This is a genomic window from Kitasatospora sp. NPDC058218, from assembly GCF_042882445.1.
Taxonomy (GTDB): Bacteria; Actinomycetota; Actinomycetes; order Streptomycetales; family Streptomycetaceae; genus Kitasatospora.
The window spans coordinates 1-57,671 of sequence record NZ_JBHVWC010000011.1; the positions used below are offsets into that span (position 1 = coordinate 1).

The window sequence follows — 57,671 nt, forward strand, 5'->3', positions numbered from 1 at the left end:
CACCCCCGCCCCCCCCGCCCCCGCCCCCCCCCCCCCCCCCCCCCCGCCGGCCCGGGGCCGACTCACCCCCCCCCCCCCCGCTGGCGCCGCCACCCACCCGCGGGTGCCCCCCCGCCCGACGGCATCGTGCTGTCCGGCCCCGCCTCGCGGTCCGACCCCGGCGAACGCCGAAGCCTCCGAGCCCCGGGGGGCTCGGAGGCGGCGCCGCGTCCGGTCGCCGGACGTTCAGAGGAAGTAGAGCCGGTTCAGGGAGACCGAGTCGGCGGTTCGGAACAGAGCGGTTCGCCGTCGAGGGAGACCAGGCCGGCGTGCGCGTGCACGTCGACCCGCCCGATCCGGGCGTGGCGGAGCATGTCCGAAGTGGAAGTGCGAGGTGACCGAGACCGGCACCGCCGCCGTGTTGCGCACCGGCAGCCGCAGGACCGGTTCGGCCGGACGGTAGCCCGCGCCGTCACCGGCGAGCGCCGCCCCGGGAGCCTCGTGACCCATCGAGCCACCGGCCCGGAACGGGTCGTCGATGACGCAGAGCCGCGTCCCGTCCTCGAAGACGGCCTCCACTTGAAGGGTGGTCACCACGTCGGCCACGCCGGGCAGGACGTCCTCGGCGCTGAGCACGGAGCGTCCGGCCTCGATGGCCTCGGCGAGGCGCCGGCCGTCGCGGGGGGCCTCGCAGACGGTGTCCGCGATCAGCGCGTGCGCCTCGGGGATGTTCAGTTTCACGCCGCGGGCCCGGCGGGCGCGGGCCAGCTCGGCCGCTGTGAAGATCAGCAGCCGGTCCCGCTCGGTGGGGGTCAGTCGCATCATGCCTCGTCTGGAGTGGGAACAGGGCGTGCGGAACCGGCCCCGGGCAGGTCGGGGGCGCCGCTGCGCGGCCGGATCCACGGGTGGTGCCCAAAAGGGCCGATCAGCCCTCCGCCGGCCGGCCGGGCTGGTCGTGGGTGGAGCAGTGGATCCCACCGCCGCCGGAGGCGATGTTGTCGATCTTCACCGGGACGATGTCGCGACCGGGGAAGTGGTCGCGCAGGATCTGCTGGGCCCGGTCGTCGGCCTTGGCGTCGCCGAAGCGCGGCAGGAACAGCGACTTGTTGGCGACGTAGAAGTTGATGTACGAGGACACGAACGCCTCGCCGCGGCCGGTGATCCGGTCCGGGTCGGGCTGCGGCAGGTCAATCACCCGCAGCGGCTCGCCGTGGGCGTCGGTGGCGCCCTTGAGCACCTCGCGCGCCTGGGCGGCGGAGCGCGACCAGACGTCGGCGGGCGCACCGGGGAACGGCTGGTCCAGCAGGACGACCCCCGGGGCCGCGAACCGCACCAGGCAGTCCACGTGCGCGTCGGTGATGTCCCGGTCGCGCACGCCCGCGAACCAGATCACCTTGGTCACGCCCAGGGCCTTCTTGAGCTCGGCCTCGATCTCGTCCCGGCTCTTGCCCGGATTGCGACGCTCGTTGACCACCGAGCTCTCGGTGACCATCAGCGTCCCCCGACCGTCGGTCTCGAAGGAGCCCCCCTCCGCGACCACGGGCGTGCGGACCCGCTCGATCCCGTACTTGCCCAGGGCCGCCGCGGCCAGCGCGGTGTCGTTGCCGTGCTCCTTCTGCTTGTTGCCCCAGCCGCTGAAGTTGAAGTCCACGCCCTTGAGCGTGCCGCCGTCCTCGACGAACACCGGCACGGTGTCCCGGGCCCACAGGTCGTCGACGGGCAGCGGTACGACCTCGACGTCCTTGCCGCAGGCGTTCTGCGCCGCGTCCACCTGCGCGGGGCGGGCGAACATCACCACCGGCTCGTAGCCGCCGACGGCGCGGGCCAGTCGCGCGATGTCCGCACGGACGTCGGGGAGTTGCTCGGCCCAGATGCCGGTGGAGGCCGGCCAGGCCATGAACGTGCGGGTGTGGCTCTCCCACTCCGCGCCGAACCTGCGACCGAGCGTCGCCCCCGGAGTGCCCGGAGCCCCCGGAGCGCCCGTCGCGCCGGGCTCCGGCGGCCCGGAGGCGTCGGGCGTGGACGCGGCGTCCTCGCCGTCCTCGGACGAGGTGCAGGCGGCGGCCCCGAGGGCCAGCAGACCGGCACCGGCCGCGGCACGCAGCACCGTGCGGCGGGACGGGGAGAAGCGGGAGGGGGTGACGTCTGGCACGGAGCGCTCCGGCGGGAGAGGGGTGAGAGTGGTACGGGGCACGGCCCCGGCTTCGTCCTGGACGGCGGCCCGGCGCTCGCACCGGGCCGCGCGGACGCCTACGGCAGCGGCTGCTGCATCGTGGAGCAGTGGATGCCGCCGCCCCCGGCCATCAGGCGGTCGACGTCGAGCTGGACCACCTCCCGGCCGGGGAAGGCCGCCGCGAGCGTGCGCCGGGCGGCCTCGTCCTTCACCCGGTCGCCGAACTGGGTCGCGATCACGGCGCCGTTGACCACGTGGAAGTTGAGGTAGGAGTCGACGAACTTCGGGTCCTTCGACCGCACGGTGTCGGGTCCGTCCACCCGGATCACCTGGAGCCGGCGGCCCCTGGCGTCGGTGGCGCGGGAGAGGATGTCGAACTGCTGGCGGGCGTCACGGGCCCAGACGTCGTCGCGGTCCTCGGGCGGCAGTTGCACCAGCACGACGCCGGGTCGGACGAACCGGGAGGTGACGTCGATGTGGTCGTCGGTGATGTCCTTGCCCTTGATGCCGGGCACCCAGATCATCTTGTCCGCACCGTAGACGTGGAGCACCTCGCGCTCGATCTCCTCGCGGCTCATGCCCCGGTTGCGGTTCTTGTTGACCAGGCTGCTCTCGGTGGCCATCACGGTGCCGTCGCCGTCCGTCTCGACCGACCCGCCCTCGCCGACGAAGTCCGCCCGGCTGAACCGGAGCCGGGACCAGTCCGCGACGCAGCTCGCGACCTCGGCGTCGTACCGGTGGGTCTGCTTGTTGCCCCAGCCGTTGAAATTGAGACCGACGGCGTCGAGGCCTCCCCGGCCGTCGCGGCGGAACACCGGGGCGATGTCGCGCATCCAGAGGTCGTCGGTGTAGATCGAACCGATCACGTCCACGGCGGGCCCGCAGAAGGACCGGGCCTCCCGGACGCTGTAGTCGTCCGGGGCGCACACGACCACCGGCTCGTAGCCGGCGATCGTCCGGGCGATCAGCGCGATGTCCTGCTGGACACCCGCCAGCTGGCGACCCCAGACGGACTTCCGGGAGGGCCAGGACATCCACGTCCGGGCGTGCGGCACGTCGTCGCGCTCCACCCACCAGCGCGGAAGCGCGCCGCCGGCCGGGCTCGCGGACTGCGCGAAGGCGGGCGCCGCACCCGCGGCCACCCCGGTCGCCGCCAGCGCCGCGGCGCCCAGGACCGACCTGCGTGAGGACTCGGCCCCGAAGAGCCGGCCGAACACGGAACGGTTGTCGAGGTAGGGGTCGCTCATGCGGGTCTCCGAATCAAGTATGGCGCGCCGGCCGTACCGGGCCCGGGGCGGACGAGGCCCCCGGGGGGACGGCGTCCGCGTCACAGGTGGCCCGTCGGTACGGTGCGGTGGCCTCGTGCTGCGCCGCCCGCGATGGGTCCGTCACCCGCGGCCCTGCCGGGCAGGGCGGAGGGAACGGCCCGGTGTCACGGAGGCGTCGTGCGGTGCCGTGCCCTCACTCTCGCACTGACTGAAAATTCAGTCAAGAAGCTGGGGGTGGAGCCGCGGCCGCCGGACGCGGGGAGCAGCGGCCGGGCATCGAGCGCCCCGGAAAACGGCGGCGGGCCCCGGGAACCCCCGGAGCCCGCCGCCCGCTCACCCTGGCGCGCCTACCCGCCCAGGCGCTTCAGCTCACTGTCGATCGCGCCGGCCATCAGCTCGCGCGCGTGGGTCAGCGGCACGCTGCCACTGAGCCACCGGACGCTCAGCCCCTCCAGCAGCGCGGTCAGCCGCTCGGCGGACGCGGCCAGCGCCGCCGCCCCGCTCATCGGCCGGAGCTTGCCCAGCAGGTCGGCGATCTCCTGGACCCAGACCAGCGTGGCCCGGGCCAGGTCCTCCCGGAGATCGGGGTCGAACACGGCGCTGGCCCGCAGCTCCCCCCAGGCCGTGCTGTTCTCCCGCACCTGGGGGGTGTCCTGGAACTCCAGGAGCAGCGTCTGCTCCAGCTCGCCCCGGGCGTCCAGGGGCGGCGCCTGCGCGGACCGCTCGGTCGTGTAGCGCTCGGCGCGGTCGTTGATGAACTCCAGGGTCGCCCGGAGGATCCCGGTGCGGTCCTTGAAGTGGTAGTAGATCAGCGCGGTGGAAACGCCCGCCTCCGCTGCCAGCTCCTCCACGCGCAGCCCGCGGACGCCGCGCCGGGCGATGACCCGCGCGGCTGCTTCCATGATCAGGGTTCGACGGTCAGCCACAAGCGATCACCCTACCCGCAGAGCCCCGCCCCGGGTGTACGCACCCGGTCCTGACTGAAATTACAGTCCGGGGTATGATCCGGTCCGTTCCGGAACATCCGTGCGGGGTGGCGGCGGCGACGAGGCGGAGCCTCGGAGCCGGCAGGCGCCGCCGCGCCCGGATCCGCCGCCCGTCCGGGCCGTCCGCCACGGGTGGGCCGGGCCCGCGCCGCCACCCTCACTCGATCCGCTGGGAGCCAGCATGTCCGCAGAGCCCTTCGGCGCCCCGTCGCCCACGGCGTTCCAGGCGCTGTCCCCGGACGACCCCCGCGAGGTCGGCGGCTACCGCCTCTGCGCGCGGCTGGGCGCGGGCGGCATGGGCCGCGTCTACCTCGCGTACACCCCAGGGGGGCGGCCGGTCGCGCTCAAGGTCGTCCGGCCCGAGCTCGCCGAGGACCCGGAGTTCCGGCACCGCTTCACCCAGGAGGTGGCCAGCGCCCGGCGCATCCACGGCCTCTACACCGCCCAGGTGGTCGATGCGGGCACCGACGCCGCCGCCCCCTGGCTGGCCACCACCTTCGTCCCCGGCCCCTCCCTCCACCAGGTCGTCCACCAGCACGGTCCGCTGCCCGAGCGAACCGTCCTGCTGCTCCTGGCCGGCATCGCCGAGGCCCTGCAGGTGATCCACGCCGCGGGCGTCGTCCACCGCGACCTCAAGCCCGGCAACGTCCTGATCGCCGCCGACGGCCCCCGCGTCATCGACTTCGGCATCGCCCGGGCCGCCGACGCCAGCCCGCTCACCGGCACCGGCCTGCGCATCGGCTCGCCGGGCTTCATGGCCCCCGAGCAGGTCCTCGGGCAGCCCGCCACCCCGGCCACCGACGTCTTCGCCCTGGGCGCCCTGATCGCCTACGTCGGGTCCGGCACCCCGCCCTTCGGCGACGGCCCCGAGCCGGCCTCGCTCTACCGGGCGGTGCACGAGGAGCCCGACCTCTCCCGGCTGCCGTCCGGACTGCACGAAGCGGTCCGGCTCTGCCTGGCCAAGGACCCCGAACACCGGCCGGGCACCGGTCAGTTGATCGAGCTCGCCCGCCGCCACCCCGCCACCGGCGGTGAGCTCCGCCTCGCCGACGACTGGCTGCCCCGGCAGGTCAGCACCGAGCTGCGCCGCCACACCGAGCTGCCGACCACTCCTCCCCCGCCCGCCACCACCGCCCTCGACCCGGCCGACGCCCCGACCGCCCTGGTCCTCCCCGCCCCGCCGGCCACCCGGCTGCAGCCGGCCCCCACCGGACGCGCCGCCGCGACCACCGCCCGCCGCGGCGCCCGCACCGCGCTGCTGACCACCGCCGCCCTCCTCGTCGGCGCCGCCGCGGCGTTCCTCCTGCTCGATCCCGAGTACTTCGACGACCTGGACGACCAGAACGTCGCCGCCACCGGCAGCGTCCCGCCGTCCTCGCCGACCTCCCCGGCCGCCCCGCCTGCTCCCGTCGCCCCCACCACTGCCCCGCAGCCGACCACGATCCCCGGCTTCACCGCCGTCTACACCGACCTCACCCTCACCTCCCCCGACCACTCCTACGAGTTCGACCTCAAGGCCGGGAAGGTCGCCGCCCAGGACACCTCCACCTGGTACCTGGGCCGCCACGCCGGCGAGTTCTACCTCCCGGAGGACAGCGACGCCTACGTCGCCCCGACCGACCGGCTCACCCTCCCCGACTGCGTCAGGGGCATCGAGACCCAGCCGGCCGCCGCCCTGCCGTTCACCGCGCTGCGCCCCGATCGCAGCTTCTGCGTCCGCGCCCGGGGCGGCCGGGACGTCGCCGTCGTCCGCGCTCTCGCCACCGGCCCGGACGACGGCCCGGTCAAGGTCTCCATCACCTACTACCGGCGCTCCGCCTGAGCACGAGCGGACCGGCGGGCAACCATCGACACTCCGGGAGGTGCCAGTGTCGGAGCCCTTCGGACAGGACATTGCCTCGTCGGTTCCTCACAGAACCCGTGCTGTTGGTACGGTTCTTTTCCGCCGTCTCCGGTACGCAGGGGCAGCGCTGCGCGCGGACGGGGCAGTCGGTGCCGGTGGGTGACGCGTTGGTGGAGCGGGGGAATGGACCATGGCGATCGAGCGTGTGAAGCCGAAGCTGGTCTTTGTGCACGGCATCGGCGGCCGGCGCGACGCGCAGGCGGAACTCACCGACTGGAAGCGTGCGTTGGCCGAGGGCGCGCGGGAGTCCGGGTACGCCTCGGAGATCTCCGCGTTGACCGCGGACTGGTCAGCCGACTGCTCGTTCGCCTACTACGGGGACCTGTTCGCCTCGGACCGACAGCCCCAGGGGTCGGCCGGAGCGGAGGGGTTGGACGGGGATCAGGCGGAGATCGTTCTCGGCCTGCTCGAGGAGTTCCTCAGCGAGCTGGCGGTCCTGCCCGCACACCGCGACAACCGGCGCCTGGCCCGGATCCGTGCTCAGGTGCGGCCGGACGGCGAGGCACAGGGCATCGGCAATGCCGGCCGGCACCTCAGCAGCTTGCTCGCCGCTGTCGCATCCGTCCCCGGGCTGAGCTGGGGTGCCCGGAAGCTGAGCCAGCGCGAACTCCTCGGGATCCTCTCCCAGCCGGGCCGCTACCTGCGACGGGCCGAGTCGGACGAGTCCGGCAGAACGCTGGACCAGCGGATTCGTGAGCGGGTGCTCGACTGTCTCGATCCGGGAAGGCCCACGATCGTGGTGGCCCATTCACTGGGCACCGTCGTGGCGCTGGAGGCGCTCGCCGAATATCGGGGCCCGGTCGAGCTGTTCGTCACGGTCGGCTCGCCGATCGCCATGCGAGGCTTCATTTGGCCTCTGCTGCGCCCCCGTCCCCCTGCCACTCCCGAGTCGGTCGCCGCCTGGCTCGACTTCCGGGACGGTGACGACGTCATCGTGCCGAAGCGCAGGCTGGCCGACGTCGTCGCGCCCAACACCGCGGGTGTGCAGCCGGTTCCCGATCGGCTGGAGTCGGCCTTGTTCTGGTCCCACAACGCGACGACCTACCTGAGGCGCCAAGAGATCGCGAAGCCCGTGATGGAGACGCTGACAGCCTGGACCGCGCGGTCATGAGCGAGGCGTGGCAGCCCCCGGCCCGCCATGTCCTGCTGATAGCCACCCAGTCGGACGCGGCGGGGGAAAAGCTGCCGCAGCTGGAGTCGGCAGCCGACGATCTGTTCAGGGCACTCACCGACCAGGCGATCGGGGGCTGCCTGCCCAGCCCCGCGGCCGAAGCCACCCGCCTTCGGTCGGGATCGGTAGGCCGACGCGAGATCGACGAGGCCGTCCGCGCAGCCGTCCGCGCGGCCGGCCAGGCCGGGGCGACGCTCGTCCTCGCCTTCCTGGGGCACGGCCAGACGCCCTCGAACGGGGCGCGGCTCTGGTACATGGCCGCGGACAGCGAGGCCGACGAGGCCGACAGTTCCGTCGACGTGCCGGCCCTGCTCGAGATCGCGGCAGACTGCAAGGGGGTGGCCGGAGTCATCGCGGTGATCGACACCTGCCACGCCGAAGCCGCGATGCCGGACATCAGCGCGCTGATCGGGGGCTTCAACGCCGGAGGCAAGCGAATCGCCGTGCTGGCAGCGTGCGGCGCCCGACAGGAGGCGTACGGCCTGAGTTTCACCCGGGAGCTCGTCGCCACACTGACCCAGGGCATTCCGGGGGAGGGCGAGTTCCTGCGCACCGGAGTGGTGAAACTGCCAGTAGCAGGGAGGCTGAAACAGCAGAACGTCAAGGCGTTCGAGTTCGACGGGGACTCCGACGCCGACGGACCGCTGTGGCTCGCGCTGAACAGGCAGCGCCCCGCATGGCGGCCGAGCACGGCCATCGGCCGGATCGGCACCGACGACCTCGCCGACGCCCTCCGGAGTTGGCCTGACGCCCCGGCCGCACCGGCCGTCTGGACACGTCAGGGCCTGGTCGAGCTGGCCGCACAGGCCGCCGGCTCCGGCTCGGGGTGGGCTGTTGACGTCGCTGCGGGCGTGGTCGCTGCCATGGACACTGGCCGCCTCATTCTCGAGTCGGCCGGTCCTGCCTTGAACACGCCGCTACTCCGCCGCCTGGCCGCCGACTTCAACCGCCAATGGGCCGACCGCCTTCCCCGGCCGGTCCGACCGCCCGCACCGCTCGCTGGCCGACCACTGCTCCAACACCTCCTCGAACACGCCGCCCTACGAACCTCGATGGCGGATAGTCAGCAGTCCGCACACCTCGCGCTGGCCTGGTATGTGGTCGCAGCGGCGGAGGCGTGCGGATTCGACCCGTCGGATTCCAGGGTGAGGCACTGGGCCGAGCAGACCGGCGCCGAGATCGCGCTGAACGACGCCCGCGCGATGCACGACGAAAACCGTTCGCACGGGCGGGCGCTCCGGCTGGTGGTCAGCCTGCACGCCGCCCGGGTCGACTGGCCTGACTCTCTCTCCGCCTGCCTGCGTAACGGGCCCGACTGCGTCCACCACCAGCACTTCCCCTGCGTGCCGGACCGGCACGGTGTGGAGAAGGCACTGCCCGAGGTGGTCGCCTGGGCCGAGGACCGGCTCCCCGGGGAGGCCCAGTTGACACACGTCGACATAGTCGTTCCCGCGCCCGTCCTGCTCGACTGGCATCCCGAACAGACCATGGTCGGCATGTTCGTCCTGGGCGCCAGTCGCACCGTGACCCTCCGCTGGGCCGGACGGCTCGTAGTGCCGGGCTACATCCGCGGCATGAACGAACACGCCCGTACCCTGCTGGAGAAGATGGACACGGCCTCCCTCGACCAGGGCGCACCGGTCGACTGGGTGGACCTGGCCGGCACCGGTACGCCGCAACTGCTGCGCGCCTTGCAGAGGGGCGCGTACCAGCGGGCGATCGGGATCGGCCACCACCCACCCCACCTTCAGGATCTCGTCACGACGTTGCTGCCGTACACCCCGATCCTGTTCTGGCCGAGCGCGGACGCCGACCTCTCCCGCACCGAGTGGCCCTGCCTGGCCCATCTCTGGGAGACCCTGCCCGACGGCTTCAGCGACGCCTACCGCCGTCGCTGGCACGGCCCCGGCGACCGGGACCCGGCGACCGATGGACACCTCGACGACCTGGCCGACGTCCGCTCGGCGTGGCACGACCGCGATTGGCTCGACTTCTGCAGCCACTACACGCAGCACCCCTCCCCCGCCCCGAGGAGCACCTGATGTCCTGGAACAACTACTACCGAGGCGACGGCGAGCCACGGGACGTCGAACTCGCGCCTCCGCCGCCGTGGCGCGGCTTTACCCGGAACGACGCCCACAAGGCGTTCCTTCCGCCGGAGGGACTCACCGACGCCGTCAACGCCGCCCTCTACCTGCACCGACCGTTGCTGATCACCGGCAACACCGGCACGGGAAAGTCGACTGTCATCGAGCAGGTCGCGGCCGAACTGAAGCTGGGCCCGGCCCTGCGGTGGCACATCACCTCGCGCAGCACCCTGCCGGAGGCCCTGTGCCGGTACGACGCGCTCGGGCACATCCACGCGCTCCGGCTCCAACAGGGGCGCTCGGAGGAACCCGCGGACATCGCGCCCTTTCTCCAACTCGGCCCGCTGGGCACCGCGCTGCTTCCCGGGCACCGGCCTCGGGCACTCCTCATCGATGAGATCGACAAGAGCGACATCGACCTGCCCGCCGACCTCCTCGATGTTCTGGAGAGCGGGCGGTTCGAAATCCATGAACTCGCACGGCACTCGACCCGGGAGGTCGCCGTCCGAAAGTGGGACGCGAAGGCCACCCACATCGTCGTGGACGGCTTGGTGCAGTGCACGACATTCCCGTTCATCGTGATGACCAGCAACGGCGAGCGGGACTTCCCCGCGCCGTTCCTGCGCCGCTGCATCCGCTTCGACATGCCGACTCCCACGGAGGAGACACTGTGCCGGGCCGTCGAGTCCCATCTGGGGCTCCGTCGCGACGAGTTGGGTGAAGCAGCCACGCTCGTCAGCGCCTTCGCCGAGCGGGTCGCCCGCGGGGACAGCCTGGCGGTGGACCAACTCCTGAACGCCGTCCGGCTGGTCACCGACGCGGACGCACCCACCGGGGCCCTGCGAAACCGGCTACTGGACCTGATGCTGCGGGACCTTTCCGGTGGGTGACGGCGCCATCGGCCTGGTCACGGCCCTCAGCCGGATCCTGCCTCCGGACACGGACGCCGCCACGGTGGCGGACGCGCTCTGGCTCGCCGCGAACTCGGGCGCGGACACGAGTGACGGCGGCGAGCCGGTGAGCTTGCCGTTGCCATCCGCCCCGGCAGGTCCGCCGGAGGGGACGCGCCCGAGCACGGCCGTTCCTGCGCCGGACACCCTGCCGAACCCCTCGCCCGAGGCCGTCCCCGGCGTGCCGCTGTACGAGAGCCTGCCTGCGGGACCCTCAGCGCCAGGCCGCCCGGTGCGGGTGGCTGCCGGCCGGGCGCTGCCACACGCCCTTGAACTCGGGCGTGCGCTGCGCCCGTTCAAGCGCCGCCACCCGCGCGGCGTGCGGCGGGCACTGGACCTGGAGGCGACCGTGCGCGAATACGCCCGGGGCGGCGAGCTCGCGCCCGTCCTCGGTCCCGCACCGGAGCCGTGGTTCGAGGTCGTCGTCCTGGTCGACACGCATCCGACCATGGAGGTGTGGCGGGAGACCATCGAGGAGTTCGCCACCCTGCTGGCGAGCATCGGCGTGTTCCGCCGGGTCCTGTCGCTGCGGCTCACCGTCGACGGCGAGCCGCCGATCACGGATGACCGCAGCCGCGCCGTCCCCCGTGGCCGGGTGACCGCGCCGGGCGGGCGGCGGCTGATCCTCGTCCTCTCCGACTGCGCGGCCCCCGGCTGGCGCCGGCCGGAATCCTGGCAGTTGTTGCGTGCCTGGGGCGCCAGCACACCGGTGGTACTGCTCAACCCGCTGCCCAGCAGGCTATGGAGCGCCACGGGCCTCGACCTGCCGACCGTCCGGGTACAGAACCGCAAGCCGTCGGCCCACAACACAGAACTCTCCTACGACGTACCGCTGATGGTGAGCGCCCTCTTCGGCACCGACCCCGGCTGGATGCCGCTGCCGACCCTCGCCCTCACCCCACACTCACTCCACCGTTGGGCCAACGGCGTGATGCGCGGCGCACCGGCGGGCTACGATGCCGCGCTCGTCCCCGCGTCGGGCGTCCTCGACTCCCCCTTCGCCGCTCATGCCGAGCCTGCCCCCGATGCCTCGCGGCGCACGGCGGCCTTCCTGCACACCGCTTCCCCCGCAGCGAGGCAACTGGCGGCCCTGTGCAGCCCGTTCACCCGTCTCAGCCTCCCGCTGCTCCAGCTCGTCCGCCAGACAGCGGTGCCGGAGGCCACCGTCGGTGACATCGCCGAGCTGCTCACGAGCGGCCTTCTTGACATCCAGGTCGTGGAGAACGCCCCGGCCATCCTCACCTTCCACGAGGCCACCCGCACCCGACTGTCCCGCCTGGTCACCCGTCACGACGCCTGGACGGTCCAGACCGCCCTGACCCGCCACATCAACTCGCACCGTCCCCAGGCAGGCCGCGGGCTTGCGGCCGTCGCGGTGGAGGACCCGGCCCTCCTCCCGCCTGACATCCAGCCGTTCGCGGTGGCTTCGGACGAGCTGCTGGCGGTGCTCGACGGAGGCCGACGGGAAGCCCGGGCAGCCACGCCCGAGCCGGCGTGGCTGCCCGAGGAGCCGGCGGAGGCCGAGTTCGCCGAGCCCGAGTTCCCCGACCCGGCCAGAAGCGCGGCACTGCTCATCGGAGTGTCCGGGTATCGGGAGCTGCGAACGCCCCCCGGTGTCGAACAGGCGCTGGAGGACATGCGGTCCATTCTGACCTCGTCGAACAGTTGGAACCTCAGCGCCGACCGCTGCCAGATCCTGCTCGACCCGAGCTCACCCGAGATGCTGCTCAACGCTCTCCGGGCCGCCTGCGACCGAGCCGATGACACCATTCTGGTGTACTTCGCCGGGCACGGTGTCACGAGTGGGGCTCGCGGCACCGACAGTCTCCTGGCGCTGGACGACAACGAGGGGCTTCTGCTCTCCCGGCTGGGCGCGGTTCTCGCCCGAAAGCCGGCCGACCGCGTGGTGCTGCTGATGGACCTGTGCGGCAGCAGCAGAGCCGGGGCGCATCTCGGTTACGGCAGCCCGGACTCGGACTTCTACGCGTTGTCCACCCACGACGTGAACGCCACGGGACCCACGCTTCTGCTCGCCGATCACCTCGTCGGCCTACTGCAGATGGGACTACCGGGTGCACCGGAGCTACTGGACTTCCCTACCGTCGCCGCCGGCGTGCACCGGGACGCGGCCAGCGGGATGCGAGCCGGCTCAGGCACGGCAAGGCGCCCGCTCGCGATGCTCCGCAACCGGAGAGCGCCAAGCTATGTCGAGCCCCACCTCCGCGACGTCTTCGCCAAGGTGTGCCACGCCGTGCGCGGCCAGTTGGTGGCCAGGTATCCCATGCGGTTCTACAACGATATCCACCGCATCCTCCTGGCGCTGCTCACGCTCACCAGCAACCACGTCGTCACGCTGACCGAGAAGCGGCAATCGGCGATGGTGGAGCGCTCGGTCGAAGACCTCCTCACCCGCAATCTGGAACCCGAACTCGTCGTCCGTCGGGCGAAATCCGACGTGCCGTCGCTTTACGTCCAGGAGGCTGGCGGTGGCTTCCGTATTCCCGTGGACGTTCGCACCGTGAGTCGTCGCGGGCTTGGCCCAGTGGACGCGATCATGATCAGCAGCGGGAGCGAGCCTCTCAGGGTCACTGTCGTGCTCGACCGATCCGACGGTATGCGGGACTCCGAGCTGTTCAACATCTCGCCCGATGTCGGCGTGACCACCGTCCACGGCGCCGGCCGGACGTCAGCGGTCGTCGTCCTGCGGATCCCGGTTCACGGCCCTGAGCCGTCGACGGCGCGGACACTCGACGAAGCGCTGCGCGAAGCCGTGGTCAGCGCCTGCGAGGATCTGCACGGCGACGTCGTAGAGCTGGGCCTCGAACCGGACGCGCCCGAGCTGTCGGGTGTGTCCGACGCCACGATCGAGCACCTGGAGCCCGACCTCCTGACGGTGGAGTGGCACCTGGTGGAGACCCTCGAATCCGGGCTCACTCTGGGCGAGGTCCGGGTGGATGCGGATATCGTCCTCAGTTCGTTCGTGACCCCCGTTGAGGCCCCCGAATGGATCGACGAACACCCCGCCGAGCTGTCCGCGAGGATCCGGGTGGAGCTCATCTTCCACGCCCAGGTCGACGGGCCCGACTTCCACGTGTCGCTGGAATACGCAGGCATGGAGGTCTGAGCCCTTCCGGACCGGAAGCCGCACAGCTTTCAGACGATCCCGGCCAGGATCGGGCCGTCCCGGCCAGGTCGAGGACGGGCGGCCGGAGGTGCCGGCGAAGCAGGCGGGTCGGCGGTCCCCTGAACACCCTGTCACCATGACGGACCGCTCCGAGAGGGCCGCCCCCGGGGCAGGACGGGTACCCGGCGTCACCCTCACAGCGCTGTCCGGCCTCGCCGCCGGACCCGGCCCGGCACCTCTGACCTGTCACGCCCCGTAACGGTCTACTGGGAGGGAGCAGGGCAGCGAACGGAGGCCCGACGATGGAGTGTCCGCACCCGTCCGGGACCCGCACGGAGGTCCGCCGGCACTACGCAGCCGCCGGGGCGGAGGTGGCCCGGCTGATACGAGCCGCTCCCGAGGACCAGTGGTCGGCGGCCACCCCCCGGCGTGATGCGCCGCGCCGCGAAGGCCCGGCAGCGCCTCCCTGGCCCCGTCGGCTCACCGGGGACGGACCGGACCAACAGCAGCGCGACGTCGTCGGTGCGGTGCTCCGACTGCCCGGCCTGGCCGATCAGCGCATCGGCCAGCCGGTCCGGCGGTTCGCGGCCGTGCCGGGCCAGCGTGTCGACGAGGCCGGCCATCGCCTGGTCGAGGTCGGTGCCGGACCTGTCGACGCGTGACGGACGCACCTGAAGGCATGAGGAGACCGTGTCGGTCAGCCGGGCCTGCGGAGGCCGGACGGCGGTCGCGGCCGTCGGCCGTCGGCCGTCGGGAATCGGCGGAGCCATGCGCAGCGGACGGCCGGTGGCGGTCAGCGGCCCGTCACGGACAGCGACCGACGACGGTCGGGGGCCTACGCGCGAATGACGGGATCCCGGGCGAGGTCGGCCAGCAGGGCGTCCAGCTTCGTCCGGTCGACCGACGGCATCACGAAGACGTGCGCGTAGCTGCGGCGGGTGGACTCGTCGCCCGGGACCATCAGCACGTCCTGGGCGGACAACGACCACTTCGCGACCAGGTCGGGGCCGGGCTTGCGGAAGCGCACGGTGACGGCGCCCGGGGTGCGGGCCGGCCAGAGCTCGACGCCCGTCTCCTGCTCCATGGCCCGCAGCCGCCCTTCCAGGTAGCCGGCCAGCTCCTGGGCGTCGCGGATCCGGTCCACCTGGTCCTGGTAGGAGTGCCGGGACAGGTGGTCCCAGAGGACCAGCGGGGAGAACCCGTTCCTGGAGCCCGCGAAGGTGGTGTCCGGCGCGCCGATGTACTCCGGCTGGGACGGCGGCGATATCTGGTACTTGACCTTCGTCATGTAGATGCCGCAGGGCCACGGCGCACCGGGCCACTTGTGGCCGCTCATGGCGATCGAGGAGACCATGTCGACGTCGCCGAACTCCGCGGTGGGCAGCGTGAGGCCGAAGTCGAAGGCGGGCAGCTCCACTTCGGGGGTCCAGCCGTACGCCGCCGGGTCCTGGGAGGCCATCCGCAGGAACGGCGCGTAGCCGGCGCCGAGGGCCCCGTCCACGTGGATCCAGAAGCCCCTGCGCAGGTCCACCAGCGGCTCGCCGGTCCGCGGGTCGGTGCCGTGGGCCACCTGGCGTCGGACCAGACCGTACCGCTCGAAGATCGGCAGCAGGCGTTCGCAGACCCCCCGGACGTCGTCGTGGGCGCCCTTGAAGGTGCTGCCGAGGTTGAGGTTGACGAAGACCGGGTGCCCGTTCGCGGCGAAGAACTCGACCAGCACCGCGAGGGCGTCGATGTCGATCTCGCCCGGACCGTCCCAGGAGTGGCCCGAGGGGCCGGGGCCGGAGGGCACCTCGGTGGGCCACGTGCGGCGTCCCGTGGCGGGGTCGACCAGCGGGCACTCGTCGGGGTACAGCTCCAGACCGACCGCGTGGAAGGTCTCGACGCCCAGCACCCGCACGGCCTTGGCGAAGGAGTAGTGGGTGTCCTCGGAGTAGAACGCCACCGGGCGGTGGGCGTTGGGGTTGTCCCGCTCGGGCGCGGCCCGGACGTACCGCAGGGCGTCGAACGGGGCCGCGGGCGGCTGGATCAGCGCCTTGCCGCTCAGGTAGTCCCGGGCGTTCCAGAGCGCGTACATGTTGCCCTCGGTCGAGCCCATGGAGAGCATGTAGCCCCAGTACGACTCGGGGTCGGCGGGGTCGTGCGGCCGCTCGGCGTTCCACAGGGCCGCGTAGTAGTCGAGCACCGCGCGCTCGACGACCTTGGTGTTCGGCTTGTAGCCGCCGCTCTGGAACGGGTCGCCGAGGTTGTTGATGTTGTTCGGCATGAACCGGGCCAGGTCCAGCGCGCAGCCCTGCATGTCCTGGGTGGCCTGGTAGCCGACCAGGTGCTCGCGCTTCCGCGACAGGTACTCGTCCACCGTGTCCAGGGCGCGCAGGCGCCGGTCGTCGTCCAGGCCGCCGGCGGGGAGCTCGAAGTCCCGGGCGTCCAGCTCCGCGCCCGGGTCGACGGCCGTCCCGGCGGCGGGTTCGGCGGTCCCGGCGGCGAAGGCGGCGGGGGTGTCGGCGGTGGCGAAGGCGGCGGTCGGGCTCATGGGAACGGCACTCCGGGGTCGGTGCGGACCGGTCCCGGGCGGGGAGCGGCAGCGGGGCGTTCGCCGCCCGCGGCCAGGATGGAACTTCCCGGAGCCCGGCGGAAGATCTCCCGCACAAGATTCGGTACCGCCTCGCGATCTCTTGCGAATCGACGGAATCAGCTGGAATCCTGCCCGGCATGCCGAACAATCCGCAGGCCCGCAGGACGCCCGTCGACGACGTGGACCGGGCGATCCTGCGCACCCTGGCCGACAACGCCCGGATGCCGAACAACGCGCTCGCCGAGACGGTGGGCATCGCCCCCTCCACCTGCCTGGCCCGGGTGCGCGCACTGCAGGAGCGCGGCATCATCCGCGGGTTCCGGGCGGATGTCGACCCCGCCGCGATCGGCCTGCCGCTGCAGGCGATGATCTCCGTCCGGCTCCGGGCCCACACCCGCGAGCAGAACGAGAGCTTCCGCGGCACCGCCCCCGATCTGCCCGGCGTCCTGGCGGTGTTCCACATGGCGGGCTCCGACGACTACCTGCTCCACGTCGGCGTCGCCGGCCCCGAGGGGCTGCGCGACTTCGTCGTGGACCACCTCACCACCCACCCGGCGGTGGCCCAGACCCGGACCAACCTGATCTTCGAGCAGATAGCCGGGCGCCATTACCCGGGCGACCCGCTCCCCGCGGCCACCTGAGCCGCGCGCGGGCCGCCGCGCTCCCGGGCCCGCGGAGCGGCTCCGGCCGAATCGGAGGAGCATCTAGTGCTGTGGGGCGACTGCGGCGTGCTGCGCCGCCGGTGCGGCGACACACGGCGCGGTCGGCCGCGCACGAGGAGGAAGGCCATGATCGTCGACTGCGCGCACTACCGCGAGGGACGCCGACAGCACGAGGGGCCGATGCCGCTGGAGGAGGCGGCCGCGCGCTGCGCGCAGGGCGGCTTCGTCTGGCTGGGCCTGTTCGAACCGGGCCCCGAGGAGCTGGCCAGGGTGCGCGAGAGCTTCGGCCTGCACGAACTCGCCGTCGAGGACGCCCAGGCCTTCCACCTGCGGCCGAAGGCCGAGCAGTACGAGGACGGCACCGAGCTGATCATCCTGCGCACCGCACGCTACGACGACGAACGCGAGGAGATCGACACCGGCGAGATCAGTGTCTTCCTCGCCGAACACTTCGTGATCACCGTGCGGCAGGGCATCGCCAGTGAGCTGGCCGGAGCCCGCAGCCGGCTCGAACGCCGCCCGGAACTGCTGCGGACCGGCAGCGCCTCGACCCTGTGGGCGATCTTCGACCAGGTGGTCGACAGCTACGCGCCCGTCGTCAACGAACTCGACCGCGACATCGAGCAGATCGAGGCGACCGTGTTCTCCGGCACGGTCGCCCCGACCGAGCGGATCTACTTCCTGCGCCGGGAGGCCACCGACTTCTACCGCGCCGTCCACCCGCTGCTCGCCGTGCTCGCCCGGCGGCTGCGGCCCAGCAGGTCGGCGACCGAGCTGTTGCCGTACTTCCGCGACGTGCACGACCACCTCCTGCTGGTCAACGAGGAGGTCGCCGCCCAGCGCGACCTGCTGGCCACCGTCCTGGAGGCGAACATCGCCGTGATCTCCGTGGAGCAGAACAGGATCAACCTGCGGCAGACCGCCACGATGGAACGGCTCACGATCGTCGCGACCGTGTTCCTCCCGCTGTCCTTCGTGGTCGGCTTCTTCGGGCAGAACTTCGCGTGGCTGGTCCGGCAGGTCGACAGCCTCACGGCGTTCGTCGCCCTCGGCCTCGGCGGCCTGCTGCTGCCGTGCCTGCTGCTGTACGTCTGGCTGCGCCGGCAGCGCGACCACCCGACCCCACCGGTGCCGGCGGTGAACAACGCCGTCCACCACTCGCCGAGATCCCCCGGGAGGTAGGGCCGCCGCGAGCAGGTGGCGCGCGGACTGTTCCCCGGCCCCGCGCCGTGGCGTAGCGTGGCCGCGTGAACGCGGAGTCGTCCTCCCGGCACGACGTCGTGATCGTCGGTGGCGGGCACAACGGTCTGGTGGCGGCGGCGTACCTCGCGCGGGCCGGACAGCGGGTGCTGGTCCTCGAACGGCTGCCGCAGGTGGGCGGGGCGGCGGTGTCGGCCCAGGCGTTCGCGGGGGTGGACGCCCGGCTGTCGCGCTACTCGTACCTGGTGAGCCTGTTGCCGCGCAAGATCGTGCGGGACCTCGGGCTCCGACTGGACCTGCGGCGGCGCCGGATCGCCTCGTACACCCCCACCGTCCGCGACGGGCGGCCCACCGGGCTGCTGGTGGACGCGTCCGACCCGGGCCGGACCCGGGAGTCGTTCCGGGCGCTGACCGGCGCCGAGCGGGAGTGGCAGGCCTGGCAGGACTTCTACGGCGCGACCGGGCGGATCGCCGAGCGGGTGTTCCCGACGCTCACCGGGCCCCTGCCCACCCGGGCCGAGCTGCGCCGCGGGGTCGCGGACGACGCCGCCTGGGAGTCGTTCTTCGAACGGCCCCTGGGCGAGACGATCGAGCGGACCTTCGCCGACGACCTGGTGCGCGGCGTGGTGCTGACGGACGCGCTGATCGGCACCTTCACCCACGCCCACGACCCCTCGCTGCGGCAGAACCGCTGCTTCCTGTACCACGTGATCGGCAACGGGACGGGCGACTGGGACGTCCCGGTCGGCGGGATGGGCGCGGTGACGGGCGCGCTGGCCGACGCGGCGCTGCGGGCCGGTGCGCAGCTCCGGACCGGCTGCGAGGTCACCGCCGTCGCCACCGACGGCACCGGTGACGCCGAGGTGTCCTACCGTCATCGGGGCGGGGAGGGGACCGCGACGGCCCGCAAGGTGCTGGTGAACGCCGCGCCGGCGGTGCTGGCCCGGCTGCTGGGCGAGGATCCCGGACCCGCGCCGGAGGGCGCCCAGCTGAAGGTCAACATGGTGCTGCGCCGGCTGCCACGCCTGCGGGACACCGCCGTGGATCCACGGGAGGCCTTCGCGGGGACCTTCCACATCGCCGAGGGCTACCGGCAGTTGGAGACGGCCTACGCCGAGGCGCGGGCGGGCCGGATGCCCACGGCGCCTCCGTCGGAGATCTACTGCCACACCCTCACCGACCCGTCGATCCTGGGGCCCGGGGCGCTCCGGCAGGGCCTTCAGACCCTGACCCTGTTCGGCCTGCACATGCCCGCACGGCTGTTCACCGACCCGGCCGCCAAGGAGCGCGCGCTGGCGTCGAGCCTGGCGCGGCTCGACGGGGTGCTGGCCGAGCCGATCGCCGACTGCCTGGCGACGGACGCCACCGGGCGCCCCTGCGTGGAGGCCAGGACGCCGCCGGACCTGGAGCGGGAGGTCGGCCTGCCGGGCGGTCACATCTTCCACCGGGACCTCTCGTTCCCCTTCGTCGACGAGGAGCCGGACGGCGCCGCCGCCCGCTGGGGCGTGGCGACGGCGCACCCGAACGTGCTGCTGTGCGGTGCGGGGGCGATCCGCGGCGGCGGCGTCAGCGGGATCCCGGGGCACAACGCGGCGCAGGCCGTGCTGGAGGCCGGGGGCCGGTAGCCGGATGCCCCGGAATGCGCCGGGGTGCGCCGATCAGCGCACCGGCAGGGCCAGTTCGGACGGGTCGGCGGGCGAGGATCCGAAGGTCACGGTGGTGCCCGACGGCGTGCGACCGCCGTACAGGGCGTCCCGGGTGCCGAGCACCAGCGCGAGCCGGTGGCCGGCGGGCAGGTCGTAAGCGGTGTCGAAGAGCGTGACGTCCAGCGGGAACGGCTGCCCCGGCGGCCGTCCGGACCAGCTCTGCGGGGCGTGCGAGACCAGCCGGCCCACGCCGAGCGCGTTCACGTCGTAGAGGTAGGCGACGACCGTGCCCTGCGGAGCGGAGGCGGTCACCGTGGTGTGCACCCGGGCGGCGCCGCGCACCGGCAGGCCCCGCGGGTACGGCGCCGACTGCCGGACCACGACGGCGGAGCGGTCGAGCAGCGGGACGACCGCGGTCGGCGGCAGGTGCAGCGTCTGGTCGGCCAGCCCGGACAGCAGGGCGACGCCGCCGCTCGCGCCGGAGGCGGTGTCGCCCAGCACGGTCGTCCGCCAGTCGTCACCGGCCGGCCCGCCGAGGGTCTCGGCACCCAGCGCCAGGTGGTCGGTGCGGGAGCTGACGGACCGCCAGTCGGGGTGGCTCTCGTGGACACCGGCGGGGCGGACCTCCAGGTCGACCGGCTGCCGCTGGTCGCCGGGGGCTCCCTTGAGGTACTGGTCGAGCCACGAACGGGCGCTGCTCCAGGCGGCGTTCGACAGACCGAGCAGGCCGGTGAACTCCTGGCTCGCATGGTCGCCCGGGCGCAGCTCCAGGCGCTTGGGCACGGTCAGCCGCTGGTAGAAGGCGGTGATCTGGCCGGGGTTGAAGAAGCTGTCGCCCCAGGCGTTGGCCAGCAGGACGGCGGTGCCGTTGGCGTTGATCCGGTCCAGGTAGCGCGCCGGGGAGCGGGTGTCGGCCCAGCGGACGACCTCGGGCAGGTCGCGGTCGGCGAAGAGGTCGTCCAGCACCCGCGCGAACTCGGGGCTGCGGCGGCCGGTCGGGGCCTGGATCCCGGCGAGCACCGCGGCCGCCTGGACGTGCCGGGTCTGCCCGCTGTACAGCGAGTCGGTCAGGTCGGCCCAGCCGCTCAGCGAGGCGACGGCCTTGATCCGCGGGTCGAAGGCCGCGCCGAGCAGGGTGAGGCCGCCGCCCAGCGAGAGCCCCACCATGCCGATCCGCCGCGGGTCGGCCGGGGTCCGCGCGAGCGCCCAGTCGATCACCGTGGAGATGTCGGCCACGTCCTCGGGCCCGGCGACGTCGACCTCGCCGCCGGAGCCCCAGAAGCCCCGCACGGTGTAGGTGACGGCGACGTACCCCGCGGCGGCGAACGCGTGGCCCTGGGCGACGTACTCCAGGTCGTTCTGCCCCCAGCTGGCCGGCTGCACCACCAGCGGGTAGCGCCCCTGCGGGTCGGCGCCCGGGGTGCCGGGGGCCGGGGTGAACACGTCGGCCTTGAGCACGACGCCGTCCTTCGCCGGGACGTCGGCCAGCCGGAACGAACCGCCGGCGAGCGCGGGCACGGCCGGGGCCGGCGCGGCGGCCGCCGCCGGAGCGGGCCGCGCGACGGCGGCCCCGCCGAGCGCGAGCGCCGCCACGAGGACGGCGCTCGCCGTCCGGCGTCCACGGCGGGGGTGGGATCGTTCCATCACGTGCTCCATCTGCGCTCGAACCATGCGGCCGCCGAGAGCCTACGAGCTGACGGAGACTCAGAGGAGATGATGATCAGCCACATTACCGGCCAGTAGGAGACAGGGCCGCAGGGCCGCCGCCTGCGGGCGACCCCACTCCGTCGACCTCCTGCACACCCCCGACACCCCGCACGTAACCCGCACGCATCGGACACCCCCGCCGATCGACCGGGGGGCCGACCCGCCGAGTGTCCGGAATCCGGAGCTCGATGCAAGATCATCCGCTCGGATCTCCTACGCTACTGATCGGTCATCAGTTCGATGGATGGCCGACCAGCAAGTGAACCATCGAAGAACATGGGGGAATCATGCGTCGTCGCATGTCCGCGCTCACCGTCTCGGCCGTCCTCGCAGGTGGCCTGCTCCTCGCCGCCGCGCCCGCTCAGGCCGCGCCCGCCCAGGCCGCCACGGCCCGGGGCTCCATCTCGGTCAACATCGGCGAGCTGCAGGTCCAGGCCGCCAAGCTGCGCCAGCAGGCCCAGCGCCTGCGCAGCCAGGGCCACTACCAGGAGGCCAACGTGACGGACGCCCGCGCGGCCGCCATCGAGGCGCAGATCCGCCGCTACCTCGACTGCGAGCGCAGCGTCAGCTGCTGACCCGCTCCGGACGGACCCCCGCGGCACGGCGCTCCGGCGCCCGCCGCGGGGGTCCGCCGGCTCAGCGAAGAGCGGACGTGTCCTGCCGTCGGGCGGTCGCCACACCACGCGGCAACCGGACGTCCTCGGCGTGGACGTCCGCCACCCGGTACTTCCCCAGGGCGCTGATCAGGAGCCGCAGCTCCAGCGCGATGCTCTCCACGAGGCGCGCCAAACCCGCCTCGCCGTCCTCGTCCACCGCGAGCAGCGCGGCGCGTCCCAGCCCGGCGGCCGAGGCGCCCAGTGCCAGCGACTTCACGATCCGGGCGCCCTCCCACATCCGCCCCGAGGCCAGCAGCGGCCGCCCCTCGGCCCGGGCCTCCAGGAGGCACTCCCCCAGCGGCAGCCCGACCTGGCGCAGGAACGCCGTCGGCGCCCATCCGGTACCGCCCTCGGCACCGTCGACCGTCACCGCGTCCGCGCCGGCCCGCCACGCCGTCTCGGCGGCGAATCCGACGTCCCGGCCCGGGTGCAGCTTCACCCAGACCCGCGCCCGCGGGAAGTTGTTGCGCATCAGCTGGATCTGCCGGGCGAGGATCTCCGCGGTGAAGGTGCCGGGGCTGCCGCTGCGCAGGAACTGCCCGGCCGACTCCCCGAAGACGGGCTCGACCAGGTACTGCGACGACGCCCGGGCCGCCCCCTCGGCGCCCAGCAGCGTCATGCCTCCCAGACCGGGCTTGGCGCCCTGACCCGTCTTCAGCTCGAAGCCCAGCCGCCCGGTCCGCAGCAGCGGCTGGACCCCGGGGTCGCTGTAGACGAGGTTCCAGACCTCGGCGTCCGCGTCGTCGGTGCTCTGTTGCACGACCACACCGCCGACCGCGTCGGAGACGGACGCCTCCTGGTAGGCGAGCAGGCGGTCGAGCAGGCCCGGGGCCGCCGCGCCCCGGTACCCGGCCGTCGCGACGATGTTCTCCCCGATGACCATCGGGATCCCCAGCCGCCCCGCCTGCCGGCTCGCCGCCAGGCCCAGGTCGCCGCTCGCGACGCGGGTCGAGCCGAACGCCGAGACGTACAGCGGCAGCGCGGACCCGAACCCGCCGACCGTGGTGCGCAGGTCGACGTCCGAGTGCAGCGGCTCGCGCCCCAGGTCGATGAGCTTCTCCAGGCGCAGCGGCATGAACACCGGCGGCACCAACCGTGCGGCGTCGACGAGGTCGAGGGTGTCGGTGCCGCTCCCCTCCTCCGGAGCGCACGGGCGACCGAACACGGTCGCCCCGTAGTCCTCACGCGCCGGGAACACCGCCGCCGCGCCCACCCGGGCCCGGTGGCGCACCTCCGCCTCCGGAAACCCCGGCGCGCTGAGCCCGGTCACGGTGCGACCACGCCCGGCAGCTTCGGGAACGCCACCGCCTGCCACACGTGGTCCAGTCCCGCCACGTAGCGCGTCAGTCGCTCGACGCCGATGCCGAAGCCGGCACTGCCCGGAACGCCCGCCCGCAGCACTTCCAGGTACCACTCGTACTTCGCCGGGTTCTCCCCGGTCTCCCGGATGCGCCCGACGATCCGCCGGTAGTCCGCCTCGCGCTCGCTGCCGCTGGAGACCTCGCCGAACCCCTCGGGCAGGATCAGGTCGAAGTTGTTCAGCACGCCGGGGCGCCGCGGGTCCTCCTTGTCGTAGAACCCGCGCGAACCCTTCGGGTAGTCGGTGACGAAGAACGGGCGGTCGGCCTTCTCCGACAGCAACTTCTCCCCCGGCCAGTCGATTTCGGCATCGGGGTTCTGCCGGTGGTCGCGGCCGATCAGCGTGTCTACCGCCTCGGTGTGGGTGATCCGCCCGAACGGGCCGTCGAGCAGCGGCGAGAAGGCGTCGGGGTCGCGGCCCAGCAGTGCCAGTTCCTCGCGCCGGTCCCGGAGCACCCGGGCCACCGCGAAGGTGACCACGCCCTCCGCCGTGCGCATCGCGTCGGCCCGGTCGCCGTCGGCGATCTCCACGTCGAGCTGGTGGAACTCGGCCAGGTGGCGGCCGGTGCCGACGGTCTCCGGCGGCTCCAGGCGGACGTTCGGGGCGACGTAGAAGATCTTGCCGAAGGCGGTGAGCGCCGCCTGCTTGTAGAGGATGCTGCTCGTCATCAGCTTGTAGCGGTGGCCGTAGTAGTCCACGTCCACCTGCTTGGCCCCGCGCGCGCCGGGGTCGGTGACCGGGCCGATGATCGGCGGCAGCATCTCGACGAAGCCCTGCTCGGCCAGGTACTCGCGGGCCGCGGCGAGCAGGGTGTTCTGCACCCGCAGGGCGGCCCGGGTGACGGGCGAGGCGAGGTGCTCGCGCGGGCTCGGCGGCATCCGGTCCGCTGACTCCGGGGCGTAGGACGCAAGGCCAGACTGCGTCGACAGGTCGGTGCTCGGCTCGATGTCCACGTGGTGGACGCTAGCCCGGCGCCGTCGGGCACTCCGGCGGCCTCGCAGGTTCCTGAGGCTCCGCGGGGGCACCTGGTGGCGGTGGTTCGCAGGTTCCTGTCGGGACGCCCCCTCCGGCGCGGGAGCGGGGGCCCCGGTCCGGGATCGGGGCCGAAAGAAAGTCGGCCGGTCGGTGCGGAACCGCGGCACGCCGGCCGCCGCCGCAGGGGTACCTCGCGGATCTGGTGGATCGTCATCTTTCGCCGTATACAAGGGCGTTGACGGAAGCTATCCTCACGGGCGGGAATCCGCTCGGGGGAGCAGTCATGGAGGAGCTGGGGATGCCCGATCGCGCCGCGCCGGACCCGACGGGATCGTCGGGGTGCTCGGCCCCGGCGGCACGGGGACGGTCCGCCTGGACCCTGGAGGTGGACCGCAGGCCGTCCGCCGCCGAGGCGATCCACGCCGACGGCCCGACCCGCCGCGCCGGCCCCCGGTGCGAGGCGGCGGCACCGCGACGGTCCGAATCCCCGCGCATTCGCCCTGGCGGCCGATAGCTGCGCCGAACCGAAAACCTCGGATACCATTCCCACAAACCTTTAAGAACCGTACACGAACCATAATGGTGGCCCAGTGCTCGTATGGGACTTGCTCATTCTTAACGGCATTGACAGGGGACCGACTCGCCATGTTCAAACCGCACCCGTATGCTCTCGCCCCGGTGTGGTGCTCATCCGAGTTTTGGAGGACTGATGTCCGTTCAGAGCCGGTACTACGGAGTCTGCGCAGTAAGGGGAGCTCATGAGGAAGCCGTCCGCAGGCAGACCAGCGAAGGATTCGGGCGATCCGCACCCCGACCGCGGATCGCGAAGACTCACTGACCTCATCGACTCCCGGCGTGATGCGCTGCTCGACGATTACGAAGGTGCCTTGACGATGCTGGAGAACGCCATCGTCGCCGACCGCGGCGTGCGCCGGGTCCGGGACTCGGCCCCCGAGGAGAGACCGGGCCCGGCGGCCTCCGACAGGCCGTGGGCCGGCCCCCAGCCGCCGGGCGGCGCCGGCATCGAGCGGGCGCTGTCGGAAGCCATGCACCTGATCGACAACGCCCTGGCCGAACACCGCAGCGTCGGTGGCGAGCAGAGCGTGCTGGAGCTGTCCGACAGCGACGAGGCCGCCGCGCTGACCGTCAAACGGCTGGTCTCCGAGGCGCGCCGCGAACTCATCTGCGTGGGCACGCCGGAGCGCATGACCCACGGCCCGTTGCGGCCGGCGGCCGAGGCACTACGGGCACCGTCCGGCGCCACCGCGCCGATGCGGGTCCTGTTCCCGGTCCGCGGCGGCGACGACCGCCACCGGGTCCGCGCACTGCTCCCCGGCGACGGCCGCAACCAGTCCCGCGTCACCGAGGCACGGCTTCAGGAGATGGTGCTCGCCGACCGCCGGACCGGCCTGCTCATCTCCCAGTTCGGGCCGGATCAATGGCAGACGCTGATCATCCGCAGCCAGGCGATTCTCACGGCGCTGCACGCGCTCTTCCTGCACAGCTGGGAATCCGCCGCACCGATGCTGCCGGTGTCGCTGCTGGACGATCCGCGGCAATGCGAGAAGACCAGACTCATTCTCGCCTCACTCAGCGAAGGGCAGACGGACGACGTGGCGGCACGTGAACTCGGCATCTCGGTGCGCACCTATCGGAAATACGTCGCGGACTTCATGCGCGACATCAACGCGACCTCGCGCTTTCAGGCCGGGGTGCGGGCGGCACAGTTAAGGCTCCTGCCGGCCTCGTGACGACCACCGACCGTCCGGCGCCGGGGCCGGGACCTGCCCCGGCGCCGGCACGGTCGCGGACCGGGCGGTCCACCGGAACCGCCGCAGCGCCAGGGCGAACAGGATCCCCCAGACGAGGAACGAGAGGTCCCACACCCACAGGTGCCACCACAGGGCCTTCCACTCGATCGGCGTCGACGGCTCGACCACGTGCGAGGCCGCGAGCGCGTTCGTCACTTCGAGTGCCCCGCCGTAGAGCGTCAGCCCGACCGCGGCGGCCCACCCGAACAGCAGCACCGCGCGGCGCGGCAGCCGCAGGCCCCAGGGACGCACCAGGGCCAGCGCCAGGCCGGCGCCGACCAGCTTCAACACCCCGGTCACCCAGACCGCCACGTAGACGGCGGTGTCGCCGGCCAGGGCGCGCCGCTCGATCGCCCCGCCGACGGTGTCGAGGAGCGCCCGGCCGCCGGCCCCCCAGTAGAAGCTGATCCCGGCGAAGAGCAGTCCCCAGACGCCCGCCGCGTAGGCGGGCCAGGAGGGCGGGGCCGTCCCGGCGGATCCGGCCGGCTGCGTGACGCGGGCCGCTTGGATGTCCATGAGCGCACCTTCGGTGTCGGGGCTGAACGGGCTGAACGTCCTGCGAACGGACTGAACCGGCTGGACGGGCTGAACGGGCTGAACGTCTTGCGAACGGACCATCGGGCGGTCCCGGCCGGGCCTGTTCTGCGTGGCGCCGTCGACACCGTGCGTAGCGCCTCTCACGCTAGTGCTTTTCCGACGGCCCGTAGGACGTCTCGCCGGATCAGCCCGCTGCCGGCCCGGACCGCCAACCAGTACGCCGCGAAGGTCCGCCCGGTCGCGGCGTCGGTGCTGAGCACGCGCGTCTCGGTGATCAGGTCGGTGCCGCCGTCCTCGGCGACGAACCGGAAGTTCATCGCCACCTTCGACCAGCCGGGCTCGGCGAACGCGGCGAACTCGTCGGCCGTCCACTCCCCCGCCCGTGGTGGCTCCGTCGGACGCATCGAGGCGTAGCGCGCGACCTGGACCAGCACCAGCTCCCGCGGCTCGGCGGCGATCAGCAGCCTCGGCGGCATGGAGTCCATGACGCGGGCGTCGCCGAGGCCCGGCGCGATGCCCCGGCGCCACGCCCCCGGGCCGCCGCGCACGCGCATCAGCGCGGTGGTGACCGACAGGTCACGCACCCGCAGGTCCCACAGGGCGTCCCAGGCCTGCTGCGGGCCGGCCGGCAGCCGCCGTCGATGGACCTCGTGCTGGTCCCACCGCGGCATGAGCAGGTCGAGGTGGCTCGGCCGGTCGGCGTGCGTCATCGGTCCTCCCTCCGCCCGCCCGGCAGGGCCGTCGCACCGCCGGCGAGGGCACGGCCGTCGGGCTCCCTGTCGTAACGGTCCCTCATGAAGGACAGCGCGGTCAGCAGTTCCGTACTGCCGAGGCGGCCGGAGCGCGAGCGCCGGGCCGCCCTCCCCAGCGGCAGCAGCCCGGTGTCGGACCAGGCCAGGCGCCCGTCCGGCTCGATCCGGCTGCGGGTCCGACCGGGGTTGTCGGGGTGGAGGCAGTACGGCACGTCGAGGAAGCCGCGCTCCACGCCGGCCCCCAGCGCCCGGCCCACGTCGCCGTGCAGGTTCAGCACCGCCTCGACCAGTGCTCGGGCCTCGTCCAGGACACCGCTGTCCGCCGGCCGGTCCGCCGGGCCTCGCGGCGGCCGCCGCGAGGCCGCCGCGACCGCACCGGCCAGCTCCAGCGCTTCGACGTTCTCCGCGACGGTCGGCACCCGGGAGGCCTCGGCGGAGGTCTTGACGATGAGCCGCGCCGCGCCGCCGCGCACCGCGAGTTCGGCCGAGTCGCACAGCAGCCGCAGCGCGCCCTCCCGGGTGACCGGGTACACGCCCATGTAGGTGTACAGGACGATGTGCCAGTCCAGGTCGCCCAGGTACTCGGCGGCCAGGGCACGCAGGGCGCCGAGCGCCTCGCGGTCCTGGCTCCGGCTCGTCTGCTGCGCGTAGCTCAGCGAGACGGTGCGGATGCCCTGCGCGCGGAAGAAGACGCATTCGAGCACGGTGATCGCGATCAGCAGGCTCGGCGGACACAGCTGGCCGAGCATGCAGCCGCCGAAGCTCTCCAGGTGCGGCTCCGTCCCGCGGGTGTCACGCAGCCGCAGGAACAGCCGGCACGCCCGCGCCCACTCCCGGATCGACTCGCGCACCGGGACCCTGCCGTACGGCAGGCAGTAGGAGATCGGCCCGCCCTCGGTGGCGTCCAGGCCCAGGGCGGTCAGCGCCTCGACGATGTCGCAGGGCTGCGCCGAGCCGTGCCGGACCTGGACGGGGAACTCCGGCCCCGCGAGCCCGTCGAGCACGCCGCGGGTCACCTCGGCCGGGTGGCTCACGATCGGGTAGCCGTTGAGCGGCGTGCCGGCGGCCAGCGCGGTCCGCGCGCTGGTGTAGTCGCGGACCCGGGTGTAGCTGTCCAGCGTGATCGTGCCCACCGAGGTGGCCCGCGCCGCACGTGTCGCGCGCAGGCCGCCCCGCATGTCCACCGGGTCGCTGAAGCCCATCCGCGGCTGCACCACCAGGTCGCCGCGGCGGTGGGCCGCCGCGACGAACGCCGCGAACGTCCCCGGCGCCTGCGTCGCGACTCGGGGGCCCGCCGCCGGTGCGCTCACCCGGTCACCGCCGGGCGCCCGCCGGCGAGCACGGCCAGGTACCGCGTGAACGAGACGATGCCCGCGCCGTCCTGGAACACCGCGCCGAAGCCGGCCGCCAGCAGCGCCCGCACCCGGACGGCGCCGACCTCGCCCGCCACGCCGAGCTTGCCGCCGATGACGGCGGGGATCCCGGACAGCTCCTCGACCCGGCGCAGCGCCGTGATCATCCGGGCGCCGTCGATGTGCCCGTGCCCGTTGACCGAGCTGACCACCAGCAGGTCCGGCCGGTGCCGCAGACAGGCCTCGACGACCTCGTGGTCCGGCGTGGTGGCGCCGAGACCCACCACCTCCCAGCCCAGCTCCTCCAGCAGCAGCCGGAGGTACACCAGGTTCCAGGTGTGCGCGTCGGAGGAGACCCCGGTCAGCACCACGGTGCCGCGGCCGGCCGCGGGCGATGCGAGGCCGGGGGCGGCCGGGCTGTCGCGCGCCGGCGCGTCCGGGCCCGGGGCCGGCTGCCGGACCGGCAGACGAAGCATCACGACGCCCCCGTCACCGGGGCCGGGAGCCGGTCCAGCCAGCCGTACCGGTCCGGGACCCGGCCGCGTTGGACGTCGGCGAGCCGGGCGTGCAACCGGGCGGCCACCGGGCCGGCCCGGCCGCCGCCGATCGTCCACGCCCCGCCCGCGGACTCCGCGCGCGCGACCGGGGTGACGACCGCGGCGGTGCCGCACGCGAACGTCTCGGTCATGGCGCCGCTCTCGGCGTCGGCCCGCCACTGCTCGACCGAGATGCGCCGCTCCTCGACCGCCAGGCCGGTGTCGCGGGCGAGCGTCAGCAGCGAGTCGCGGGTCACCCCCGGCAGCAGGGTGCCGGTCAGCGGCGGCGTCACCAGGACCGCCTCCGGGCCGGAGCCGTAGACGAAGAACAGGTTCATGCCGCCCATCTCCTCGACCCAGCGGTGCTCGGCGGCGTCCAGCCACACCACCTGCTGGCAGTCGTGCTCGGCGGCCTCGGCCTGCGCGAGGTAGCCGGGGGCGTAGTTGCCCGCGCACTTGGCCTCACCGGTGCCGCCGGGCGCGGCCCGGGTGTACCGCTCGCAGACCCAGACCGACACCGAGGGCGCGTCCGGGCCGAAGAACGCCTCGGTGACGAGCGCCACCACCAGGAACTCGTAGCTGCGCGAGGGCCGCAGCGCGAGCGAGACGTCGGTGGCGAACATCAGCGGGCGCAGGTAGAGGCTCTGCGTCGGGTGCGACGGCACCCAGTGCTCGTCCACGGCCAGCAGCTCCCGCACCGCCCGCACGAAGAGGTCCTCGGGCAGCTCCGGCATCAGGAAGCGGCGCGCGGAGCCGGCCATCCGGCGGGCGTGGTCGGCCGGGCGGAAGGCCGCGACCGTGCCGTCGGCCTGCCGGAACGCCTTCAGGCCTTCGAAGATCACCTGGCCGTAGTGCAGGCCGACCGTGGCCGGGTCCAGGACGAGCGGGCCCCACGGCCGCACCTGCGCGTCGTGCCAGCCGAACTCCTCGGACCAGCGCAGGGAGACCATGTGCTCGGTGAAGACCTGCCCGAACGCCGGCTCGGCGCAGCGCTCGGCGATCTCGGTGGCGGTGGCCCTGGCCGTCTCGGGCAGCGGGGTGCGGTTCCACCGCGGCGGGCCGGGTGTCGTCAGCGCGGGGCCGGCGGCGGCCCGGGTGTCCGGTGCAGCGGATACCAGAGGTGTCGGGTTCATCGCGGTCAGACCATCGGGCTGAAGAAGAAGGTGTCGCGCCGGGCGAACCGGCCGTCCTCGCCCACCGCGAAGAAGTCGGCGAACCGCAGGGTCACCCGGCTGCCGTCCTTCAGCGTGCCGGAGAACTCGCCCTGCACCGCCACCTGGTCGTCGGAGACGACGACGGTGTGCAGCGAGTGCGTGCCCTCGGCGATGACGCGGTCCGCGCCGTAGAAGCACTCCAGCTCGGTGCGGCCGATCAGCGGGGGGTAGCCGGGGCGGTGGTAGACGGCGTCCGGGGCGAACAGGTCGAGCAGGCCCTCGATGTCGCTGGCGTCGACCAGCTCGTAGTAGTGCCGCACCGTGGTGCCGGGGGCGCCGGTGATGGGGGACATGTAGGTCGTTCTCCGTTCTGGGACGAGCGGGATCAGGCCCGCGGTGTCTCGGTCATGGCGCGGACCAGGCTCGCCGGCCGCATGTCGGTCCAGTTCTCCTCGACGTAGGCCAGGGCGCCCTCGCGGGGTCCGGGCCCGTGGGCGACCGTCCAGCCGGCCGGGACGGCGGCGAAGCCGGGCCACAGCGAGTGCTGTCCCTCGTCGTTGACGAGCACGAGGTAGCTGCCGTCGGGGTTCTCGAACGGGTTGGTCATGTCTCTTCTCCTCTACGGGTTCTCGCGCAGCCGCTGCGCGAGGATGCGGCCGATCTCGGCGATCGGTCCGGTCCTGGTCAGGTCGTCGTGCCGGGCGGCGACGGGGTGGCGGGCGATCCCGCCGGTGACGTGCGGGTGCCAGGCCGGGGCGTCGGGGGCGCCGTCGGCCTTGCCCTCGGTGGCGACGAACAGCAGCGCGTCACCGCGGAACCCGCCGGGGACGTGGGCCGCGGCGATGCGCGCGTTGTTCTCGAAGACCCGGTGCAGGGCCCGGACCCGCTCGGCGTCCAGGCCCGCGAGGACGCCGCCCTGGCGGGCCAGCAGGTCGGCGACGCGTTCCGGGTCCTCGGCGGCGTCCGCGACCACCACCGGGTCGTAGCCGGCCAGGTCGAGCATCCCGGCCAGGAAGTCGCGCTCCGCCATCACGTCCCTCCCGGGCGCGCGACCGGCACCGGGCGCGGGGAAGGAGTCGAGCAGGGTCAGCGAGCCGACCTCGTCGCCGGCGTCCTGGAGCCGGACGGCGACCTCGTGCGCGACCAGGCCGCCGAACGACCAGCCGAGCAGGTGGTAGGGCCCCGCCGGCCGCACCGAGCGGATCTGCGCCAGGCACTGCGTCGCGACGTCCGCGACGCTGCCGGGCAGGTCGGTCCCGCCCGTCAGGCCGTCGGCCTGCAGCGCGTACACCGGTCGCCCGTCGGGCAGGTGGCGCAGCAGACCGGCGTACGACCAGCCGAACCCGCCGGCCGGATGGACGCAGAACAGCGGCGGCAGGTCCCTCCCGGTGTCGCTGCCGGTGCGCAGCGGGAGCAGCGGCTCGAACGCGTCGCGCTCGCCGCGCTCGCCGAGACGCCCGGCGAGCCCGGCGACGGTCGGGGCCTCGAACAGCGTGCGGATCGCGAGCTCGGTGCCCAGGGTGTCGCGCACCCGGCTGATCAGCCGGGTCGCCAGCAGCGAGTGCCCGCCGAGTTCGAAGAACCCGTCGTCGATGCCGACCGACGGCAGCTCCAGCAACTCGGCGAACAGTCCGCACAGGACCTGCTCGACCGGGGTGCGGGCGGCCCTGCCGGCCGGGGCCGCGGTGCGCGCGGGCGCCGGCAGCGCGGCGCGGTCCAGCTTCCCGTTCGGCGTCAGCGGCAACGCCGCCATGACCACGAACGCCGACGGGACCATGTAGTCCGGCAGCACCGCCGCGACGTGCGCCCCCAGCTCGGCCGCCGCCGGCGCGGCGACGCCCGGCGCCGCGACGACGTAGGCGGCCAGGCGCCTGTCCCCCGGCACGTCCTCACGTGCCAGCACCACGACCTGGATCAGCGCCGGGTGCCGGGCCAGCACCGCCTCGACCTCGCCGGGTTCGACCCGGAAGCCCCGGATCTTCACCTGCTGGTCACCGCGGCCGATGAACTCCAGGAAGCCGTCCGCGCTCCAGCGGGCGAGGTCCCCGGTGCGGTACATCCTGGACCCGGGCGCGCCGTAGGGATCCGGGACGAAGCGCTCGGCGGTCAGGGCGGCGCGGGCGACGTACCCGTACGCCAGACCGTCGCCGGCGACGTGGATCTCGCCCGGGATGCCCGGCGGCACCGGCCGCAGCGCGCCGTCCAGCACGTAGACGCGCTTGTTGGCGATCGGGCGGCCGATCGGGACGGAGGCGCGGGCCGCGTCCGTCCCGGTGATGTGCCGGGTCGTGGTGTAGCCCATGCTCTCGACGGGCCCGTAGCCGTTCAGCAGGGCCAGCTCCGGATGCTCGGCCATCGCCTTGGCGATGTGCGGGACGGACAGCGCCTCGCCGCCGACCATGGCCTGCCGGACCGACTTCAGGGCCCGCGATCCCTCGTCGACCATGACGTTGAACAGGCCCGGCGACAGTTGGAGGGTGACGACGCCGTGCGCCGCGGACAGCTCCTCGATGCGGGACAGCTCGGGCGTCTGCCCGGGCTGCACGACGCACGATCCGCCGAACAGCAGCGCCGAGAAGACTTCGAGCGCGAAGGCGTCCCAGGGCACCGGCGAGCACTGCAGGCTGACCATCTCCGGGCCGAAGTCGGTGTAGTCCGGGCCGACGTACGTGCCGACCAGCGCGCGGTGCGGGGTGACGACCCCCTTCGGGCGGCCGGTGGATCCGGAGGTGAACATGACGCACGCCAGGTCGTCGGCGCCGACCGGCAGCCCCGGCGCGGACGCGGGGCGGCCCGCGATCGCCTCGGCGTCGGTGTCCAGCGCGACGACCGCCACGCCCGGCGCCGCGAGGGCGGCCGCCGGCCCGCTCGTGCTGACGAGGACCGGGGCGGCCGACTGTCGCAGGACGTCCCTGATCCGCTCCGCCGGGTGCGTCGGGTCGAGCAGGGTGTAGGCGCAGCCGGCCTTGAGCACCGCGAGGAGTCCGACGATCAGCTCGGTGCCGCGGTCGACGTACACGCCGACGATGTCGCCGCGCCGGACCTTGCCCGTCCCCAGCAGGTGGTGCGCCAGGCGGTTGGCGGCGTCGTCGAGTTCCGCGTACGTCAGCGTGACGTCGCCGAAGAGCACGGCCGGGGCGTCCGGGGTGCGCAGGCGCTGCGTCTCGAAGAGCCGGTGGACGGTCGCCGCGGCCGGCCGCACCGCCGGTGCCGCGCTCCAGGCCCCGAGGACCGTGTCGCGCTCGCCGGGGACGAACAGGTCCAGCGCCCCGATCGGCAGGTGGGGATCGGCGCACACCGCCTCCAGGACCCGCACGAGCCGGGCCGCGAGCAGCCGGACCGTCGCCGCGTCGTACAGATCGGCGTCGTACTCGATCTGCCCGTCCAGGCCGGACCTGTCCCGGCCCTCCCGGACGCTGACCGAGAGGTCGAACTTCGCCGACGCGTTGCGGACCGGTTCGCCGCTCGTCTCCAGACCGGCCGGTGACGGCTGCGCGCGCCGGTCGCTCTGGAAGGTGAGCGCGACCTGGAACAGCGGGTGCCGGGACAGCGACCGCGCCGGGTTCAGGAGCTCGACCAGGCGCTCGAAGGGCAGGTCCTGGTGCGCGTAGGCGGCCAGGTCGGTGTCGCGGACGCGGCCGAGCAGGGTCCGGAAGTCGGGATCGCCCGAGAGGTCCGTGCGCAGCACCAGCGTGTTGACGAAGAAGCCGACCAGATCGTCCAGGGCGCTGTCGACGCGTCCGGCGATCGGGCTGCCGATCGGGATGTCCGTCCCCGCGCCCGCCCGGGCGAGCAGCACCGCGAGCGCCGCCTGCACGACCATGAAGACGCTGACGCGGTTCCCGGCCGCCAACGCGGCGATCTCCCGGTGCAGTTCGGCCGGGATCGCGAGCGGGACGGCGCCGCCCCGGTGCGCGGAGGAGGCGCCTCGGCGCAGGTCCGGCGGCAGCGTCGCGAGCTCCGGCAGTCCGGCCAGCGCTTCGCGCCAGTAGGCGATCTGGCGCGCGACCGGGCTCTGCGGATCGGCCTCGTCGCCGAGGACCTCCCGCTGCCAGAGCGCGTAGTCGGCGTACTGGATCGCGGCCGGGTCGACCACCGGGACGCGACCGGCGAGCCGCTGCGCGTAGGCCGTCTCCAGCCCCGCGGCCAGCGGCGCCGCCGACCAGCCGTCGGCGGCGATGTGGTGCAGCACGACGAGCAGCACGTGCTCCTCGGCGCCGAGCCGGAACAGGTGCGCGCGGATCGGCACGTCGGTGGTCAGGTCGAAGCCCCTGGCGCCCTCGCGCGCCAGCGCCTCTTCGAGCCCGGCCGGGTCCACCTCGACCGGCGGCAGCGGCAGGTCGACCGTGGCGGCGTCCAGGACGAGCTGGTACGCCTCGCCGTCGGCCTCCGGGAAGACGGTGCGCAGGCTCTCGTGCCGCCGGACGAGGTCGTGGACCGCCTGCCCCAGTGCCGTCACGTCGAGGGGCCCGCGCATCCGGGTGGCCATCGGGAGGTTGTAGGCCGAGGCCGTGTCGCCGAACCGGTTGAGGAACCACAGGCGGCGCTGCGCGAACGACAGCGGTACGCGGGCGGGGCGCGGCATCGGGCGCAGGGCCGCACGCGCCGCGCCGGCCGTTGCCAGCGCCCGGGCGAGCCCCGCGACGGTCGGTGTCTCGAACAGGGCGCGCAGCGGCAGTTCGGTGCCGAAGACGTCGCGGACCCGGTTGACGACGGTCGTGGCCAGCAGCGAGTGTCCGCCGAGGGCGAAGAAGTCGTCCTCCGGTCCGACGGCCGCCAGCCCGAGCACGTCGGCGAACAGGCCGCAGAGGATCTCCTCCTGCGGGGTGCGGGGGGCGCGGCCCGACGCGTCGGCGCCGAAGTCCGGAGCGGGCAGGGCGCCGCGGTCGAGCTTGCCGTTGGCGGTCAGCGGCAGGGTGTCCAGGAGGACGACCGCCGCGGGGACCATGTGGGCGGGGAGCCGGTCCGCGAGGTGGCGGCGCAGCTCGGCGGCGTCGACGTCCGGCGCGACCGCGTAGGCGACGAGCCTCCCCCAGCCTCCGGCCGGGGGGACCTCCACGGCCCCGGGGCGGTCCTCGCGCACGACGACGCGGGCCGACCCGACGCCGGGGTGGTCGGTGAGCGCTGCCTCGATCTCGCCGGGCTCGATGCGGAAGCCGCGCAGCTTGACCTGGTCGTCGACCCGGCCCTGGTAGACGAGGCGTCCGTCGCGGGTCCACCTGGCCAGGTCGCCGCTGCGGTAGAGCCGCGAACCGGCCGGTCCGAAGGGGTCCGCGACGAAGCGTTCCGCGGTCAGCGCGGCGCGGCCGAGGTAGCCGCGGGCCAGTCCGTCGCCGGCCAGGTACAGCTCGCCGGTGACGCCCGGCGGCACCGGGTTCAGCGCGTCGTCGAGCACGTACAGCCGCGCGTTGGCCTGGGGGCGGCCGATCGGCACCGGTCCCGGTGCCAGGACCGCGCCGGGCTCGATGCGGTGCTCGGCGCAGTTGACGGTCGCCTCGGTCGGGCCGTAGGTGTTCAGGACCGTCACGCCGGGGTGGCGTTTGCGCCACGGCGCCAGGGCCTCCGCGGTCAGCGCCTCGCCGCCGACCAGCAGTTCGCCGCTCGGCGAGAAGTCGTCCGGCAGCGCGTCGAGCATCGGCAGGTGGCTCGGCGTGCACTTGAGGAAGGTGGTGGGCGTGCGGTGCTCGGCTGGCACGGCGGCGTACTCCTCCTCCGCGAGCCCGCTGACCAGGACGCGGCCGCCGGTGGCCAGGGTGGTGTGGAGCGCGGTCACGGTGAGGTCGAAGGAGACCGGCGTGTGCAGCAGGGTCGTGCCGCGCGAGCTGCGGTACTCGGCCGTCGTCCAGTGCAGGTAGTCGACGACGCTGCGGTGTTCGACGACGACGCCCTTCGGCCTGCCGGTGGATCCGGAGGTGTAGATGACGTAGGCGGGGTTGCCCGGCCGCAGCGGGCGGACCCGGTCGGTGTCCGTCGGGTCGGCGCAGGCCCCGTCGGCGACGGCGCCGACCTCGGTGAGCACGACGGCGGGCCGCGCGTCTTCGAGCATGAAGTCGATGCGCTGCTTCGGCAGCGCCGGGTCGATCGGCAGGTAGGCCGCGCCGGTCTTCAGCACCGCGAGCAGCGCGGTCACCAGCTGCGCCGACCTCGGCATCACCAGCGCGACGACGTCCTCCGGTCCGATGCCGCGCGCGATCAGCGTCCTGGCCAGGTGGTTGGCACGGCGGTGGAGCTCGCCGTGGGTGAGGACGACGTCCGGCGCGACGACCGCGATCGCGTCCGGGGTGCGCGAGGCCTGCGCCTCCAGCATCCCGGGGACGGTCCCGTCCGGCGGGACCTCGTGCGAGGCGGCGTTCCAGCCGCGGAGGATCCGGTCGGTCTCGGCCGGCGAGAGGATCCCGATCCGGCTGATCGGCCGCTCGGGCTCGGCCAGCGCGCCGTCGAGGAACCGGACGAAGCGCGTGAGCAGGCCTTCGACGGTCTCGCGGTCGAACAGGTCGCGGCGGAACCGGATCGTGCCGTCGATGCCGTCCGGCCCGCCGGCCGCGGTGTGCCGCTCGGACAGGTCGAAGGCGAGGTCGAACTTGCACGTGCCGGCTTCGACCGGCTCGATCGAGGCCGTGACTCCGGGCAGTTCCAGCTCGGCCGGCGCGGCGTTCTGGAACGCCAGCTCGACCTGGAACAGCGGGTGGCGGGCCGTGGACCGCGCCGGGTTGAGCGCCTCCACCACGCGTTCGAACGGCACGTCCTGGTGGGCGTACGCGGCGAGGTCGGTCCGCCGGACGCGTTCGACGAGCGCGCGCAGGCCCGGGTCCCCCGAGGTGTCGGTCCGCAGGACCAGGGTGTTGACGAAGAACCCGACGAGGTCGTCGAGGGCCTCGTCGGTGCGCCCGGCGATCGGACTGCCGAGCGGGATGTCGGTGCCGGCGCCGAGGCGGGTGAGCGTCGCGGCCAGCGCCGCCTGCACGACCATGAAGACGCTCGCTCCGCAGGAGCGTGCGAAGTCGGTGACGCGGCGGTGCAGACCGGCGGGCACCGCGACCGGGACCGCCCCGCCGGTGTGGTCGGCGACGGGCGGCCGCGGCCGGTCGAAGGGCAGCTCCAGTTGCTCGGGCGCACCGGCCAGGGCTTCGCGCCAGTGGGCCAGCTGGCGGGCGATCAGGCTCTGCGGATCGGCCTCGTCGCCGAGCAGTTCACGCTGCCACAGGGCGTAGTCGGCGTACTGGACCGGCAGCGGCCGCCGGTCGGGGGCGGCGCCGTCCAGCCGGCTGCGGTAGGCGGTGGCCAGGTCGCGGGCCAGCGGGGCCATCGACCAGCCGTCGGTGGCGATGTGGTGCATCACCAGGAGCAGGACGTGGTCCTCGGGGCCCTCCCGCAGCAGGTACGGCCGGATCGGCAGGTCCTGCGCCAGGTCGATGTGCGCGGACACGGCTTCGGCGACATCGGTGATCTCGGGGACGGCGATCGGGCCGGGCGGCAGCACGAGCTGGGCCGGGACACCGTCGACCTCCCGGAAGACCGTGCGCAGGCTCTCGTGGCGTTCGACGACGTCCGCCAGGGCCGCGACGAGCGCGGGAACGTCGAGGCCGCCGCGGAGCCGGAGGGCGACCGGGACGTTGTAGGCGGTGGTGGCCTCCAGGCGGTCGATGAACCACAGGCGGCGCTGCGCGTAGGACAGCGGGAGCGGGTCGGGGCGTACGGCCGGGCGCAGCGCCGGGCGCGCCGCGCCGGCCGAGCCGATGCGGGCCGCGAGCCCGGCGACGGTCGGTGCTTCGAACAGCGCCCTGATCGGCAGCTCGGCGCCGCACACCGACCGGATCCTGCTGATCAGCCGGGTCGCCAGCAGCGAATGGCCGCCGAGGGCGAAGAAGTCGTCGTCGACGCCGACCCGCGGGGCGCCGAGCACCTCGGCGAACAGGTCGCACAGGGCGGCCTCGTCGGCCGTGCGCGGTGCCCGGAAGGCCGTGTCGGCGGTGTAGTCGGGCGCGGGCAGCGCGCGGCGGTCCAGCTTGCCGTGCGCGGTCAGCGGCAGCGCGTCCAGGAGCACGAAGGCCGACGGGACCATGTGGTCCGCGACGGCGCCGGCGAGGTAGGCGCGCAGCCGCGCGGCGTCGACGCCGTCGGCGACCAGGTACGCGACCAGCCGCTTGTCCCCCGGCCGGTCCTCGCGCACGACGACGGCCGACCGGGCCACCTGCGGATGCCGGTCCAGCGCGGCCTCGATCTCCCCGGGTTCGATGCGGAACCCGCGGACCTTGACCTGGTCGTCGGCGCGGCCGACGAACACGAGTGCGCCGTCCGGGAGGCGGCGCGCGATGTCGCCGGTCCGGTACATCCTGGCCCCCGCCGGGCCGAACGGGTCGGCGACGAAGCGCTCCGAGGTCATCCCCGGGCGCGCGAAGTACCCGCGGGCCAGGCCGCTGCCGGCGATGTGGACGTCACCCGGGACGCCCTCCGGAACGGGACGCAGCGCGCCGTCGAGCAGGTGGACGCGCATGCCGTCCAGCGGCCTGCCGATCGGCACGGTGTCCGGCACGTCGTCCCCGGACCGCATCGGGTGGTGCGTCGCGAAGACCGTCGTCTCGGTCGGGCCGTAGCCGTCGGTGACGATGGTGTCCGGGCAGGCCTCCAGCACGCGGCGCACCGCCTCGGCGGGCACCACGTCACCACCGGTCCGGACCTCGCGCAGCCCCGCGAAGCACTGCGGCTGCTCCTCCGCGAGCAGTCGGAACAGCCCCGAGGTGATCCACAGTCCGGTGATCCGGTGGTCGGCCAGCCGGCGGGCGAGGAGGGCGACGTCGGGCTCGCCGGGGGGCGCGACGACGATCTCGCCGGCGTTGAGCAGGGGCGGCCACCACTCCAGCACCGAGGCGTCCCAGGCATGCGGCGAGTGGAACAGCACGCGCTCCTGGCTGCCGCTCCGCCAGCAGCGGTCGTCTGCGAACTCCGCGATGTTGCGGTGCGTGAGCCCGACTCCCTTGGGCACCCCGGTCGAGCCCGAGGTGTACATCACGCACGCCTGCTGCTCGGGGTGCACGGCGGGCAGCTCGACGCCGGCCGCGTCCTGCGGGTCGTCCAGGTCGTCCAGGTCGACGACGAGGGTCCGCCGGCCGAGGCTCGCGGCGAGGTCGAGCCGTCCGGCATCGGTGAGCACGAGCACCGACTCCGTCTCGTCGGCCATCAGCCGGAGCCGGTCCTGCGGGTGGCGGGCCTCCAGCGGCAGGTAGGTGCCGCCGGCCTTGAGTACGGCCAGGACGGAGACGATCAGCTCGACCGAGCGTTCGAGGAGCACCGCGACCCGGCTCTCGGGTGCCACCCCCAGCGTGACGAGGCGACGGGCCAGCCGGTCGGCGGCCCGGTCGAGTTCGCGGAAGGTGAGCGTCCGTCCGCCCTCGATGCCCACTGCGGGGCGGTCGGCCGCGGCCGGGTCGGCGGCGACCCGCGCGAAGCGCCCGGTGACGGTCGACGGGCCCGGCGACGGGCGGTGCGGCGTCCACGGCCCGAGCAGTCGCCGCCGCTCCTGGTCGGTCAGCAGGTCGACGGCCCCGACGGCCGGGTCGCCACCGTCGACGAACAGGTCGAGCAGTGCGTCCAGGCGGGCGAGGAACGCACGGGCCGCTGCCGCGTCGACCGCTGCCGCGTCGTGGTCGAGGTGGATCCGCAGCGAGGCACCCGGCATGACCGTGAGGGTGAGCGGATAGTGCGTGGCGTCGATCGCGGAGACGGCGGTGGTGCGCAGCCGCGCCGTCCGCGGGAGGTGCTCCGGGTCCAGCGGGTAGGTCTCGACGACGGTGAGCGTGTCGAACAGCTCGCCGTGCCCGGTGCCGCGCCGGATCTCGGTCAGGCCGAGGTGGTGGTGCGCCATCAGGTCGGCCTGCTCGCGCTGGAGGCGGGTCAGCAAGGCGCCCAGGCGCTCCGCGTGGTCGAGCCGCACCCGCACCGGCAGGGTGTTGATGAACAGGCCGATCATGCCCTCGATGCCGCCGACCTCCGGCGGGCGCCCGGACACCGTGGCGCCGAAGACCACGTCGTCGCGGCCGGTGGCCAGCGACAGCAGCAGCGACCACAGGCCCTGGACGAGCGTGTTGAGCGTGATGCCGCCGGCCCGGGCGCGTTCGAGGACGGCGGCCGTCCGCTCGGGGGTCAGCGTCAGGACGAGACGCTCGGGCACCGCCGCCGTGCGGGTCGCGCCGGACGCGGCGACCAGGGTGGGCTCCTCGAAGCCGTCGAGTGCGGCGCGCCACGCGTCGTGCGCGGCCGCCGGGTCCTGCCGGGCGAGCCAGGACAGGTAGTCGGCGTAGGCGGTGACCGGCGGCAGCGCGCGGTCGTCGCCGTCGCTCTCGTAGAGGGCGAACAGCTCCTGCGCGAGGATCGGCATCGACCAGCCGTCGAGCAGGATGTGATGGTTGGTCAGGACCATCCTGGTGCCGCACACCAGCGCGCGGACCAGCGGCGGGGCCGCCAGGTCGAAGCGGGCGGCCCGGTCCTGCGCGAGCAGGCGGTCGTAGTCGTCGGGGTCGGCCTCCCGCACCGGGAAGCCCACCCGCCCCGGTGGCAGCACGCACTGCACCGACTCGCCGCTCGGCGTCCGCCGGAAGGCGGTGCGCAGGTTGGCGTGGCGCCGCAGCAGGGCGTCGCCGGCGACGCGCAGCCGGTCGGCGTCGACCGGGTCGGCGAAGTCGAAGACGATCTGGACGGTGTAGACGTCCCGCGCGTCCTCGTCGAACAGCGCGTGGAACAGCAGGCCGTCCTGGAGCGGCGCCAGCGGCAGGATGTCCTCCAGCCCCGGCTCAAGGGCTTCGAGGTCCTCGATGTCCTGCTGGGTGACCTTCACCAGCGGCACGTCCGACGGCGTCCGGCCGCCCTCCGGCACGGCGTGGGCCAGCTCGGTCAGTGACCTGGTCCACGCCCGGGCGAGGTCACGGACCTCGTCCTCGCCGAGGATGTCCCCGGGCCAGGAGAAGGTGGCTCGCAGCGTCGGTCCGTCCGGTCCGTCGAGCACGAACGCGTTGACGGACAGGACGTGCGGCACCGGCATGTCGGCGTCCGCGCCGCCACCGAGGCCGCCGACCAGGGACCACGGCTCGCCGGCACCGCGGCCGACCGACAGCCGCCCGAGGTAGTTGAAGCTGACGCGGGGGCCCGGCAGCTCCGCGAGCGCCGGTGCGGTCTGCGGGTTGAGGTGGCGGAGCAGGCCGTGGCCGAGGCCGTGGCCGGGGGCCGCGCGCAGCTGTTCCTTGATCCGTTTCAGCGCGGCGGCCGGACCACCGGTGCCCGGGTCGAGCCTCACCGGGTGGATCTGCGTGAACCATCCGACGGTGCGGGCCAGGTCGGCCGGAACGCCGATCTCCTCGCGGCCGTGGCCTTCGAGGTCGACGAGCAGGTCGCCGCCGACGGCCAGGGCCAGGGCCGTCAGCAGGACGTCGTCGACCTTGGCGTGGAACGCGGCCGGGATCGTGGTGAGGAGGTCCGCGGCGGGGATCGTGATCTCCAGCGAGTTCACCGCGGCGACCGTGTCGCGCCGCGGGTCGAGGTCGCGACCGCCGAGACGGGTGCCGGCCCCGGTGAGCGTCCGGAGCCAGTACGGGAGCTCGTCGGCACGCCTTCCGGCCTCCTCGACCAGGAGCCCGGCCCAGGTGCGCAGCGACGTCCCGACCGGCTCCAGTGCCGTACCGGCGACCGCCGCGGCCAGGTCGGGCAGCAGGATCCGCCAGGACACCCCGTCCACGGCCAGGTGGTGCGCGGCGATCAGCAGCCGGCCGGACCGCCCGGGGCCGGCGTCGAGCCAGGTCGCCGCGAGCATGACGCCGGCTTCGGGTGCCAGGCGCCGGCGGGTCGACTCGGCGCGGTCCGCGACCAGCTCGTCCAGGTGGTCGTCGTCGGCCGCAGAGGCGTCCACCCGCTCCAGGACGGAGGCGGTGTCCACGCTGCCGCGGGCCGCCACGCTCAGCGCCCAGGGCGCGTCCGACGGCCGGGTGAGCCGCAGCCGCAGTGCGTCGTGGTGGTCCACCACGGTGGCCAGGGCTCCGGCCAGGACGTCGAGGGTGAGCCCGGGCGGGGTGAGCACCGTGGCGCTCTGGCAGAACCCGTCGACCGGGCCGGACTGCCCGGCGAGCCAGTGCACCACCGGCAGCAGGTCGACCTCGCCGGTCCCGGCGCTCCGCTCCTCGGTGACCGGGGCGGTACGCGTCGCCACCCGGGTGCTCAGGCGCGCCACCGTCCTGGCCTCGAACACGTCGCGCGGTGTGAACCGCAGCCCGGCCGCCCGGGCCCGGCTGACCAGCTGGATCGAGATGATGCTGTCGCCGCCGAGTTCGAAGAAGCCGTCGTCGACGCCGACCTCGTCGAGGCCGAGCACCTGCGCGAAGAGCTCGCACAGTGCCGCCTCGACGGCGTTCGACGGCGCTCGACCCGCGCGCCCGGCGACCGCCGTCGGTGCCGGCAGCGCCCGCCGGTCGATCTTCCCGCCCGGGGTCAGCGGGAGCCGGTCCAGGACCTCGATCGCCCACGGGACCATGTACTCCGGCAGCCGGGCGGCGAGGTGGTCGCGCACCGCGGCCGGGTCCGGGCTCGCGCCGTCGGCGGCCACCAGGTAGGCGGCCAGCCGCTTCACGCCGGGGCGGTCCTCGCGGACGGCGACGACCGCCTGTCCGACGTCGGCGTGCGAGGTGAGCGCCGTCTCGATCTCGCCGAGCTCGATCCGGAACCCGCGGATCTTCACCTGGTCGTCGGAGCGCCCGCAGTAGACCAGGGTGCCGTCCTCGGTCCGGCGCGCCAGGTCGCCGGTCCGGTACATCCTTGTCCCCGCTGGGCCGTACGGATCGGCGACGAACCGGTCCGCGGTCAGGCCGGGCCGGCCGAGGTAGCCGCGCGCCAGCCCGGCGCCGGCGATGTACAGCTCGCCGACGACGCCGACGGGGACCGGGCGCAGGCTCGCGTCGAGGACGTGGACGCGGGTGTTCACGACCGGCCGCCCGATCGGCGGGGCACCGTCGCCGACGATCGGATCGCTGGTCGTGGCCATCACGGTGGCCTCGGTCGGTCCGTAGGCGTTGACCATCCGGCGCCCGGGGGCCCAACGCGCCACCAGATCGGCGCCGGCCGCCTCGCCGCCGACGATCAGCGAGCGGAAGCCCGGCAGGTCGGCTCCCCTGATGCCGGCCAGGGCCGCCGGGGAGATCAGGGCGTGGGTGATGCGCAGCCCGGCCAGGACGTCGGCCAGGTCCTGCCCCGCCAGCGTCCCCGGCGCCGGGACGCACAGGCACGCGCCGGCGGCGAAGGTCATGCAGACCTCCAGGACGGAGGCGTCGAAGCTGGCCGAGGCGAACTGCAGGACCCTGCTGTCCGCGGTGACGTCGAAGCGCTCCAGTTCGGCCGCCGCGAAGCCGGGGATCCCGGCGTGGGTGACCACGACGCCCTTGGGACGCCCGGTCGAACCGGAGGTGTAGATGACGTAGGCGGGGTGCGACGCCAGCAGCGGCGCGCGGCGGTCGGCGTCGGCGAGGTCGGCGTCCGAGGCGGCGGCCAGCTCGGCGGCGAGCGCCGGTCCGAGCACCAACCGCTCGCCGGCGGGGGCGAGTCCGGCGGTCTCGGCCGTGGTGATCACGAGGATCGGCGCGGCGTCCCCGATCATGAGGTCGACGCGCTCCCGGGGGTAGGTCGGGTCGACCGGCAGGTAGGCGGCGCCCGACTTCAGGACGGCGAGCAGCGCCACGATCAGGTCGGTCGAGCGCGGCAGCGCGAGGGCGACGATCGTCTCGGGCCCGGCCCCGCGCGCGACGAGCAGCCGGGCCAGCCGGTTGGCGGCGGCGTTGAGTCCGGCGTAGGTGAAGGTGTCCGGGTGGCCGGTCAGGGCGATCGCGTCGGGGGTGGCGGCGGCCCGCGTCTCGAACAGGCCGTGCATGGTCGTGCCCGGTACGTCGGCGCAGGTGTCGTTCCAGCCGTGGAGGAGCTGTCCACGCTCGTCCGCGGGCATCGCGTCGAGCCGGCCCACCGGCACGGTCGGGTCGGCGACCAGGGCGCGCAGCAGGGTCTCGAAACGCCCGGCCAGCCGCTCGGCCGTCGTACGCCCGACGAGGTCGGCGCGGTGGTCGAGCAGCACCCGGATCCGCTCGCCCGGCATCACCACCAGGGTGACCGGGTAGTGCGTCGCGTTGTTCGCCTCCTCCAGGGCGACGTCCAGCCCGGCGACGGGGGCGCCGGAGACGTCCGGGAACGTCTCGACGACGGTCAGCGTGTCGAAGAGTTCGCCGTGCCCGGTGAGCCGCTGGAGGTCGGCCAGGCCGACGTGCTGGTGGGCCAGCAGCCGGGACTGCTCGTCCTGGATCCGCTCCAGGAGGCCGCCGACCGGCTCCGCCGGGTCCAGGCGGACCCGCACCGGCAGCGTGTTGATGAACAGGCCGACCATCGTCTCGACCCCCGCCACCTCCGGCGGGCGCCCGGACACCGTGGTGCCGAACACGACGTCGTCGCGGCCGGTCATGAGCGACACCGTCAGGGCCCAGGCCCCCTGGACCAGGGTGTTGAGGGTCAGGCCGCGCTCCCGGGTGAAGCGCTGGACGGCGGCGCCGGTCGCGTCGTCGAGGTCGAGGGTGAGGCGCTCGGGCACCGCGGCCGGTCGCGCGTGCGCCGCCGGGGCCAGCAGGGTGGGCCCGTCCACGCCGTCGAGGGCCGCGCGCCAGGCGTCCAGCGCGGCGGGGCGGTCCTGGCGCCCCAGCCAGGCCAGGTGGTCGCGGAAGGGTGTGACCGGAGGCAGCGCGGTGTGCCGCCCGCCGGCCGCGTAGTGGGCGAAGAGCTCCTGGGCGACCAGCGGCATCGACCAGCCGTCGAGCAGGATGTGGTGGTTGGTCAGCACCAGGCGGTGCAGCCGCGGCCCGAGCCTGACGAGCAGCGCGCGCAGCAGCGGCGGACGTCCGGTGTCGAAGCGCCTGACCCGGTCCTCGGCCAGCAGGCGCCGCGATTCGGCGTCAGGCGTGGCGTGTCCGCTGAGGTCGACGACCTCGAAGGGCATCTCGACGTCGGCCGCGACCACCTGGACCGGCTCGCCGTTCTTGCGTCGGCGGAACCCGGCGCGCAGGTTCGGATGGCGCTCCAGCAGGGACTTCGTGGCCCGGCGCAGGCACCCGACGTCGAGGTCGCCCGCCAGCCGCAGCACGAACTGGACGGTGTAGACGTCGTCCGCGCCGTCGTCGAACAGCGCGTGGAAGAGCATGCCGGACTGCACGGGAGTCAGGGGCAGGACGTCCTCGAAACGCGGCTTCCTGGTCTCGCTGGTCTCGGACTCGGTCATCAGAGGTCTCCCCACTCGGTGTCCAGCTCGTCGGCCAGCTCGTCGATCTCGTCCTGGGTGATGGCGACCAGGTCGAGGTCCGACGGCGTGTAGCCGCCGCCGGAACATCCGGCGAGGGCGGTCAGCGCGGCGGTCCAGGCCGTGGCGACCCGCCCGACCTCGTCGCGGGTCAGCAGGTCGGCCGGCCAGGCCCAGGTCGCCGAGAGGGTCGGGCCGTCCGGGCCGTCGAGGGTGACGGCGTTGACCTCGATCGCGTGCGCCACGGTCAGGTCCGGGTCGGCGCCGCCCCCGATGCCTCCGATCAGCGACCACCCGTCCGGCGAGTTCCGGCCGGCCGACACGCGGCCGAGGTAGTTGAATCCGATCGGTGCGGCCGGGAGTTCGGCCAGCGCCGGGCCGGCCTCCGGGTCGAGATGGCGCAGGAGTCCGTAGCCGAGGCCGCGGCCGGGGACGGCGCGAAGCTGTTCCTTGACGTTCTTCAGCGCGGTGTCCGGCGCCTGCGAGCCCGGCACCAGGCGGACCGGGTACAGCGTCGTGAACCAGCCCACGGTCCGCGACAGATCGGTCGGCGTGCCGAGTTCCTCACGGCCGTGGCCCTCCAGGTCGACGAGCGTCTCCCCGCCGAACGCCAGCGCCAGCGCGGTGAGCAGCACGTCGTCGACGCTCGCGTGGTACGCCTCGGGCAGCGTCGTCAGGACGGCCTCGGTGACCGGCACCGGCACGTGCACGGTCAACGATTCGAGGGTCGCCACCGTGTCGCGCCCGTCGACGGCCCGCGCGGCGACGGCGGTCCGCGGGCCGGCCAGGGTGGCCCGCCAGTGGGCGAGCTCGCCGCGGCGGTCCTCGCCGGCCAGCAGCGACGCCCAGGTCCGCAGTGACGTGCCGACCGGCGCGAGCGCCTCGCCGGCGACCGCAGCGGCGAGGTCGGGGATCAGGATCCGCCAGGACACCCCGTCGACGGCGAGGTGGTGGATCACCAGCTCCAGCCGCGAGCCGTCCCACCTCGCCGCGAGCATCCGGCCGTCCTCCGGGGCGAGGTGCTCGGCGGGGTCACCGTCGGTGAGCCCCACCACGACCGTGCCCCGCTCCCGCACCACCAGCCGCCCGCCGGAGTGGCTCAACCGCAGGGCGTCGTGATGGTCGACGAGCGTGTTGAGCGCACCCGTCAGCACCTCGGCGGTCAGCCCGCTCGGGGTCGACAGCGTCACCGACTGGCGGAAGCCGCCGATCGGCCCGGGCTGCTCGATCAGCCGCCGCACGATCGGCAGCGGGACGACCTCGCCCGTCCCCGCGTCCGGGTCCTCCGCGGCGATCGCGGCGGCCCGGCCGACCCGCTCGGCCAGTCGCGCGACGGTCCTGGTCTCGAAGACGTCGCGGGGCGTCAGGACGAACCCGGCCGTCCGCGCCCGGCTGACCAGCTGGATCGAGCTGATGCTGTCGCCGCCGAGGGCGAAGAAGCTGTCGTCGACGCCGACCGCCGGCAGGCCCAGCACCTGCCCGTACAGGGCGCACAGCGCCTCCTCCACCGGGGTGCCCGCGGCGCGGCCGTCCGACGGGGCCGCGGACGGCGGTGCGGGCAGGGCCCGGCGGTCGAGCTTGCCGCTCGGCGACAGCGGCAGGTCCTCGACGGGCACGATCACCGAGGGCACCATGTGCTCGGGCAGGGTCGCGGCGAGGTGCTCGCGCAGGGCGTCGACGTCCACCGCCGCGCCGGCGCGCGGGACGACGTAGGCGACGAGCCTTCCACCGCCGGGGCGGTCCTCGCGCACGACCACGGCGGCCCGGCCGACTCCGGCGAACCGGGTGGCGGCGCTCTCGATCTCGCCGGGCTCGATCCGGAATCCGCGGATCTTCACCTGGTCGTCGCAGCGTCCGGCGTACAGCAGCACGCCCTCGTCGGTCCACCGGCCCAGGTCACCGGTGCGGTACATCCTCCCCGTGCCCGGCGGTCCGTACGGGTCGGCGACGAAGCGCTCGGAGGTGAGGCCCGGTCGGTTCAGATAGCCGCGCGCGAGCTGGACGCCCGCGAGGTACAGCTCTCCGGTCACCCCGGGTGCCACCGGTCGCAGGGCACTGTCGAGGACGTAGACGCGGGTGTTGGCGACCGGCCGCCCGATCGGCACCGACTCCCCAGCGTCGTGGCGCACGCATTCCCAGTGCGTCACGTCGACCGAGGCCTCGGTCGGGCCGTACAGGTTGTGGAGCGCGACCCCGGCGAAGAGCGAGTGGAAGCGCGTCTGCGCCTCGACCGGCAGCGCCTCGCCGGAGCAGATGACGCGGCGCAGCCCGGCGCAGGCCGCGGCGCTCGGCTCCAGCAGGAAGGCCTGGAGCATCGACGGCACGAAGTGCACCGTCGTGACGCGCTGCTCCTCGATCAGCGCGGCGAGGTACGCCGGGTCCTTGTGGCCCTCGGGCTCGGCGACGACGAGCGTCGCGCCGGTCATCAGGGGCCAGAAGAACTCCCACACCGACACGTCGAACCCGGACGGCGTCTTCTGCAGCACGCGGTCGGCCGCGGTGAGCCCGTACGCGGACTGCATCCAGCCGAGGCGGTTGACGATGCCGGCGTGCGGGACGACGACGCCCTTGGGCCGGCCGGTCGAACCGGAGGTGTGGATGACGTAGGCGGGGTGCGCCGGCAGCAGCGGGCCCCGCCGCTCGGCATCGGTGACGTTCGACTCCGGGTAGGCCCGCAGGTGGTCGGCGAGCACCGGATCGTCGAGGCGGATCCGGTCGCCGCCGTCGACGAGGCCGTCGGTGTCGGCGGTGGTCAGGACGAGCACCGGGGCCGCGTCCGCCAACAGGTGGTCGATGCGCTCGCGCGGGTGGCCGGGGTCGATCGGCAGGTAGGCGGCGCCGGACTTCAGGACGGCGAGCAGCGCGACGACCAGGGCGGTGGAGCGCGGGAGCGCCACGCCGACGATCGTCTCCGGGCCCGCGCCGCGCGACACCAGCAGGCGGGCCAGCCGGTTGGCGCGCCCGTTGAGCTCGCGGTAGGACAGCGATTCCGAGGCGAAGACCACGGCCTCGGCCTCGGGGGTCCGGGCCGTCTGCTCCTCGATCAGTCCGGGGAGCGTACCGAGGGGCAGCCGGGCCCCGGTGGCGTTCCAGCGGGCCAGGACGGTGTCCCGCTCGGCCTCGGTCACCGTCTCCAGCCGCCCGACGCACGGGTCCTCGCCGCTCAGCAGCGTGCGCACGAGCGCCTCCAGCCGCCCGAGCAGGAGCCGCGCGTCGTCGACGGCGACCCGGCCGGGGTGGTGATCGAGGTGCAGCCGCAGAACCGGGCCGGGGACGGTGACGAGCGCGAGCGGGTAGTGCGTGGCGTCCCGGACGGTGATCTCCCCGACGCGCAGGCCGGCCACCTCGGGGAGGCCCGCGGGATCCAGCGGGTAGGTCTCGACGACGGTGAGGGTGTCGAACAACTCGCCCTGGCCGACGGCCCGCTGGATCTCGGTCAGGCCGAGGTGGTGGTGCGCGAGCAGGCGCGACTGCTCCTGCTGGATCCGGGTCAGCAACGCGCCGAGCCGCTCGGCGGGGTCCAGGCGCACCCGGACCGGCAGGGTGTTGATGAACAGGCCGATCATGCCCTCGACGCCGGGCAGCTCGGCCGGCCGGCCGGACACCGTCGTACCGAAGACCACGTCGTCGCGGCCGGTGGTCCGGGACAGGAGCAGGGACCACAGGCCCTGGACGAGCGTGTTGAGGGTGACGCCGTGTTCCCGCGCGCAGCGCTGGACCGCTTCGCCGTCCAGCTCCAGCGTGAGGCGGTTCGGGACGGCGACTTCCGAGCGGCCCGGGGCGAGGATCGTGGGCTCGTCGACGCCGTCCAGGGCCGCCCGCCAGGCGGCGGTGGCCGCGGCGCGGTCCTGCCGCGACAGCCAGGCGAGATGGTCGCGGTAGGGGGCGACGTCGGGGAGGTCGGCGCCGGCGTAGTGGGCGAACAGCTCCTGCGCGAGCAGCGGCATCGACCAGCCGTCGAGCAGGATGTGGTGGTTGGTCAGGACGAGGCGGTGGCGGTCCGCCGCGTCGCGCACGAGCAGGACGCGCAGCAGCGCGGGGGCGGCCGGGTCGAAGCGGCGGGTGCGCTCGGAGTCGATCCGGGCCGCGTCGGTGGTCGTGGTGAACTCGACCGGGGCGGTGGGCAGCACCACCTGGACCGGCTCGCCGCCGTCGCGGTGCACGAACGCCGAGCGCAGGTTCGGGTGCCGCTCGACGAGCCGCCGCACCGCGCCGCGCAGCCGGCTCTCGTCGAGTTCGCCGAGCAGCTCGAAGACGAACTGGACGGTGTAGACGTCCTGTTCGTCGAACATCGCGTGGAACAGCAGCCCCGCCTGCAGCGGCGTCAGCGGCAGCACGTCCTGCGGCGCCGGGAACCGCCGCTCCAGTTCCTCGATCTCGCCCTGCCCGACGGCGACCAGCTCGAAGTCCGAGGGCGTGTGCCCGCCGGCCTCGTCCGCCAGCGACGTCAGTGCCCGGACCCAGCGCTCGGCGAGGACGGCGGCGCCGGCCCCGGTCCAGGTCGCCGACAGGACGGCGCCCCCGGGCCCGTCCACCGTGGCGGCGTTGATGTCGAGGGCGTGCGCGCCGGGCGCGCCACCGGACCCCATGGCGGTCACGGACCAGGGCCGGTCGGTGTCGCCGGCGATCCGGCCGAGGTAGTTGAAGGCGACCCGCGGCTGTGGGCACGCGGCGAGCCGCGCGGCCGTCTCCGGATTCAGATGGCGCAGGAGTCCGTAGCCGAGTCCGTCGCCGGGGACGGCGCGCAGCTGCTCCTTCACCCGCTTCAGCGGGCCGCCGTCGAGCAGGACGGGGTGCATGGCGGTGAACCAGCCGGTGGTGCGGGACAGGTCCACCGACGGGTCACCCGGGTGCCGGCCGTGGCTCTCCAGACTCACCAGGGTCGGGGTGTCGAACGCCATGCCGAGCGCGGTCAGCAGGACGTCGTCCGGATCGGCGTGGAACGCCGCCCGGACACCGGCCACCAGGTCGGCCGCGACCGTCACCGTGACCGACCCGGACTCGCCGGCCGGGGCGGCGGCCCGCTCACCGGAGAGCACCTCCAGCCAGTACGGCAGTTCGGCCGCGCGGCCGGGCGAGCGGGCCTCGTCGAGCATCCTCGCGGACCACGTCCGCAGCGAGGTGCCGATCGGCTGGAGGGGCGCACCGTCGACGGCCGCGGCCAGGTCGTCCAGCAGGATCCGCCAGGAGACGCCGTCGACCGCCAGGTGGTGCACGGCCATCAGGAGCCGCCCCGGCCGCCCGGCGCCCGCGTCGAGCCAGGCCGCCGCCGTCGTCCGGCCCTGATCCGGTGCCAACGCGGCGCGCAGCGAGGCCATCCGGTCCTCGGCGATCCGGTCCAGGTCGGGGCCGCGGACCTCGATCCGGGTGAGCGTGTCCGCGGGATCGACGGTTCCGCGCGGCGCGACGGACAGGGTCCACGCGCCGTCGCCGCTCACTCCCCTCCTCAGACGCAGCGAGTCGTGGTGGTCGAGCAGCACGCCGAAGGCCCGGGTGAGCGCCTCGAACGTCAGCCCGGCCGGGGTGGTGACCACGACGGTCTGGCAGAACCCGTCGATGTCGTCCGGCTGCCGGGCCGCCAACTGCTGGGCGAGCCAGTGCACGACCGGCAGGAGCTCGACCTCGCCGGTCCCGGCGTCCCGGTCCTCGACGACGCGGCCGGCACCGCCGACGGCGACGCGCGGGACCAGCCGGGCGACCGTCCTGGCCTCGAACACGTCGCGCGGGGTGAAGAGCAGCCCCGCCGCGCGGGCCCGGCCGGCCAGCTGGATCGCGACGATGCTGTCGCCGCCGACGTCGAAGAAGCTGTCGTCGATGCCGAAGTCCGGCACGCGCAGCGTCCGCGCGAACAGCTCGCACAGCGTCCGCTCCAGTTCGGTGCGCGGTCCGCGGCCGCCCGCCGCGCCGGCGTAGTCGGGGGCGGGCAGGGCTCGGCGGTCGAGCTTGCCGCTCGGGTTCAGCGGCAGCCGGTCGAGCACCACGACGCCGGCCGGGACCATGTACCCGGGCAGGCGGTCGGCGGCGTACTCGCGCAGCCGCGCCGCGTCCGGCCGCGCTCCGGCGGCCGCCACGACGTAGCCGACCAGCTGCCTGACCCCGGGGCGGTCCTCCCGCGCGACGACCGCGACCCGGGCGACGTCCTCGTGCGCGGCCAGCACCGCCTCGACCTCGCCGAGTTCGATGCGGAAGCCGCGGATCTTCACCTGGTCGTCGGTGCGCCCGATGCAGACCAGCTCGCCGTCCGCGGTCCACCGGGCGGTGTCACCGGTGCGGTACATCCGCGATCCGGGCGGCCCGCTCCCGGCCGGGGCGAAGGGGTCCGCGACGAAGCGCTGGGCGCTCAGCCCGGGACGCCCGAGGTAGCCGCGCGCCACCCCGGCCCCGGCGATGTAGAGCTCGCCGACCGCGCCGACCGGGACCGGACGCAGACTCGCGTCGAGCACGTAGGCGCGGGCGTTGGCGACGGGACGCCCGATGGGGGGCACCGCGGGGCGCTCGCCCTCGGAGAACCAGAACGCCGAGTAGACCGTCGCCTCGGTCGGTCCGTAGATGTTCGCGATCTCGGCGCCGTCCACGGCGGCGGCGATGTCGTCCACGGCGCGCGCGGACAGACCCTCGCCGGCCAGCACCACGACGTCGGCCGCGGTCTTGACCTCGCCGTGGGACAGCAGTTCGGCGAACGCCGACGGCACCCCGCTGATCAGGCTGCCCGACCAGCCGCCCTCCGGCAGTTCGGCGAGCGCCAGCAGATCGCGCACGACGTCGATGCTGCCGCCGCAGGTGAGCGGGGCGAACACCTCGAAGACCGAGACGTCGAAGTTGAGCGAGGTCGCCGCCAGCACCCGGCTCAACTGCTGCTCGGTGAAGGCCTCGTGGGCCCAGCGAACCAGGTTGACCGCGTTGGCCTGGGAGACCACCACGCCCTTGGGCGTGCCGGTCGAGCCGGACGTGTGGATGACGTAGGCGGCGTGGTCGGGCAGCAGCGGGCCCCTGCGCTCGGCGTCGGTGAGGTTCGCCCCGGACAGGCCCGAGAGGTTCCCGGACACGGTCGTGCCGTCGAGCACGAGCACCGGTCCGGCGTCCGCGAGCATGAAGTCCCGGCGCTCGCGCGGGTGGTTCGGGTCGATCGGCAGGTAGGCGGCGCCGGACTTCAGGACGGCGAGCAGCGCGACGACCATCTCGGCCGAGCGCGGCACGGTCACCGCGACGAGGTGTTCGGGCGCCGCGCCCTCGGCGACCAGCCGTCGGGCCAGGCGGTTGGCGCGCGCGTTGAGCTCGGCGTAGGTCAGGGACGTCCCGCCGTGGGTGACGGCGGTGCGGTACGGGGTGCGCCCGGCCTGGGCCTCGAAGAGCGCCGGCAGCGTGGTCGCGGGGGCGGCGAGCGCGGTCGCGTTCCAGGTGACGAGCACCTGCTCGCGCTCGGCTCCGGTGACCGCGTCGACCCGGCCGACCAGCCGGTCGGGCTCCGCGGTGAAGGCGTCCAGCACGGCCAGGAACCGGTCCTGGTGGGCCGCGAGCGACCGCTCGTCGTAGCGGCCGGGGTTGCCGCCGAACTCGATGTCGAGGGCGCCGTCCCCGGCGCGGCCGTCGACGACGACGGACAGGTCCTCGACCGGCCCGCCGGCCAGGTTGGCGACGGTGGCCCGGCTCCCGGCGAAGTCCAGGACGTGGTCGAGCATCACGATGTTGAGCTGGGGGCCGAGCAGGCGGTGGTCGGTGCCCGGCAGACCGAGGTCCCTGGAGAGTTCGTCGAAGGGGTAGCGCTGGTGCCGCAGCGAGGCGTGCAGTTCCCTGGCGCCCGCCGCGACGAGTTCGGTGACGCGCTGCGCGGGGTCCACCGCCAGGCGCAGCGGCACGACGTTCGAGACCATGCCGGGGATCCCCCGGCCGTCGCCGCCCGGCCGGGCGGCGACCGGCAGGCCGAGCAGCACGTCGTCGCCGCCGGCCGCGCAGTTCAGGTAGGCCGCGGTGGCCGCGACCACGGCGGCCGGCCATCCGACCCCCGCCTCACGGGCCAGGCCGCTCAGGCGCCGGCTCGACTCGGAGTCCAGTCGGACGGTGCGCCGCACCAGCTCGTGCGGCATCGCGGCCGTGCGGTCCGAGAGGTCGGGCGCGGCGGGCAGATCGGCGTAGCGCCCCGTCCAGTAGTCGCGGTCGCGGGCGTGGCGGGGGGAGCGCCGGTACTCCCGCTCCAGCTCGACGAGCCGCGACAGCGGTCCGAACGCGGCCGGTGCGGGGGTCGCGCCGCGCAGGAAGGCGGAGTACAGCTCGGCGACGCGGCGCTCGATCAGGGCGATGCTCAGCCCGTCGACGAGCAGGTGGTGGTAGCGCTGGTACCAGACGTGGCGGTCGTCGGCCGTCCGGAGGAGGGCGAAGCGGAACAGCGGGTCGGTGCGGGGGTCGATCGCGCGGGTGTGCTCGGCGTGCATCCAGCGGTCGGCGGCGCCGTCGTCGTCGACGCGGACGACGGCGAGGTCCCAGTCGACGGTGTCGCGGACGATCTGGAGCGGGGCGTCGTCGGTGCCGACGATCCGGATCCGCAGCGCGTCGGTCTCCGCGACGACCCGGCGCAGGGCGCGTTCGAGGACGCCGGCGTCCACCGGGCCGTCGATGCGCACGCACTCCGCGAGGTTGTAGACGGGATTGCGCGGGTCCAGGCGCTGCGCGAACCAGATCCCGGACTGCGCCCGCGTCAGGTTCATGGCGTTCACCGGTTCACCGCCGATCGCCCGGCCCGGATCGCCAGCGGCACCAGCACGGCGAGCATCAGCAGGATCAGCACGGGGGCGAGCAGCACCGCCTGGCGCTCGGGGAAGGCGAGCTGGGTGGTGACCGCGGCCTCGTCGCCGAACAGTCGGCGCACCGCGGCCGCCACGACGCTGATCGGGTTCCACTCGCACACCGCGCGCAGCCAGGCCGGGAGGCGGTCGAGCGGGATGAACGCGCTGGACAGGAACGTCAGGGGCATGATGATCAGGAACGCCATCGCGTTGACCGCCTCCGGTGTCCGCAACGCCATCCCCATGAACGCGCCGAGCCAGGTCATCGCGTAGCCGAAGGCGATCAGGAGGCCGAATCCGGCGAGGGCCGACAGCGGACCGTGGTGCACGCGCCAGCCGATCAGCAGCCCGACCGGTGCCATCAGCGCGCAGGACACCGCGGCCAGCGCCAGGTCCGCGGTGGTGCGGCCGATCAGCACGGCGCCGCGCGCGATCGGCAGCGAGCGGAACCGGTCCACCAGTCCGTTGCCCAGGTCGCCGGTCACGCCGAGCGCGGTGTTCGCGGCCGTGGAGAGCATCATCTGGGTGAAGATCCCGGCCATGATGTACTCGCGGTAGCTGCCCCCGGGCACCGTGATCACGCTGCCGAACAGGTAGCCGAAGACCGCCACGTAGGCCATCGGCATCACGGTCGTGCCGAGGAGCTTCTGGGGCACCCGGATCAGGTGCTTCATGTGCCGACCGGCGAGCGCGTAGGCGTCGCCCGCGGTGTCCAACACGGCGCTGGTCACTGTGTATCAGTCCTTCACAGCGGTGACGAACCCGCTAGGTGGTGGTGGCGCCGGGAGGTGACGGCGTCGAGGGGGTGGTGGCGCCACGGCGTGCTGGTGGCGGTACGGGGGGGTGGCGCTAGGAGGTGGTGGACCGGCCCGTGAGGGCGAGGAACACGTCGTCGAGCGAGGGCTTGCGGACGGCGAAGTCCTCGGGGCGCAGTCCGAGGTCGGCCAGCGTGCCCGCGACCTCGGCGACGGTGCGCGGTCCCGCCTCGACCGGCAGGTGCAGGCCGAGCCGGTCCGGAGTCCGCGGCAGGTCCGCTCCGAGGGCCGCCTGCGCCCGGTCCGCCTCGTCCACCGTCGCGAAGGCCAGCTCCAGACGCTCCCCGCCGACCTTGCGCTTCAGCTCCTCCGGCGTGCCCTCGGCGATGACCGTGCCGTCGTCGACGACCGCGATCCGGTCCGCGAGCCGGTCGGCCTCCTCCAGGTACTGCGTCGTCAGCAGCACCGTGGTGCCCGAGGTGACCTGCTCCCGGACGGTCTGCCACAGGATCAGACGGCTGCCCAGGTCCAGGCCGGTCGTCGGCTCGTCCAGGAACAGCACCGGCGGATCGGCGATCAGACTGGCCGCCAGGTCGAGCCGGCGCCGCATGCCGCCCGAGTACGTCCCGCTCGGCCGCCGCCCGGCCTCGGCCAGGCCGAACCGCTCCAGCAGCTCGTCGGCCGCCTTCGCGGCGCCGGCCCGGCCGAGGTGGTGCAACCGCCCGACCAGGACGAGGTTCTCGCGGCCGGTCAGCCGCTCGTCGACCGCCGACAGCTGACCGGTCAGCCCGATCCGCCGCCGCACCTCGGTCGCCTCGCGCACCACGTCGAACCCGGCGACGGCCGCCCGGCCCCGGTCCGGGACCAGCAGCGTGGTCAGCATCCGGACGGTCGTGGTCTTGCCCGCGCCGTTCGGTCCGAGCAGTCCGAACACCGTCCCCGGCGCGACCGCCAGATCGACCCCGTCCACCACGGACCGGCCGCCGAACGTCTTGCCGAGGCCCTCGGCCTCGATCGCCCAGGCGGCCCCGGCCGACGCGCTCCCCGGCCGGGCCCCGGTCACCGGCGCGGACATCAGCCGCAACCGCCGGCCGTGTCGTGGTCGTAGGACCCGACCAGGTCCAGCAACGCCTCCGGGACGCCCTCCAGGGGGTCGGCCTCCAGGTCCGGAACCAGTGGGGGCCCCTCGGCCTGAGGCTCCTCGACAGGGCGGTCCTCGACGGGGGACTCGCTCATTTCGCCGCCTCCTTCTCGCGCGCCCGCCCGTAGGCGGAGAGGAAGTCGTCCACCCGGTCCAGACCCCAGAAGCGGTGCGGCCCGGTCTTGAAGAACGGCACGCCGAACACGTCGTCCAGGTAGGCCTTCTCGATCGCCTCGATGCCCTCGGCACGCAGGTCCGCGTCGTGCGGCGCCTTGGCGATCTCCGCACCGTCGAGACCGATCGAGTCGGCGATCCTGCGCACGACGTCGACCTCGCAGATGTTCTCGCCGCGCTCCCAACGAGCCTGCGACAGCGCCCAGTACAGCTCCTTGCCGCGGCCGAGCCGGCGCGCCGCGAGGTAGGCGTGGTGCGGCAGGACCCACCACGGGTCCACGTCCACCGGCCACTTCATCGACAGCCCGAACCTGGCGCTCAGGCGCTTGGTGTCCTGGAGGATGTACAGGTGCTTGGCCTTGGACATCGCGGCGTAGTGCATCTCGATGCCGCGCTGATCGAGCGTCTCCCAGGTCTGCTCGTCCGGCTCGAAGTAGGGCAGGCACTCCAGCTCGTCGTGCCAGCCCGGCAGCCGGCGCTCCAGCTGGTGGCTCACCATCCAGCTGAACGGGCTGTGGAAGGAGAAGTAGAAACGGGGCTTGCGCATCAGGCCTGACCTCCCAGCAGCGCGGCCTGCGTCGGCGCGTCGAGCACCACCAGGTCGGCGAAGGCGTTCTCGCCCCGGGCCAGCACGTACCCGTGCATGATCGTGGCCGAGGCGACGTGGACGAGACGGTCGCCGCGCAGCACGCGGCACTCCATGCGGGCGGTGAACAGGGTGTCCTTGATGACGTCGTCCACCGCGAAGGTGATCAGCAGTTCCTCGCCCATGAAGGCGTCGGCGTGCAGGTCGACGCGCGAGCGCGAGACGACCGGGATCCAGTCGCGCTGCGCGAGCAGTTCGGTGATCGGCAGGCCGACGTGCGCCAGGTAGCGGTCGACCGCCTCCTCCAGCAGCTTGACGTAGCTCTGGTGCTGGATCCGGGTGTAGTAGTGGCAGGCGAAGTAGGGGA

32 protein-coding genes and 1 pseudogene (1 of these 33 running past the window's edge) are annotated in these 57,671 nt (G+C 73.9%); 11 read left to right on the top strand and 22 right to left on the bottom strand.

Features of this window, described 5'->3' with window-relative positions; genetic code table 11:
- Positions 1-333: 333 nt before the first annotated feature.
- The 4 genes and pseudogenes from ureA to ACFVYI_RS09130 form a co-directional block, all read right to left on the bottom strand.
- A pseudogene (gene ureA, locus ACFVYI_RS09115) lies at positions 334-801 on the bottom strand (urease subunit gamma); the annotation flags it as partial.
- A 103-nt stretch (positions 802-904) separates the two neighbouring features.
- Entirely contained in the window at positions 905-2,131 is a 1,227-nt protein-coding gene (locus tag ACFVYI_RS09120; protein ID WP_387882582.1) for an agmatine/peptidylarginine deiminase, read from the bottom strand.
- A gap of 98 nt (positions 2,132-2,229) precedes the next feature.
- Positions 2,230-3,399: an agmatine/peptidylarginine deiminase gene (locus ACFVYI_RS09125; RefSeq protein ID WP_387882583.1), complete on the bottom strand. Its 1,170-nt coding sequence runs from the start codon at positions 3,397-3,399 to the stop codon at positions 2,230-2,232.
- A 368-nt stretch (positions 3,400-3,767) separates the two neighbouring features.
- Positions 3,768-4,322, bottom strand: a complete 555-nt coding sequence (locus tag ACFVYI_RS09130) for a TetR/AcrR family transcriptional regulator (RefSeq protein ID WP_387882778.1) — start codon at positions 4,320-4,322, stop codon at positions 3,768-3,770.
- Positions 4,323-4,587: 265 nt separating this feature from the next.
- Between ACFVYI_RS09130 and ACFVYI_RS09135 the strand changes: the two genes are divergently transcribed.
- The 6 genes from ACFVYI_RS09135 to ACFVYI_RS09160 all read left to right on the top strand — a co-directional run bounded on the left by ACFVYI_RS09135 (position 4,588) and on the right by ACFVYI_RS09160 (position 14,303).
- Positions 4,588-6,228 carry a serine/threonine-protein kinase gene (locus ACFVYI_RS09135; protein WP_387882585.1) on the top strand — a complete coding sequence of 547 codons (1,641 nt, stop codon included), beginning with the start codon at positions 4,588-4,590 and terminating at the stop codon, positions 6,226-6,228.
- 211 nt (positions 6,229-6,439) lie between these two features.
- Positions 6,440-7,420, top strand: a complete 981-nt coding sequence (locus tag ACFVYI_RS09140; protein ID WP_387882587.1) for an alpha/beta fold hydrolase — start codon at positions 6,440-6,442, stop codon at positions 7,418-7,420.
- Positions 7,417-9,522, top strand: coding sequence for a hypothetical protein (locus tag ACFVYI_RS09145; RefSeq protein WP_387882588.1), 2,106 nt, complete (start codon positions 7,417-7,419; stop codon positions 9,520-9,522). Before ACFVYI_RS09140 ends, ACFVYI_RS09145 begins: the two co-directional genes overlap by 4 nt.
- Positions 9,522-10,457 (top strand): AAA family ATPase, encoded by a 936-nt coding sequence (locus tag ACFVYI_RS09150; RefSeq protein ID WP_387882589.1) that lies wholly within the window; start codon positions 9,522-9,524, stop codon positions 10,455-10,457. Before ACFVYI_RS09145 ends, ACFVYI_RS09150 begins: the two co-directional genes overlap by 1 nt.
- Positions 10,450-13,641 carry an SAV_2336 N-terminal domain-related protein gene (locus tag ACFVYI_RS09155; RefSeq protein WP_387882591.1) on the top strand — a complete coding sequence of 1,064 codons (3,192 nt, stop codon included), beginning with the start codon at positions 10,450-10,452 and terminating at the stop codon, positions 13,639-13,641. The genes ACFVYI_RS09150 and ACFVYI_RS09155 overlap by 8 nt, the downstream gene beginning before the upstream one ends.
- 302 nt (positions 13,642-13,943) lie before the next feature.
- Positions 13,944-14,303, top strand: coding sequence for a hypothetical protein (locus ACFVYI_RS09160; protein WP_387882592.1), 360 nt, complete (start codon positions 13,944-13,946; stop codon positions 14,301-14,303).
- Between the two features lie 173 nt (positions 14,304-14,476).
- Here ACFVYI_RS09160 and ACFVYI_RS09165 read toward each other — a convergent pair whose 3' ends face one another.
- Positions 14,477-16,174 (bottom strand): histidine decarboxylase, encoded by a 1,698-nt coding sequence (locus tag ACFVYI_RS09165; protein ID WP_387882594.1) that lies wholly within the window; start codon positions 16,172-16,174, stop codon positions 14,477-14,479.
- A gap of 179 nt (positions 16,175-16,353) precedes the next feature.
- Between ACFVYI_RS09165 and ACFVYI_RS09170 the strand changes: the two genes are divergently transcribed.
- From ACFVYI_RS09170 to ACFVYI_RS09180, 3 genes are all read left to right on the top strand, one after another.
- Complete coding sequence (locus ACFVYI_RS09170; RefSeq protein WP_387882595.1) at positions 16,354-16,857, top strand: Lrp/AsnC family transcriptional regulator; 504 nt, start codon at positions 16,354-16,356, stop codon at positions 16,855-16,857.
- Positions 16,858-17,004: 147 nt separating this feature from the next.
- A complete protein-coding gene (locus ACFVYI_RS09175; RefSeq protein WP_387882597.1) occupies positions 17,005-18,060 on the top strand; it encodes a magnesium and cobalt transport protein CorA in 1,056 nt (351 codons plus the stop codon).
- A gap of 65 nt (positions 18,061-18,125) precedes the next feature.
- Positions 18,126-19,703 (top strand): phytoene desaturase family protein, encoded by a 1,578-nt coding sequence (locus ACFVYI_RS09180; RefSeq protein WP_387882599.1) that lies wholly within the window; start codon positions 18,126-18,128, stop codon positions 19,701-19,703.
- A gap of 33 nt (positions 19,704-19,736) precedes the next feature.
- Here ACFVYI_RS09180 and ACFVYI_RS09185 read toward each other — a convergent pair whose 3' ends face one another.
- Positions 19,737-21,368: a CocE/NonD family hydrolase gene (locus ACFVYI_RS09185; RefSeq protein WP_387882601.1), complete on the bottom strand. Its 1,632-nt coding sequence runs from the start codon at positions 21,366-21,368 to the stop codon at positions 19,737-19,739.
- 362 nt (positions 21,369-21,730) lie between these two features.
- Between ACFVYI_RS09185 and ACFVYI_RS09190 the strand changes: the two genes are divergently transcribed.
- Positions 21,731-22,006, top strand: a complete 276-nt coding sequence (locus ACFVYI_RS09190) for a hypothetical protein (RefSeq protein ID WP_387882603.1) — start codon at positions 21,731-21,733, stop codon at positions 22,004-22,006.
- Between the two features lie 61 nt (positions 22,007-22,067).
- Here the strand turns inward: ACFVYI_RS09190 and ACFVYI_RS09195 are convergent, their stop codons facing one another.
- Positions 22,068-23,357 (bottom strand): glutamate synthase-related protein, encoded by a 1,290-nt coding sequence (locus ACFVYI_RS09195; RefSeq protein ID WP_387882604.1) that lies wholly within the window; start codon positions 23,355-23,357, stop codon positions 22,068-22,070.
- Positions 23,354-24,400, bottom strand: a complete 1,047-nt coding sequence (locus ACFVYI_RS09200) for an asparagine synthetase A (RefSeq protein WP_387882606.1) — start codon at positions 24,398-24,400, stop codon at positions 23,354-23,356. Before ACFVYI_RS09200 ends, ACFVYI_RS09195 begins: the two co-directional genes overlap by 4 nt.
- A gap of 780 nt (positions 24,401-25,180) precedes the next feature.
- On the opposite strand from ACFVYI_RS09200, the gene ACFVYI_RS09205 reads away from it, so the two are divergent.
- Complete coding sequence (locus ACFVYI_RS09205; protein WP_387882608.1) at positions 25,181-26,173, top strand: hypothetical protein; 993 nt, start codon at positions 25,181-25,183, stop codon at positions 26,171-26,173.
- On the opposite strand, the gene ACFVYI_RS09210 is transcribed toward ACFVYI_RS09205, so the two are convergent.
- The 14 genes from ACFVYI_RS09210 to ACFVYI_RS09275 all read right to left on the bottom strand — a co-directional run.
- Positions 26,150-26,749, bottom strand: coding sequence for a DUF3995 domain-containing protein (locus ACFVYI_RS09210; protein ID WP_387882610.1), 600 nt, complete (start codon positions 26,747-26,749; stop codon positions 26,150-26,152). The genes ACFVYI_RS09205 and ACFVYI_RS09210 overlap by 24 nt on opposite strands.
- A gap of 161 nt (positions 26,750-26,910) precedes the next feature.
- Positions 26,911-27,480, bottom strand: a complete 570-nt coding sequence (locus ACFVYI_RS09215) for a hypothetical protein (protein ID WP_387882612.1) — start codon at positions 27,478-27,480, stop codon at positions 26,911-26,913.
- A complete protein-coding gene (locus ACFVYI_RS09220; protein WP_387882614.1) occupies positions 27,477-28,832 on the bottom strand; it encodes a methylaspartate mutase in 1,356 nt (451 codons plus the stop codon). The genes ACFVYI_RS09215 and ACFVYI_RS09220 overlap by 4 nt, the downstream gene beginning before the upstream one ends.
- Positions 28,829-29,350, bottom strand: a complete 522-nt coding sequence (locus tag ACFVYI_RS09225; protein ID WP_387882616.1) for a cobalamin B12-binding domain-containing protein — start codon at positions 29,348-29,350, stop codon at positions 28,829-28,831. Before ACFVYI_RS09225 ends, ACFVYI_RS09220 begins: the two co-directional genes overlap by 4 nt.
- Positions 29,350-30,543, bottom strand: a complete 1,194-nt coding sequence (locus ACFVYI_RS09230) for a branched-chain amino acid aminotransferase (RefSeq protein WP_387882618.1) — start codon at positions 30,541-30,543, stop codon at positions 29,350-29,352. The genes ACFVYI_RS09225 and ACFVYI_RS09230 overlap by 1 nt, the downstream gene beginning before the upstream one ends.
- Before the next feature lie 5 nt (positions 30,544-30,548).
- A complete protein-coding gene (locus ACFVYI_RS09235) occupies positions 30,549-30,917 on the bottom strand; it encodes a nuclear transport factor 2 family protein (RefSeq protein WP_387882619.1) in 369 nt (122 codons plus the stop codon).
- Positions 30,918-30,949: 32 nt separating this feature from the next.
- Positions 30,950-31,171, bottom strand: a complete 222-nt coding sequence (locus tag ACFVYI_RS09240) for an MbtH family protein (protein ID WP_387882621.1) — start codon at positions 31,169-31,171, stop codon at positions 30,950-30,952.
- Positions 31,172-31,183: 12 nt separating this feature from the next.
- Entirely contained in the window at positions 31,184-45,850 is a 14,667-nt protein-coding gene (locus tag ACFVYI_RS09245) for an amino acid adenylation domain-containing protein (protein WP_387882623.1), read from the bottom strand.
- Entirely contained in the window at positions 45,850-54,570 is an 8,721-nt protein-coding gene (locus ACFVYI_RS09250) for an amino acid adenylation domain-containing protein (protein WP_387882625.1), read from the bottom strand. Before ACFVYI_RS09250 ends, ACFVYI_RS09245 begins: the two co-directional genes overlap by 1 nt.
- A 5-nt stretch (positions 54,571-54,575) precedes the next feature.
- Entirely contained in the window at positions 54,576-55,379 is an 804-nt protein-coding gene (locus ACFVYI_RS09255) for an ABC transporter permease (protein WP_387882627.1), read from the bottom strand.
- Positions 55,380-55,497: 118 nt separating this feature from the next.
- Complete coding sequence (locus ACFVYI_RS09260; RefSeq protein ID WP_387882629.1) at positions 55,498-56,478, bottom strand: ATP-binding cassette domain-containing protein; 981 nt, start codon at positions 56,476-56,478, stop codon at positions 55,498-55,500.
- Positions 56,478-56,639: a hypothetical protein gene (locus ACFVYI_RS09265; protein ID WP_387882630.1), complete on the bottom strand. Its 162-nt coding sequence runs from the start codon at positions 56,637-56,639 to the stop codon at positions 56,478-56,480. The genes ACFVYI_RS09260 and ACFVYI_RS09265 overlap by 1 nt, the downstream gene beginning before the upstream one ends.
- Positions 56,636-57,265 carry a 2-hydroxychromene-2-carboxylate isomerase gene (locus tag ACFVYI_RS09270; RefSeq protein WP_387882632.1) on the bottom strand — a complete coding sequence of 210 codons (630 nt, stop codon included), beginning with the start codon at positions 57,263-57,265 and terminating at the stop codon, positions 56,636-56,638. Before ACFVYI_RS09270 ends, ACFVYI_RS09265 begins: the two co-directional genes overlap by 4 nt.
- Positions 57,265-57,671 carry the 3' portion of an alpha/beta fold hydrolase gene (locus ACFVYI_RS09275; protein WP_387882634.1) on the bottom strand. 1,363 nt of this gene lie beyond the right edge of the window, so the window shows 407 of its 1,770 coding nt (coding positions 1,364-1,770); the start codon falls outside the window, past its right edge; the stop codon is at positions 57,265-57,267. Before ACFVYI_RS09275 ends, ACFVYI_RS09270 begins: the two co-directional genes overlap by 1 nt.

What these genes read in the sequence shown, in the direction of transcription:
- ACFVYI_RS09160 (WP_387882592.1), top strand. Translation starts at nt 13,944, where the DNA reads ATGGAGTGTCCGCACCCGTCCGGGACCCGCACGGAGGTCCGCCGGCAC.
- ACFVYI_RS09175 (WP_387882597.1), top strand. Translation starts at nt 17,005, where the DNA reads ATGATCGTCGACTGCGCGCACTACCGCGAGGGACGCCGACAGCACGAG.
- ACFVYI_RS09125 (WP_387882583.1), bottom strand. Translation starts at nt 3,399, where the DNA reads ATGAGCGACCCCTACCTCGACAACCGTTCCGTGTTCGGCCGGCTCTTC.
- ACFVYI_RS09165 (WP_387882594.1), bottom strand. Translation starts at nt 16,174, where the DNA reads ATGAGCCCGACCGCCGCCTTCGCCACCGCCGACACCCCCGCCGCCTTC.
- ACFVYI_RS09265 (WP_387882630.1), bottom strand. Translation starts at nt 56,639, where the DNA reads ATGAGCGAGTCCCCCGTCGAGGACCGCCCTGTCGAGGAGCCTCAGGCC.
- ACFVYI_RS09170 (WP_387882595.1), top strand. Translation starts at nt 16,354, where the DNA reads ATGCCGAACAATCCGCAGGCCCGCAGGACGCCCGTCGACGACGTGGAC.
- ACFVYI_RS09190 (WP_387882603.1), top strand. Translation starts at nt 21,731, where the DNA reads ATGTCCGCGCTCACCGTCTCGGCCGTCCTCGCAGGTGGCCTGCTCCTC.
- ACFVYI_RS09185 (WP_387882601.1), bottom strand. Translation starts at nt 21,368, where the DNA reads ATGGAACGATCCCACCCCCGCCGTGGACGCCGGACGGCGAGCGCCGTC.
- ACFVYI_RS09230 (WP_387882618.1), bottom strand. Translation starts at nt 30,543, where the DNA reads ATGAACCCGACACCTCTGGTATCCGCTGCACCGGACACCCGGGCCGCC.
- ACFVYI_RS09210 (WP_387882610.1), bottom strand. Translation starts at nt 26,749, where the DNA reads ATGGACATCCAAGCGGCCCGCGTCACGCAGCCGGCCGGATCCGCCGGG.
- ACFVYI_RS09140 (WP_387882587.1), top strand. Translation starts at nt 6,440, where the DNA reads ATGGCGATCGAGCGTGTGAAGCCGAAGCTGGTCTTTGTGCACGGCATC.
- ACFVYI_RS09145 (WP_387882588.1), top strand. Translation starts at nt 7,417, where the DNA reads ATGAGCGAGGCGTGGCAGCCCCCGGCCCGCCATGTCCTGCTGATAGCC.
- ACFVYI_RS09215 (WP_387882612.1), bottom strand. Translation starts at nt 27,480, where the DNA reads ATGACGCACGCCGACCGGCCGAGCCACCTCGACCTGCTCATGCCGCGG.
- ACFVYI_RS09260 (WP_387882629.1), bottom strand. Translation starts at nt 56,478, where the DNA reads ATGTCCGCGCCGGTGACCGGGGCCCGGCCGGGGAGCGCGTCGGCCGGG.
- ACFVYI_RS09205 (WP_387882608.1), top strand. Translation starts at nt 25,181, where the DNA reads ATGAGGAAGCCGTCCGCAGGCAGACCAGCGAAGGATTCGGGCGATCCG.
- ACFVYI_RS09240 (WP_387882621.1), bottom strand. Translation starts at nt 31,171, where the DNA reads ATGACCAACCCGTTCGAGAACCCCGACGGCAGCTACCTCGTGCTCGTC.
- ACFVYI_RS09270 (WP_387882632.1), bottom strand. Translation starts at nt 57,265, where the DNA reads ATGCGCAAGCCCCGTTTCTACTTCTCCTTCCACAGCCCGTTCAGCTGG.
- ACFVYI_RS09150 (WP_387882589.1), top strand. Translation starts at nt 9,522, where the DNA reads ATGTCCTGGAACAACTACTACCGAGGCGACGGCGAGCCACGGGACGTC.
- ACFVYI_RS09135 (WP_387882585.1), top strand. Translation starts at nt 4,588, where the DNA reads ATGTCCGCAGAGCCCTTCGGCGCCCCGTCGCCCACGGCGTTCCAGGCG.
- ACFVYI_RS09235 (WP_387882619.1), bottom strand. Translation starts at nt 30,917, where the DNA reads ATGTCCCCCATCACCGGCGCCCCCGGCACCACGGTGCGGCACTACTAC.
- ACFVYI_RS09225 (WP_387882616.1), bottom strand. Translation starts at nt 29,350, where the DNA reads ATGCTTCGTCTGCCGGTCCGGCAGCCGGCCCCGGGCCCGGACGCGCCG.
- ACFVYI_RS09245 (WP_387882623.1), bottom strand. Translation starts at nt 45,850, where the DNA reads ATGACCGAGTCCGAGACCAGCGAGACCAGGAAGCCGCGTTTCGAGGAC.
- ACFVYI_RS09130 (WP_387882778.1), bottom strand. Translation starts at nt 4,322, where the DNA reads ATGGAAGCAGCCGCGCGGGTCATCGCCCGGCGCGGCGTCCGCGGGCTG.
- ACFVYI_RS09250 (WP_387882625.1), bottom strand. Translation starts at nt 54,570, where the DNA reads ATGAACCTGACGCGGGCGCAGTCCGGGATCTGGTTCGCGCAGCGCCTG.